This window comes from Streptomyces lunalinharesii, assembly GCF_039532155.1.
GTDB classification, from domain to species: domain Bacteria; phylum Actinomycetota; class Actinomycetes; order Streptomycetales; family Streptomycetaceae; genus Streptomyces; species Streptomyces lunalinharesii.
This window is the reverse complement of record NZ_BAAARK010000021.1, coordinates 1-56636: the sequence shown is the minus strand read 5'-3', so window position 1 is coordinate 56636 and position 56636 is coordinate 1. Positions and strand designations below refer to the sequence as shown.

General features: G+C 69.8%; 55 protein-coding genes, 1 tRNA gene and 1 pseudogene (1 of these 57 running past the window's edge). 37 read left to right on the top strand and 20 right to left on the bottom strand.

The genetic code is table 11. The features are described 5' to 3' along the window. Positions 1–168, bottom strand: partial view of a DUF2752 domain-containing protein gene (locus tag ABD385_RS27285; RefSeq protein WP_344580966.1) — the beginning only. It extends 351 nt beyond the left edge of the window; the window shows 168 of its 519 coding nt (coding positions 1–168); its start codon is at positions 166–168; its stop codon lies beyond the left edge, outside the window. Beyond that, the gene (locus ABD385_RS27280) at positions 165–752 is read right to left on the bottom strand and encodes a hypothetical protein (RefSeq protein ID WP_344580965.1); all 588 of its coding nucleotides are present in this window, start codon (positions 750–752) and stop codon (positions 165–167) included. Before ABD385_RS27280 ends, ABD385_RS27285 begins: the two co-directional genes overlap by 4 nt. Before the next feature lie 485 nt (positions 753–1237). Between ABD385_RS27280 and topA the strand changes: the two genes are divergently transcribed. The 5 genes from topA (at position 1238) to ABD385_RS27255 (ending at position 11205) form a co-directional block, all read left to right on the top strand. Further along, complete coding sequence (topA, locus tag ABD385_RS27275) at positions 1238–4084, top strand: type I DNA topoisomerase (RefSeq protein WP_344580963.1); 2847 nt, start codon at positions 1238–1240, stop codon at positions 4082–4084. Between the two features lie 150 nt (positions 4085–4234). After that, on the top strand, positions 4235–7504 hold the full coding sequence (gene tmk / locus ABD385_RS27270; RefSeq protein WP_344580961.1) for a dTMP kinase: 3270 nt from the start codon (positions 4235–4237) through the stop codon (positions 7502–7504). Between the two features lie 375 nt (positions 7505–7879). Next, entirely contained in the window at positions 7880–9133 is a 1254-nt protein-coding gene (locus ABD385_RS27265) for a DNA polymerase III subunit delta' (protein ID WP_344580959.1), read from the top strand. Between the two features lie 290 nt (positions 9134–9423). Next, positions 9424–11028, top strand: coding sequence for an alpha/beta hydrolase (locus ABD385_RS27260; protein WP_344580957.1), 1605 nt, complete (start codon positions 9424–9426; stop codon positions 11026–11028). Between the two features lie 103 nt (positions 11029–11131). Further along, positions 11132–11205, top strand: a tRNA-Thr gene (locus ABD385_RS27255). Between the two features lie 141 nt (positions 11206–11346). On the opposite strand, the gene ABD385_RS27250 is transcribed toward ABD385_RS27255, so the two are convergent. Together ABD385_RS27250 and ABD385_RS27245 are read right to left on the bottom strand one after the other, a co-directional pair. Further along, positions 11347–12996: a tyrosine-type recombinase/integrase gene (locus ABD385_RS27250; RefSeq protein ID WP_344580955.1), complete on the bottom strand. Its 1650-nt coding sequence runs from the start codon at positions 12994–12996 to the stop codon at positions 11347–11349. After that, positions 12993–13679: a helix-turn-helix domain-containing protein gene (locus tag ABD385_RS27245; protein ID WP_344580952.1), complete on the bottom strand. Its 687-nt coding sequence runs from the start codon at positions 13677–13679 to the stop codon at positions 12993–12995. The genes ABD385_RS27250 and ABD385_RS27245 overlap by 4 nt, the downstream gene beginning before the upstream one ends. Positions 13680–13774: 95 nt before the next feature. Here ABD385_RS27245 and ABD385_RS27240 point away from each other — a divergent pair, with 95 nt between their 5' ends. From ABD385_RS27240 to ABD385_RS27200, 9 genes are all read left to right on the top strand, one after another. After that, a complete protein-coding gene (locus ABD385_RS27240) occupies positions 13775–14005 on the top strand; it encodes a hypothetical protein (RefSeq protein WP_344580950.1) in 231 nt (76 codons plus the stop codon). A 233-nt stretch (positions 14006–14238) separates the two neighbouring features. After that, positions 14239–15552, top strand: coding sequence for a DUF3631 domain-containing protein (locus ABD385_RS27235; protein ID WP_344580948.1), 1314 nt, complete (start codon positions 14239–14241; stop codon positions 15550–15552). Between the two features lie 422 nt (positions 15553–15974). After that, complete coding sequence (locus ABD385_RS27230) at positions 15975–16901, top strand: DUF2637 domain-containing protein (protein ID WP_344580944.1); 927 nt, start codon at positions 15975–15977, stop codon at positions 16899–16901. A gap of 397 nt (positions 16902–17298) precedes the next feature. Then, entirely contained in the window at positions 17299–17859 is a 561-nt protein-coding gene (locus ABD385_RS27225; RefSeq protein ID WP_344580941.1) for a MobC family plasmid mobilization relaxosome protein, read from the top strand. Continuing rightward, on the top strand, positions 17856–19571 hold the full coding sequence (locus ABD385_RS27220; protein ID WP_344580938.1) for a relaxase/mobilization nuclease domain-containing protein: 1716 nt from the start codon (positions 17856–17858) through the stop codon (positions 19569–19571). Before ABD385_RS27225 ends, ABD385_RS27220 begins: the two co-directional genes overlap by 4 nt. Positions 19572–19812: 241 nt before the next feature. Beyond that, a complete protein-coding gene (locus ABD385_RS27215; protein ID WP_344580935.1) occupies positions 19813–20130 on the top strand; it encodes a WXG100 family type VII secretion target in 318 nt (105 codons plus the stop codon). Continuing rightward, positions 20130–21437: a WXG100-like domain-containing protein gene (locus tag ABD385_RS27210; protein WP_344580933.1), complete on the top strand. Its 1308-nt coding sequence runs from the start codon at positions 20130–20132 to the stop codon at positions 21435–21437. The genes ABD385_RS27215 and ABD385_RS27210 overlap by 1 nt, the downstream gene beginning before the upstream one ends. 6 nt (positions 21438–21443) lie before the next feature. Then, the gene (locus tag ABD385_RS27205) at positions 21444–21974 is read left to right on the top strand and encodes an SMI1/KNR4 family protein (protein ID WP_344580931.1); all 531 of its coding nucleotides are present in this window, start codon (positions 21444–21446) and stop codon (positions 21972–21974) included. Positions 21975–22263: 289 nt separating this feature from the next. Beyond that, the gene (locus ABD385_RS27200; RefSeq protein ID WP_344580929.1) at positions 22264–23121 is read left to right on the top strand and encodes a hypothetical protein; all 858 of its coding nucleotides are present in this window, start codon (positions 22264–22266) and stop codon (positions 23119–23121) included. On the opposite strand, the gene ABD385_RS27195 is transcribed toward ABD385_RS27200, so the two are convergent. The 4 genes from ABD385_RS27195 to ABD385_RS27180 form a co-directional block, all read right to left on the bottom strand. Then, positions 23109–23969 carry an aldo/keto reductase gene (locus ABD385_RS27195; RefSeq protein WP_344580926.1) on the bottom strand — a complete coding sequence of 287 codons (861 nt, stop codon included), beginning with the start codon at positions 23967–23969 and terminating at the stop codon, positions 23109–23111. The genes ABD385_RS27200 and ABD385_RS27195 overlap by 13 nt on opposite strands. Further along, a complete protein-coding gene (locus ABD385_RS27190; RefSeq protein WP_344580924.1) occupies positions 23903–25114 on the bottom strand; it encodes a JmjC domain-containing protein in 1212 nt (403 codons plus the stop codon). The genes ABD385_RS27195 and ABD385_RS27190 overlap by 67 nt, the downstream gene beginning before the upstream one ends. Positions 25115–25200: 86 nt before the next feature. After that, positions 25201–25362: a hypothetical protein gene (locus ABD385_RS27185; protein WP_018386185.1), complete on the bottom strand. Its 162-nt coding sequence runs from the start codon at positions 25360–25362 to the stop codon at positions 25201–25203. An 800-nt stretch (positions 25363–26162) separates the two neighbouring features. Beyond that, positions 26163–26855, bottom strand: a complete 693-nt coding sequence (locus ABD385_RS27180) for an HAD family hydrolase (protein WP_344580921.1) — start codon at positions 26853–26855, stop codon at positions 26163–26165. A gap of 94 nt (positions 26856–26949) precedes the next feature. Here ABD385_RS27180 and ABD385_RS27175 point away from each other — a divergent pair, with 94 nt between their 5' ends. Together ABD385_RS27175 and ABD385_RS27170 are read left to right on the top strand one after the other, a co-directional pair. Beyond that, a complete protein-coding gene (locus ABD385_RS27175; protein ID WP_344580919.1) occupies positions 26950–27723 on the top strand; it encodes an XRE family transcriptional regulator in 774 nt (257 codons plus the stop codon). Then, positions 27710–28177, top strand: coding sequence for an NUDIX hydrolase (locus tag ABD385_RS27170; RefSeq protein WP_344580917.1), 468 nt, complete (start codon positions 27710–27712; stop codon positions 28175–28177). Before ABD385_RS27175 ends, ABD385_RS27170 begins: the two co-directional genes overlap by 14 nt. On the opposite strand, the gene ABD385_RS27165 is transcribed toward ABD385_RS27170, so the two are convergent. The 4 genes and pseudogenes from ABD385_RS27165 to ABD385_RS27155 form a co-directional block, all read right to left on the bottom strand. Further along, entirely contained in the window at positions 28165–28740 is a 576-nt protein-coding gene (locus tag ABD385_RS27165) for an HD domain-containing protein (protein ID WP_344581134.1), read from the bottom strand. The genes ABD385_RS27170 and ABD385_RS27165 overlap by 13 nt on opposite strands. A 242-nt stretch (positions 28741–28982) precedes the next feature. Then, positions 28983–29276: pseudogene (locus ABD385_RS41375) on the bottom strand (M48 metallopeptidase family protein). A gap of 352 nt (positions 29277–29628) precedes the next feature. Beyond that, positions 29629–31665: an N-6 DNA methylase gene (locus ABD385_RS27160; RefSeq protein WP_344580915.1), complete on the bottom strand. Its 2037-nt coding sequence runs from the start codon at positions 31663–31665 to the stop codon at positions 29629–29631. Further along, positions 31662–34214: a DEAD/DEAH box helicase family protein gene (locus ABD385_RS27155; RefSeq protein ID WP_344580913.1), complete on the bottom strand. Its 2553-nt coding sequence runs from the start codon at positions 34212–34214 to the stop codon at positions 31662–31664. The genes ABD385_RS27160 and ABD385_RS27155 overlap by 4 nt, the downstream gene beginning before the upstream one ends. A gap of 544 nt (positions 34215–34758) precedes the next feature. Here ABD385_RS27155 and ABD385_RS27150 point away from each other — a divergent pair. From ABD385_RS27150 to ABD385_RS27140, 3 genes are all read left to right on the top strand, one after another. Next, positions 34759–35682 carry a glycerophosphodiester phosphodiesterase gene (locus tag ABD385_RS27150; RefSeq protein WP_344580910.1) on the top strand — a complete coding sequence of 308 codons (924 nt, stop codon included), beginning with the start codon at positions 34759–34761 and terminating at the stop codon, positions 35680–35682. A gap of 423 nt (positions 35683–36105) precedes the next feature. After that, on the top strand, positions 36106–37398 hold the full coding sequence (locus ABD385_RS27145) for an acyltransferase family protein (protein ID WP_344580907.1): 1293 nt from the start codon (positions 36106–36108) through the stop codon (positions 37396–37398). A gap of 264 nt (positions 37399–37662) precedes the next feature. Continuing rightward, positions 37663–38490, top strand: a complete 828-nt coding sequence (locus ABD385_RS27140; RefSeq protein ID WP_344580905.1) for an arylamine N-acetyltransferase family protein — start codon at positions 37663–37665, stop codon at positions 38488–38490. A 52-nt stretch (positions 38491–38542) separates the two neighbouring features. On the opposite strand, the gene ABD385_RS27135 is transcribed toward ABD385_RS27140, so the two are convergent. The 3 genes from ABD385_RS27135 to ABD385_RS27125 all read right to left on the bottom strand — a co-directional run bounded on the left by ABD385_RS27135 (position 38543) and on the right by ABD385_RS27125 (position 40617). After that, entirely contained in the window at positions 38543–39001 is a 459-nt protein-coding gene (locus ABD385_RS27135) for a RidA family protein (protein ID WP_344580901.1), read from the bottom strand. Further along, complete coding sequence (locus ABD385_RS27130; protein ID WP_344580899.1) at positions 38998–39837, bottom strand: DeoR/GlpR family DNA-binding transcription regulator; 840 nt, start codon at positions 39835–39837, stop codon at positions 38998–39000. The genes ABD385_RS27135 and ABD385_RS27130 overlap by 4 nt, the downstream gene beginning before the upstream one ends. Positions 39838–39915: 78 nt before the next feature. Beyond that, the gene (locus ABD385_RS27125; protein WP_344580896.1) at positions 39916–40617 is read right to left on the bottom strand and encodes a spheroidene monooxygenase; all 702 of its coding nucleotides are present in this window, start codon (positions 40615–40617) and stop codon (positions 39916–39918) included. Positions 40618–40880: 263 nt separating this feature from the next. Between ABD385_RS27125 and ABD385_RS27120 the strand changes: the two genes are divergently transcribed. After that, on the top strand, positions 40881–41486 hold the full coding sequence (locus ABD385_RS27120) for a TetR/AcrR family transcriptional regulator (RefSeq protein ID WP_344580893.1): 606 nt from the start codon (positions 40881–40883) through the stop codon (positions 41484–41486). 54 nt (positions 41487–41540) lie between these two features. Here the strand turns inward: ABD385_RS27120 and ABD385_RS27115 are convergent, their stop codons facing one another. Then, a complete protein-coding gene (locus tag ABD385_RS27115) occupies positions 41541–43220 on the bottom strand; it encodes a bifunctional 3'-5' exonuclease/DNA polymerase (RefSeq protein ID WP_344580890.1) in 1680 nt (559 codons plus the stop codon). A gap of 348 nt (positions 43221–43568) precedes the next feature. Between ABD385_RS27115 and ABD385_RS27110 the strand changes: the two genes are divergently transcribed. The 8 genes from ABD385_RS27110 (at position 43569) to ABD385_RS27075 (ending at position 48964) form a co-directional block, all read left to right on the top strand. After that, positions 43569–43823, top strand: coding sequence for a chaplin (locus ABD385_RS27110; protein ID WP_344580888.1), 255 nt, complete (start codon positions 43569–43571; stop codon positions 43821–43823). 252 nt (positions 43824–44075) lie between these two features. Further along, entirely contained in the window at positions 44076–44486 is a 411-nt protein-coding gene (locus ABD385_RS27105) for a rodlin (RefSeq protein ID WP_344580884.1), read from the top strand. A gap of 358 nt (positions 44487–44844) precedes the next feature. Beyond that, on the top strand, positions 44845–45078 hold the full coding sequence (locus ABD385_RS27100; RefSeq protein WP_344580881.1) for a chaplin: 234 nt from the start codon (positions 44845–44847) through the stop codon (positions 45076–45078). Between the two features lie 271 nt (positions 45079–45349). After that, positions 45350–45649, top strand: coding sequence for a hypothetical protein (locus tag ABD385_RS27095; protein WP_344580880.1), 300 nt, complete (start codon positions 45350–45352; stop codon positions 45647–45649). Between the two features lie 289 nt (positions 45650–45938). After that, on the top strand, positions 45939–46349 hold the full coding sequence (locus tag ABD385_RS27090) for a rodlin (protein ID WP_344580878.1): 411 nt from the start codon (positions 45939–45941) through the stop codon (positions 46347–46349). A 384-nt stretch (positions 46350–46733) separates the two neighbouring features. After that, entirely contained in the window at positions 46734–47141 is a 408-nt protein-coding gene (locus ABD385_RS27085) for a rodlin (protein ID WP_344580876.1), read from the top strand. Between the two features lie 139 nt (positions 47142–47280). Beyond that, positions 47281–47799 carry a chaplin family protein gene (locus tag ABD385_RS27080; protein WP_344580875.1) on the top strand — a complete coding sequence of 173 codons (519 nt, stop codon included), beginning with the start codon at positions 47281–47283 and terminating at the stop codon, positions 47797–47799. Between the two features lie 319 nt (positions 47800–48118). Beyond that, on the top strand, positions 48119–48964 hold the full coding sequence (locus ABD385_RS27075; RefSeq protein WP_344580872.1) for a nitrilase-related carbon-nitrogen hydrolase: 846 nt from the start codon (positions 48119–48121) through the stop codon (positions 48962–48964). Positions 48965–48985: 21 nt separating this feature from the next. On the opposite strand, the gene tatA is transcribed toward ABD385_RS27075, so the two are convergent. From tatA to rpmB, 3 genes are all read right to left on the bottom strand, one after another. Further along, positions 48986–49183: a Sec-independent protein translocase subunit TatA gene (tatA, locus tag ABD385_RS27070; RefSeq protein WP_344580870.1), complete on the bottom strand. Its 198-nt coding sequence runs from the start codon at positions 49181–49183 to the stop codon at positions 48986–48988. A 105-nt stretch (positions 49184–49288) separates the two neighbouring features. Next, positions 49289–49594: a 30S ribosomal protein S14 gene (gene rpsN, locus ABD385_RS27065; protein WP_344580867.1), complete on the bottom strand. Its 306-nt coding sequence runs from the start codon at positions 49592–49594 to the stop codon at positions 49289–49291. Continuing rightward, positions 49594–49830, bottom strand: a complete 237-nt coding sequence (rpmB, locus tag ABD385_RS27060; RefSeq protein ID WP_344580864.1) for a 50S ribosomal protein L28 — start codon at positions 49828–49830, stop codon at positions 49594–49596. Before rpmB ends, rpsN begins: the two co-directional genes overlap by 1 nt. Positions 49831–49904: 74 nt before the next feature. Between rpmB and rpmG the strand changes: the two genes are divergently transcribed. From rpmG to ABD385_RS27025, 7 genes are all read left to right on the top strand, one after another. Continuing rightward, on the top strand, positions 49905–50069 hold the full coding sequence (gene rpmG, locus ABD385_RS27055; protein WP_344580863.1) for a 50S ribosomal protein L33: 165 nt from the start codon (positions 49905–49907) through the stop codon (positions 50067–50069). Positions 50070–50074: 5 nt separating this feature from the next. After that, entirely contained in the window at positions 50075–50329 is a 255-nt protein-coding gene (locus ABD385_RS27050; protein WP_344580861.1) for a type B 50S ribosomal protein L31, read from the top strand. Beyond that, positions 50329–51477, top strand: a complete 1149-nt coding sequence (locus tag ABD385_RS27045) for a CobW family GTP-binding protein (protein ID WP_344580860.1) — start codon at positions 50329–50331, stop codon at positions 51475–51477. Before ABD385_RS27050 ends, ABD385_RS27045 begins: the two co-directional genes overlap by 1 nt. Before the next feature lie 74 nt (positions 51478–51551). Then, positions 51552–51788 (top strand): 30S ribosomal protein S18, encoded by a 237-nt coding sequence (rpsR, locus tag ABD385_RS27040; protein ID WP_344580859.1) that lies wholly within the window; start codon positions 51552–51554, stop codon positions 51786–51788. A gap of 138 nt (positions 51789–51926) precedes the next feature. Continuing rightward, the gene (locus tag ABD385_RS27035; protein ID WP_344581131.1) at positions 51927–52268 is read left to right on the top strand and encodes an ArsR/SmtB family transcription factor; all 342 of its coding nucleotides are present in this window, start codon (positions 51927–51929) and stop codon (positions 52266–52268) included. Then, on the top strand, positions 52265–52747 hold the full coding sequence (locus tag ABD385_RS27030; RefSeq protein ID WP_344580858.1) for an SRPBCC family protein: 483 nt from the start codon (positions 52265–52267) through the stop codon (positions 52745–52747). The genes ABD385_RS27035 and ABD385_RS27030 overlap by 4 nt, the downstream gene beginning before the upstream one ends. A gap of 118 nt (positions 52748–52865) precedes the next feature. Then, positions 52866–53105: a DUF397 domain-containing protein gene (locus tag ABD385_RS27025; RefSeq protein ID WP_044378415.1), complete on the top strand. Its 240-nt coding sequence runs from the start codon at positions 52866–52868 to the stop codon at positions 53103–53105. A gap of 134 nt (positions 53106–53239) precedes the next feature. Here ABD385_RS27025 and ABD385_RS27020 read toward each other — a convergent pair whose 3' ends face one another. Continuing rightward, positions 53240–53749, bottom strand: coding sequence for an ATP-binding protein (locus tag ABD385_RS27020; RefSeq protein ID WP_344580857.1), 510 nt, complete (start codon positions 53747–53749; stop codon positions 53240–53242). Positions 53750–54064: 315 nt separating this feature from the next. On the opposite strand from ABD385_RS27020, the gene ABD385_RS27015 reads away from it, so the two are divergent. Together ABD385_RS27015 and ABD385_RS27010 are read left to right on the top strand one after the other, a co-directional pair. Then, a complete protein-coding gene (locus ABD385_RS27015) occupies positions 54065–54928 on the top strand; it encodes a helix-turn-helix domain-containing protein (RefSeq protein ID WP_344580856.1) in 864 nt (287 codons plus the stop codon). 64 nt (positions 54929–54992) lie between these two features. Further along, complete coding sequence (locus tag ABD385_RS27010) at positions 54993–56450, top strand: aldehyde dehydrogenase family protein (RefSeq protein WP_344580855.1); 1458 nt, start codon at positions 54993–54995, stop codon at positions 56448–56450. Positions 56451–56636: the final 186 nt, after the last annotated feature.

Here is a 56636-nt window from a genome sequence, read left to right as displayed (position 1 = left end):
GAGCGACGCCCGGCGCAGGGTGCGCCGGCGGACGGCCGCGGGGTCGGCGGCGGCCCCGGCGTGCGGCTCCACGAACCCGCCGGACGGCACGGGTCCCCCCGGCGGCACGGGGCCGCCGGGGGACGTCGGGTCGGCGGGCCCGGGCCCCAGGGGCTCGTCGGGGTTCACACGCTCAGCGACCTGGCGTACTGGACCTGGTTGAGGACGAACATGACCTGCTCGCGGGACTGCACGGGGATCATCGTGGCGTGGTGCCGGCCCTGGCTGTTCACCGTGACCTGGACGAAGCCGGTCGTGGTGCGCTCCTTCATCAGGAGGAAGAGCAGCCCCAGCAGGCAGAAGAAGAAAAAGACGATGGCGAGGACGACCGCGTGCGTGGGGATCTTCTCCTCCGTGCGCGACATGTCGGTGGCCGTCCAGACCGCGCCCCGCAGCGGCATCGAACCGGCCGGGGTCATGATCGTGTCGCCGCTGACCGCGATGTCGCCGAGCGACAGCGCCATGCCGCCGACCGGCGGTTGCTGACCCGGGAAGCCACCGGGCGGAGGCGGCGGCGGGGTGCCGGGCGGGAAACCGGGCGCGGGCGGCGGGCCGGCCTGCGGATAGCCGTAACCGGACGCGCCGGAGCCGCCGGCCTGCGGATAGCCGTAGCCCGCCCCGGCGGGCGACCCGCCCTCGGGAGCGGCGTAGGGGTTCTGGCCGGGCTGGCCCGGCGGCTGTTCCGGAGGTGGTCCGGGGTACTGGTGCGCCATGGGTGTGGTTCCCCCCGAGGGATCGTGATGACGGCGGCAGCCGGCCGCCCGCGGGCCGTGCCGCTTCCATCCTGCCAGCCCGCTCACCCGCCGTATCACGGTGATGACGCCAACGGGAGCGACTTCGCGGGCGCCGTCCGGCCCCGTGGCCGACGACGGCCGAACGGCGGGACGCACCGGGTGGTCACGCAGCGGAATCAGGGCCAGGCAGGAGCGGGTGACCGGCCGTCCGCGGGGGCCGCGGGGCCCACCGCGGGCCGTGATCCACGGGCCGCTGCCGGAGGGCCGTGGGGGAGGGGTCGGAGCGGTCGGGGCGGCACGAAGGCATGTAGTCGGGTTACCGTTCGAGTGGCGTTGCGGGGTTTTTCCGTTTGACACGGGGGCGGGAGGTACCGTCACACTCCGCAGCGTCAAGCGTCACCGCAGTGCGCCCCGGGCGTCCGGCCCGGGAGGATCCCCAGCGTCGACCGGAGAGAAGAGCGAAGTTGTCCCCGACCAGCGAGACCGCAGAGGGCGGCGGCCGCCGACTCGTCATCGTGGAGTCGCCTGCCAAGGCGAAGACGATCAAGGGCTACCTCGGCCCCGGCTACGTGGTCGAGGCCAGCGTCGGGCACATCCGCGACCTCCCCAACGGCGCGGCCGAGGTCCCGGCGAAGTACAAGGGCGAGCCCTGGGCCCGCCTCGGCGTGAACGTCGACGCCGACTTCCAGCCGATCTACGTCGTGAACAGCGACAAGAAGGACCAGGTCAAGAAGCTCAAGGCGCTGCTGGCCGAGTCCGACGAACTCTTCCTCGCCACCGATGAGGACCGCGAGGGCGAGGCCATCGCGTGGCACCTCCAGGAGATCCTCAAGCCGAAGGTCCCGGTCCACCGGATGGTCTTCCACGAGATCACCAAGGACGCCATCCGCGAGGCCGTCGCCAACCCCCGCGACCTCAACCAGAAGCTGGTCGACGCCCAGGAGACCCGCCGGATCCTCGACCGCCTCTACGGCTACGAGGTCTCCCCGGTGCTGTGGAAGAAGGTCATGCCGCGGCTGTCCGCCGGCCGGGTGCAGTCGGTGGCGACCCGGCTCGTCGTCGAGCGGGAGCGCGAGCGCATCGCCTTCCGCTCCGCCGAGTACTGGGACCTGACCGGCACCTTCTCCACCGGGCGGGCCGGCGACGCCAGCGACCCCTCGACGCTGACCGCCCGCCTGAACAGCGTCGACGGCCGCCGCGTCGCGCAGGGCCGCGACTTCGGCCCCAACGGGCAGCTCAAGAACAACGACGTGCTCCACCTGGACGAGGCGAACGCGCGGTCGCTGGCCGCCGCCCTGGCGGACACCGCGTTCGCGGTCCGCTCGGTCGAGTCCAAGCCCTACCGCCGCTCGCCGTACGCGCCGTTCCGCACCACCACCCTCCAGCAGGAGGCCAGCCGCAAGCTCGGCTTCGGCGCCAAGGCCACCATGCAGGTCGCGCAGAAGCTGTACGAGAACGGCTTCATCACCTACATGCGTACGGACTCCACCACGCTCTCGGACACCGCCGTCGCCGCGGCCCGGGCGCAGGTGACGCAGCTGTACGGCGCCGCGTACCTGCCGGACAAGCCGCGCACGTACGCCGGCAAGGTCAAGAACGCGCAGGAGGCGCACGAGGCGATCCGCCCCTCCGGCGACCGCTTCCGCACGCCCGCCGAGACCGGGCTGACCGGCGACCAGTTCCGGCTGTACGAGCTCATCTGGAAGCGGACCGTCGCCTCCCAGATGAAGGACGCGACCGGCAACTCCGTCACCGTCAAGATCGCCGGACAGGCCGCGGACGGCCGGAACGCCGAGTTCAGCGCGTCCGGCAAGACCATCACCTTCCACGGCTTCCTCAAGGCGTACGTGGAGGGTGCCGACGACCCGAACGCCGAACTGGACGACCGCGAGCGGCGGCTGCCGCAGGTCGCCGAGGGCGACGCGCTGGCCGCCCAGCAGATCACCGCCGACGGCCACGCCACCAAGCCGCCCGCCCGCTACACCGAGGCCACCCTGGTCAAGGAGCTGGAGGAGCGGGAGATCGGCCGCCCGTCGACGTACGCGTCGATCATCGGCACGATCCTGGACCGCGGCTACGTCTTCAAGAAGGGCACCGCGCTCGTCCCGTCGTTCCTCTCCTTCGCCGTGGTCAACCTCCTGGAGAAGCACTTCGGCCGGCTGGTCGACTACGACTTCACCGCCAAGATGGAGGACGACCTCGACCGCATCGCCCGCGGTGAGGCGCAGGCCGTGCCGTGGCTGCGGCGCTTCTACTTCGGCGAGGCCACCGGTGCCGGCGAGAGCGGCGCCGCGGACGCCGGGAACGGCGACGGCGACCACCTCGGCGGCCTGAAGGAACTGGTCACCGACCTCGGCGCGATCGACGCCCGGGAGATCTCGTCGTTCCCGGTGGGCAGCGGCATCACCCTGCGGGTCGGCCGCTACGGCCCCTACGTCGAGCGCGGCGAGAAGGACGAGGAGAGCCACCAGCGGGCCGACGTCCCCGAAGACCTGGCGCCCGACGAGCTGACCGTGGGCTACGCCGAGGAGCTGCTGGCCAAGCCGAGCGGCGACTACGAGCTGGGCATGGACCCGCAGTCCGGGCACCAGATCGTGGCGAAGGACGGCCGCTACGGCCCGTACGTCACCGAGGTGCTGCCCGAGGGCACCCCGAAGACCGGCAAGAACGCGGTCAAGCCGCGCACCGCCTCGCTCTTCAAGTCGATGTCCCTGGACACCGTGACGCTTGAGGACGCGCTGAAGCTGATGTCGCTGCCGCGCGTCGTCGGCGCCGACGCCGAGGGCGTGGAGATCACCGCGCAGAACGGCCGCTACGGGCCGTACCTCAAGAAGGGCACCGACTCGCGCTCCCTGGAGCGGGAGGAGCAGCTCTTCACGATCACCCTCGACGAGGCGCTGGTGATCTACGCACAGCCCAAGCAGCGCGGCCGGGCCGCCGCCAAGCCGCCGCTGAAGGAGCTGGGCACCGACCCGGTCAGCGGCAAGCCGGTGGTGGTCAAGGACGGCCGGTTCGGCGCGTACGTCACCGACGGCGAGACCAACGCGACGCTGCGGCGGGACGACGACGTCGAGACGATCACGCCCGAGCGCGGCTATGAGCTGCTGGCGGAGAAGCGGGCCAAGGGGCCGGCGAAGAAGACCACCGCGAAGAAGGCGCCGGCCAAGAAGGCGGCCGCCAAGAAGACCGCGGCGAAGAAGACCACCGCGAAGAAGACGGCGGCCAAGAAGACGACCGCCAAGAAGACCACGGCGAAGAAGACCGCGGCCACGGCGGCGGCCAAGAAGACCGCCGCGTCGGCCGAGGAGTAGCAGCACGGCCCGCGCCGGCCCGATCCGGCGCGGGAGGAGGGCGGGCCGGCGGACACCTTTCCGCCGGCCCGCCCTTTCGCGCCCCGGTGCATCCGCCCGTTTGTTCGGGTGGGCGCCCGGTGGAGTGTCCCGTCCCGATAGGCTGGCGGGATGACGCGTGCCGAGCAGCCAACGGTCGTGACCCCCACCGCAGACGCCCTCGCAGCCGACTCCCGCGAGCGCGCCGTGCGCGCCCTGCTCCGCTTCCCCCCACTGAAGCGGTTGTGGAGCGCCCAGTTCGTCGGGGGTGTCGGCGATGCCCTGTCCTTGCTGGTCCTGGTACTCCTCGCCCTCCAAGCGGCGTTGTACGTACCGCTGGGGGGCCAGGCCGTGTTCGGCGGTGGCTATCGGGGCGCCGCCCTCGCGGTCACCGCGGTCTTCGGCGTGCGGATGCTGGCGACCCTCCTCTTCGGGGCGGTCCTCTTGGGGCCGCTGTCCGCACTGACGGCGCCGGACGGGCCGCTGGACCGCCGCTGGACGATGATCGCCGCGGACGGGCTGCGGCTCGCGCTGCTGGTCATCGCCCCCTTGTGGATCGACTGGACGCCCGGCAACGCCCTGGCCTGGCTGCTGGTGACGGTCTTCGTCACCGGCGTCGCCGAGCGCTTCTGGACCGTCGCCCGGGAGAGCACCGCGCCCGCCCTGCTGCCGGCCCCGCCCCCGGAGGGCGCCGCGATCCGGCCGCTGCCCGACAACATGGACGCGCTGCGCCGGCTCTTCCTGCGCACCGGTTTCGTCGCGCTGCCGATCGCGGCCGCCGCACTGGTGCTCTGCGCGCTCGTCGGGAAGCTGCTGGGCACCGGGGTGGAGTGGTTCCACCTCCACCAGGCGGCGCTCGGCTCGTACGTCGCGGCCGGCCTGTTCGCCGCGTCCATCTCGATCCTCTACTTCATCGAGCTGCCCGGTGGGCAGACGCCGCGGCCGCGCTCCCCACTGGAGGGCCTGCGCCGCCCGAAGACCACCTCGGCCTCGGCCACGGCCAAGAACGGCACCGCCCCCGAGAAGGGCCGCACCGGCGCCATCCCGCTGCTGGTGCTGGCCTGCGCCGCAGTGGCCGCCGCGCTCGCCGCGGCCGCCTCGCTCAGCGTCCTGCACGCCGTGGACCTGGGCGCCGGGCCGGCCACCTACGGCCTGCTGGTGCTCGCCCTGACCGGCGGCACCGCCCTCGGCGTCCGCGGCGCCCAGAAGGTGCTGCCCGGCTTCTCCCGGCGCCGGCTGCTCGCCCTGGCGGTCGCCGCCACCGGCCTGCTGCTGCTCGCCATGGGGCTGGTGCCGGACACCACCACGGTGCTGCTGCTCGCGCTGCTGGCCGGGCTCAGCGCCGGCGTCGCCGCCAACACCGGCCACGTCCTGCTGGACCAGGAGACCGAGGAGTCCCGCACCGCCCGGACCACCGAGCACCTCCAGGCCGTGGTGCGGCTGGCCATCGGGCTGGCCGCCATCGTCGCGCCCCTGCTGGCCGGGCTGATCGGCCCGCACCAGGTGGGCAGCGGCGCCTTCGTCCTGGCGCACGGCGGGGCCGCGTACACCCTGATGCTGGTCGGCGCGCTGCTGCTGCCGGTCGCCGCCTGGGTGCTGGGCAAGACCGACGACCGGCAGGGCGTCCCGCTCCGGCACGACCTGCGGGAGGCGGTCAGCGGCGGCGACCCGGCGCAGGCCACCGCGGCCACCGGTTTCTTCCTCGCCCTGGAGGGCGGCGACGGGGCCGGCAAGTCCACCCAGGTCGAGGCGCTGGCGGAGTGGATCCGCAGCAAGGGCCACGAGGTCGTGGTGACCCGCGAGCCGGGCGCCACCGCCATCGGCAAGCGGCTGCGGTCGATCATCCTGGACGTGTCCACCTCGGGGCTCTCCGACCGGGCCGAGGCGCTGATGTTCGCGGCGGACCGTGCCGATCACGTCGACAGCGTCGTGCGGCCCGCGCTGGAGCGCGGCGCCGTGGTCATCACCGACCGCTACATCGACTCGTCGGTGGCCTACCAGGGCGCCGGCCGCAACCTCGCGCCCACCGAGATCGCCCGGATCAACCGCTGGGCGACCGGCGGCCTGGTCCCGCACCTGACCGTCCTGTTGGACATCGCCCCGGACGCGGCCCGCGAGCGCTTCACCGAGGCCCCGGACCGCATGGAGTCCGAGCCCGCCGAGTTCCACGAGCGGGTCCGGACCGGCTTCCTCACCCTGGCCGCCGCCGACCCCGCCCGCTATCTGGTCGTCGACGCCGGCCAGGAGCCGGAGGCCGTCACCACCGTCCTCAGGCACCGGCTCGACCAGGTGCTCCCGCTGTCCGAGGCCGAGGTCAAGGCCCGCGAAGAGGCCCGCAAGGCGGCCGAGGAGGAGGCCCGCCGCAAGGCCGAGGAAGAGGCCGCGCGCAAGGCCGAGGAGGAGCGCCGGGAACGGGAGCGCGAGGAGCAGCTCGCCAAGCTGCGCGCCGAGGAGGAGGAGCGCAAGCGGCAGGAGGCCGAGGAGGCCAAGGCCCAGGAGGCCGCCCGGCAGGCCGAGGAGGCCCGCAAGCGCGCCGAGGAGGCCCGCCAGGCGGCGGAGGAGGAGCGTCGCCGCCGCGAGGCGGAGGAGCAGGCCCGCCTGGCCGAGCAGGAGCGGCTGCGCAAGCAGCACGAGGAGGAGGCGCGGCTGCGCCGGGAGGCCGAGGAGCGCCGCCTGGAGAAGCAGCGCAAGGCCGAGGAGGCGCTGCTGCGCGCCGAGCAGGCCCGGGTCGCGGCCGCCGCCGCGGCTGCCGCGGCGGCGGAGAAGGCCGAGGCGAAGGTTGCCGAGGCGGCGGAGGCGCCGACCGCGGAGACCGACGTGACGCAGCTGCGGAAGCGGATGGCGGAGGAGGACGGCCCCTCGGACGCCGCCTCCGGGAGCGGCTCCGACTCCGCCGCTCCCTCCGCCGCTCCCTCCGCCGCTCCCTCCGGCGCCGAGCGGGACGCCGAGCGGACGGCGGCGCTGCCCCGCCCCGAGCCGCGCGACGCGCACGGTCCGGCGGACGAGACGGCGGTCCTGCCGTCCGTAAGGGACGACGCCCACGACGCCCACCGGACGGGCGGCGCGGACTCCGAGGAGACCGCCGTACTGCCGTCGTTCCGCCAGGACGCCCCGGCGGACCGGGTGCCGCCGTGGATGTTCGCCCGGGAGAACGGCACGGACGCGGAGCACGGTGCGGCCGACGGCGGCGCCGAGCGGACCCGTGAACTCCCGCAGGTCGACCCCGAGACGGGCCGCCCGGCCCAGCCCCCGCGAAGCGGTCGCCCCCGCCCCGAGTGGGCGGAGGAGACGCCGTTGGACGACCTGCCGACCCTCGCCGACGAACTCCTCGGGCCGCACGCGGACGAGGACGCCGACCGGGGCCCGGGCGGGAACGGCCGCCGCCGGGGCCGGCGCGGCTGACGCCACCCGGACCGGGGCACAGCACCGGCACGCACGGCCGTGGCCGCAGCCCTCGCGCTGCGGCCACGGCCGTTCCCGCCCGGGGCGTCGCCCGCGCGGGCGACGCCCCGGGCGGGCGGGATTGTCAGCGGGTTGCACCACAATGGGGAGGGCGCGGGTCGACGCGGCCGCGTCCGGGCGGGCGGGGCACGCCGACCGGTCGGCGCGGCACCTGCGGGCACCCGGCCACGGTCGTACGCCGCGGTCCGGGACCGGCCGCGGGGCCGTGCGGTCGTCGCCGCGCGCCGTGCGGTGACACGAGCAGCACCCGCGGCGAGGGCGCGCCCCAGGGCACCCCTCCCGCACCACAGGCGAGCGGACAGGACGGCAGCAGCGATGGCGGTATGGGACGACGTGGTCGGCCAGGACCGGGTGACGGAGCAGCTCGCCGCGGCCGCACGCGATGCGGACGCCCTCGTGGCGGCCGAGCGCGCCGGTCAGCGGTCGACGGCCGGCGACGCACCGCAGGAGGCCGGCGCACCGGAGCGCAGCAGCGCCTCCCAGATGACGCACGCCTGGCTGTTCACCGGCCCGCCCGGGGCCGGCCGGGCCAGCGCCGCCCGGGCGTTCGCGGCCGCCCTGCAGTGCGTCAGCCCGGACCGCGCCCTCGGGGGCGCCCCCGGCTGCGGCTTCTGCGACGGCTGCCACACCACGCTGGTCGGCACCCACGCCGACGTCGAGATCGTCCGCACCGACCTGCTCTCCATCGGCGTCAAGGAGACCCGTGAACTGGTCCGCCGGGCCTCGCTCTCGCCGGCCGGCGGCCGCTGGCAGGTGATCGTCCTGGAGGACGCCGACCGCCTCACCGAGGGCGCCGGCAACGTCCTGCTCAAGGCCGTCGAGGAGCCCGCCCCCCGTACGGTCTGGCTGCTGTGCGCCCCCTCCATCGAGGACGTCCTGCCCACCATCCGCTCGCGCTGCCGCCACCTGACGCTGCGCACGCCCCCGGTCGGGGCGGTCGCCGAGATCCTCGTCCGGCGCGACGGCATCGACCCGCAGACGGCCGACCGCGCCGCCCGCGCCACCCAGGGCCACATCGACCGGGCCCGCCGGCTCGCCACCGACGAGCGGGCCCGGTCCCGGCGGGCGGCCGTCCTGAAGCTCCCCCTGCGCATCGACGACATCGGCGGCTGCCTGAAGGCCGCCCAGGAGCTGATCGACGCCGCCGGAGAGGACGCCAAGCAGGTCGCGGAGGAGGTCGACGTCAAGGAGACCGAGGAGCTGCGCGCGGCCCTGGGCGCCGCGGCCGGCACCGGCGGACGGTTGCCCCGGGGCACCGCGGGCGCCATGAAGGAACTCCAGGACCGGCAGAAGCGCCGCTCGACCCGGACCCAGCGCGACAGCCTCGACCTTGCCCTGGTCGACCTCATCGGCTTCTACCGCGACGTGCTCGCCGTCCAGATGGGGGCCGCCGTCCCCCTCGCCAACGACGAGGTCGGCGACAGCCTCCGACGCATCGCCGCCGCCTCCACGGCCGAGGGCACCCTGCGCCGCATAGAAGCGGTGATCGCCTGCCGGGAAGCCCTCGGGCGCAACGTCGCACCCCTGCTCGCCGTCGAGGCCATGACGGTCGCGCTCCGAGCCGGCTGACCAGCGCACCGTCCGCCACCGCCGCCGACCGTCGCGCACACATCGTTCATCTATGGATACGCTCCGTAGGTGGCTGCCGTAGTCGGGACCGAGACACCGGGGCCCCGGGCACCGGGCCCGGCCCCGTAACCGCACCCCACCCGCCCCGGCACCCACCCCACCAAGGAGCCCCGCCAAGAAGCCCCCAAGCAGCCCGGCCAAGGAACCCCCGAGGAGCCGCCGCCACCAGGAACGCCCCGCAGGCCACCACCGGGAACACCCCTACCGGGGATCGACACCAAGGGACCGCCATGCCGTCCAGCCGCCCGTTCCGCTCCACCACCGCCGCCGCGACCGCTGCCGCCGCGGCCCTCGCCCTGCTGATCTCCGGCTGCTCGTCGGGGACGTCGTCCCCGGGTGACGCCGGTTCCCCGGGCCGTTCGACGGAGGCCGGCGCCGACCGCCCGGCGGCCGCCGTCGCCCCGCTCCAGCCGCTGCCCACGGCCATCCCGGCCAACCTCCGGCCGTACTACGACCAGAAGCTGAGCTGGCACGACTGCGGCGTGGCGGGCTTCCAGTGCGCGACGATGAAGGCCCCCCTGGACTACGCCAAGCCCGACCCGGCCACCGACCTGAAGCTGGCGGTGGCCCGCAAGGGGGCCACCGGCCCCGGGCAGCGGCTCGGTTCGCTGCTGGTCAATCCGGGCGGCCCCGGCGGTTCGGCGATCGACTACCTCCAGCAGTACGCGCCGCAGCCGGCCGCGGTCCGGGCGCGGTACGACATGGTCGCCATGGACCCGCGCGGGGTGGCCCGCAGCGACCCGATCGAATGCCTCACCGACCGTCAGATGGACCGCTTCACCCAGACCGACACCACCCCCGACGACCCCGCCGAGATCAACACGCTCGTCGCCGCCTACCGCGACTTCGCCAAAGGCTGCGAGGCCCGCTCCGGCAAGCTGCTGCCGCACGTCTCCACCATCGAGGCGGCCCGCGACATGGACGTGCTGCGCGCCATCCTGGGCGACAAGAAGCTGACGTACGTGGGCGCCTCCTACGGCACCTTCCTCGGCGCGACCTACGCCGGCCTGTTCCCGACCCGTTCCGGTCGCCTGGTCCTCGACGGCGCGATGGACCCGATGCTGGACTCCCGCGCCATCAACGTCGACCAGACCGCCGGCTTCAACACCGCCTTCACGGCGTTCGCCACGGACTGCGTGAAGAAGAAGGACTGCCCGCTCGGCACCCAGAACGCCCAGGACGCCGGCCGACGGCTCTCCGCACTTTTCAAAAAGCTGGACTCCCACCCGGTGGAGACCGGCCAGGAGCGCAAGCTCACCGAGTCCCTCGCGACCACGGGCGTGATCGCCGCGATGTACGACCAGGGCGCCTGGCCCATGCTGCGCGAGGCCATCGCCCAGGCCCAGTCAGGCAGCGGCCGCGAACTGCTCGCACTGTCCGACAGCTACTACGAGCGCGACGCCTCGGGCCACTACGCCAACCAGATGTTCGCCAACCCGGCCGTCAACTGCCTGGACCTCCCCGGCGCCTTCACCGGCCCGAACCAGGTGGAAGCCGCGCTGCCCGCCTTCCGCAAGGCCTCCCCGGTCTTCGGCGACAACTTCGCCTGGTCGGCGCTGAACTGCGCGTACTGGCCGGTCAAGGCATCCGGCACGGTCCACCGCATCGAGGCCAAGGGCGCCGACCCGATCGTGGTCGTCGGCACCACCCGCGACCCGGCCACCCCGTACACCTGGGCCAAGGGCCTGGCCGCCCAGCTCTCCAGCGCCACCCTGCTGACCTACGTCGGCGACGGCCACACCGCCTACGGCCGGGGCAGCGACTGCATCGACACCGCCATCAACACCTACCTCCTGGAAGGCACCCCACCCGCCAAGGGCAAACGCTGCACGTGACCCGCCCCACACCCGCCCCACACCCGCCCCACCCCCCACCGGACCCCGCATCAACCGAGTACAGAGCACCCCCCGCTCCTGTGTAGACTGGGCCGCGCAACACGCCGCCTTAGCTCAGTTGGCCAGAGCAACGCACTCGTAATGCGTAGGTCTCGGGTTCGAATCCCGAAGGCGGCTCAGTTGAAACCCCAGGTCACATTGCCCGTGACCTGGGGTTTTGTGCTGCTCGGGGCATGGCGGGGCGCACGGCCGGGGTGCCGCGGGATGGCTTGCGTGAGCGATGCGTGAGCGGAGCAGTCTGGTGGCCTACTTCTTGGGCTACTTCCGCCTGGCCTTCTCGCCGCTCTTCTTCTCGGACTTGGCATCGGGGTTCGCCTTGTCCCTCGGCTTGCTTCCGCCCTTGCCGTTCTTCTTGGCCTTGGCCTTCTTGGCGGCCTTCGCGGCCTTGCGGGCGGCCTTCTCTTCCTCGGCCTTGCGCTGGAGGGGGACCAGCTTGGCGGTCGCCTCGGCGGCGTTCTTGCCGACGTGGGGCAGGACGCTCTGGTAAATGTCCCGGGTGATCCGGGTGTCACTGTGCCCGAGGGTGTCCGACACGATCTTGATGTCGATGTCGGCGGCCAGCATGAGGGTGGCCGCGCCATGGCGCAGGTCGTGCAGCCGAATCGGCGGGAGGCTGGAGGCGGCGACGAGACGCTCGAAGAGGTCGGTCACCTTGCCGGGGTGGAGCCAAGAGCCGTCCTCCTGGGTGAAGACATGACCGGTCTCCACCCAGGCTGAGCCCCACTCCTCGCGGTCCGCATCCTGCCGTTCTCGGTGCCGCTTGAGGACGTTGACGGTGTCGTTATCGAGCGCGACCACGCGAAAGCCGCTGTCGGTCTTGGGGTCCGAGGTCTCCACCTCCCAGCCGTCCTGCACGAGTTGCGAGGAGACCGTGAGTGAGTGGGTGTCGAGATTGGTCTCAGACCACGGCTGCCCGCACGCCTCGCCCCGTCGCAGGCCGCGGAAGGCGATCAGGTGCCACATCGCGTACAGCCGGTCCTCGGCGACGAAGTCGAGGAAGGCGCCGGTCTGTTTGGGTGTCCAGACCATCACGGGCGACGGCTTCTCGCCCGTCTGCTGCCACTTGGCGACCCGCTCGTCCGTCCACACGAGCGCCTTCGGCTTGCGCACGGGGTCGAGTTCGACGTGGGCGGCCGGGTTGAAGGTGAGGATCTGCTGGCTGATGGCGTCGTTCAGTGAAGCCCGCAGCGTGGCTTTGACGCGCAGACGCGTGGCAGGCCCGGTAACGCGGCAGAAGGGCGGCATCGCGTCGATCGCGGCCTTCATCGCCTTGCGACGGGCGCGGTGCTCCGCGCCCTTCCACGGCACGGTCGCCAATTCCTCGACCACCGCACGCCGTTGGGCGTTCTGCTCCAGGATCTCGGCGTTGGCGTCGGCTATGGCCGTGAACATGTCGCTGAGGTGGCTCACACGCAGCCGGTCGAGGCGTCGGTTCCCGATGTGCGGCTTGAGGTGTACGCGGATGTCGGTCTCGTAGCGGTTCAGGCCGGACTTCCGGATCCGCTTGCCCTCTAGCCACCGGTCGAGCCATTCGCTCACCGTCAGGCTGCCGATGAGGTCCTGGCCGGCGTTGAGGCGCCGCCTCGTCTCCTCGACATCCGGCAGTGAAGCCTTCTCCCTGCTGACTTCCGACAGCATGGCGGCAATCAGCTCCGTGCCTTCGGGGTCGTCCGACTCGACGAGGCCCAGAAGCGCGCGTATGTGGTCGAGGTCGGCCTGGGCCGCCTTGAGGCTGGTGTACCCGCCGCGCGCGAAGGACCGTCGGCTGCTGTCCTCACGGGGCGGTAGCTCCTGCCGTATGGAGTACGTGCAGTGGTTCCTGCTGTTGCGCTTGGGGCAGGAGGTGCCGAGTTCCTTGCCGGTCTTCGGGTCGCGGCAGGAACAGCGGCGGTAGGTGGAGCCCTTCAAAATTCATTCTCCTCGGTGGTGTTGGGGGTTTCGGGTGTGTCGAGGTCGGCGAGTTCGGGTGGGAGGGTTGGTGGTGTGCCGCCGTCTTCGCGGATGAAGGCGCGGGCGCTGCGGAGCCGCTCTTTGGCATGGGCGGCGCGCTCGGCGTATTCCTCATGGGCGAGCAGGGCCTCTTCGCGCTCGGTGGGGTTGGCTGCTTTCTCGAATCTCCACCGTTCGTGCTTCTCGCCTGCGATAGCGGCGATGGCGGCCCGCTGGTGGCTGGCGTGCGCGCGGTAGTTGCGGAGCATCTCGGCCTCCATGCCGAAGTCGTCCGGCCTGTCGCCGGTGAACCAGTGCATGGCCTCCCAGGTCGGCTCGGAGTGCCGGAGCGGCAGCCGTTGGACCTCCTCCACGTAGCCGAGCGGGTAGAGCAGGCAGATCGGGTACGTGTGCAGGGCTTTGGCCAGGACCATGACCTCGACCAGGGGGAGGGTGGCGCGGCGGCCGGACTCCATGTTGGCGATGACGTTGCGGGGGATCGGGTAGCCGATCTCCTCGCAGGCGTCGGCCAGGTCCTGCGCGCTCATGCCCAGCTCCTTCCTCCGGCGGCGGACCTCGCCGGCCACGGTGGCCATCACCTGATCCGCCCACTCAGGGACGTCGTCCTCGTCGTATCCAGGATGCAAACGGCGCTGTGTCATGACAACACAGTAGCTCTGGTCACAGTAGATCTCACGCCTGGAGACGGACGTGAACGCCACGTTCGCCGACGGCTGTAGCCATGGAGTGACGCCGCATGCGCGACAACGAGATCACCGGCCGGACGAAGGGCATGAGCCGGGAGGAGCTGGTGGCCCTCCCGGCCGCCGTTGACCTGGAGACCGGTAACCGAGCGCTGGGGCTGGGACGGAGTAAGGGCTACGAGCTGGCGAAGCGTGGCCAGTACCCGTGCAAGGTGCTGCGGCTGGGTAACGCCTACCGGGTGGTGACCGCGGACCTGCTGGCCTTGCTGAGCCTGGCGGCATGACCGCGGCTGCGCGTAGCAAATGCTTCTGCGCTGAGCTGACACAGAAGCGCTGGACTGTGGACAGGTGCGGACGTACTGTCCGTGGTCCCTCGCGATGCCCGAGCGCCCGCGAGAGGAGGGAGAGCCTCCGGCGGTGCGACGCCGGAGGCCCGATAACTCCCCAGCAATCCGATGCGAACCGACCCGGCGGCAAGGGCGTGCGAGCCCGCCACCGCCAGACGAGGAGCTGCCCTGTGCAACCCGAGACCCCCGAGTCCTATTCCGCCGCCGCCAAGGCGATCTGGCCCGCAGCCGCTATCCCCGGCCAGCCTGGCGCTCACCTGCGCGCCGCGCAGGCTGACGACGCCGATCCAGACCTGACCGGTGATGCGGTCACCCGCAGTACCGATGAGGTGGATACGCCTAGCGGGCCGGAGGAGATACCCGATGCCGAGCCGACGTACGGCTCGGAGCTGCTGGACGAACTGCGTGCGCAGATAGCCCAGTTCGTGATCCCGCCCTCGCCGGCGGCGCTGGACGCGATCGTCTTGTGGGTGGTGGCGACGCATCTGCAGCCCGCGTGGCAGCACGCCCCGCGCTTGGCGGTGGTCGGGCCCGCGAAACGGTGCGGTAAGTCGCGGCTCCTGGACGTGCTGACCGAGACGGTCCACGACCCGATGCTGACCATCAACACCACGCCTGCGGCGGTTTATCGGTCGATCACCGAGGAAGCGCCGCCCACGCTCCTGGTGGACGAGGCGGACACGATCTTCGGTACGCCGAAAATGGCGGAGAAGAACGAGGAGATGCGTGGCCTGCTCAACGCCGGTCACCAGCGCAACCGTTACGTCACCCGCGTCGTCGGCAACGACCACACCCCGCGCCGGTTCGCCACCTTCGCCATGGCGGCGATCGCAGGGATCGGTGACCTGCCCGACACGATCATGGACCGGGCGGTGGTGATCCGCATGCGGCGCCGGGCCGAGGGCGAGAAGGTCAAGCCCTTCCGCTCTCGCCGCGACATCCCGGCCCTGCACGAACTGCGCGACCGCATCGCCGCGTGGGCCAAGCCGCTGCTGGACGAGACCGCGGAGTTGGAGCCGGAGATGCCGGTCGAGGACCGCGCGGCGGACACCTGGGAACCACTGGTCATCGTCGCCGATCTGGCAGGTGGTCGCTGGCCCCGCTTGGCGCGGATGGCGTGCGCACGGATGGTCGCTGCCGAAGCGGCAGCTGAGGAGGATCACCCCAGCGGGGCGCGGATCCTCGCCGACATCCGCCGGGTGTTCGTCGCTCAGCGCGAGGTGGACAGCCTGTCCACCGACGAACTCCTCCACCACCTGCGTCAGGACCCCGAAAGCCCCTGGGCGGAGTGGGGGCGAGCCGGGCTGACCTCCCGTGAACTGGGCAGGATGCTGCGCGATTTCGGCATCACGTCCGGAAACGTACGCCTTGCCGACCGGACCCAGCGCAAGGGCTACATGCGTAACAAGTTCCTCGACGCATGGCGGCGCTACTGCCCCACCGTCCACCCCGTCGACGCCGACCCCGCCCCCGGCGAGGGCTGAGCGCCCCACCCTGGTTGCCGTCCGTGCCGTCCCTGCCGTGATCTCGCAGGTCAAACGGCATACGGCCAAGACGGCAACCGGGGCCAAGACGGCAACGCGATCATGACCGGCGCGCTGCCCCCTCCAGATGCTGCCCACATCCGTCTTGTGCCGTCCTGAGCGTCCGTGCCGTATCGCCCCAGGTCACAGCTCTGTCTGCCGGGACGGTAGACGCAACACCACCGTCCCGGCAGACAGAGCCACCACGCGAGGGAGGCTCAGGCACGACGACCCTCCTGAGCCTCCCGCGCGACAGGGCTGAAGACGGCGACAGCACCCGCCAGGACGGAAGGCCGAGGCCGCTGCCGTACCCGCCCTGACCTGCGCTTGCAACGGCCAAGACGGCAAAGACGCACCACACCACGCCCCCAGGAGAACCCCGCTTGACCACCCATGCGATCCCCCATCCACCACACCACCAGTCGCCGGGCAACCGGCCCGACGAAGGGCAGCCGGCGACGCCCAACCACGCCGCCGAGCGGTACGCGCTCATCGCGGCGGGAGCTGTCATCGCCGCTCTCACTGCCGGAGCGTTCTGGCTCTCCTACGCGCACCTGGCCGAGGTCGCGGGCCAGCACGGCCTGGGAATTTCACCGGTCCGCCGCTGGGCCTGGCCCGCCACCTTGGACGCGTTCATCGTCGCTGGCGAACTGCTCATGCTCCGCGCGGGCCTACGCCGGGTCACCGATGGTTGGGCCATCGCCCTGACCGCGACTGGGGCAGTCGGATCCATCGCGCTCAACGTGGCCGGGGCCAGCGGCACGAGCAACGCGAGCACCGTGCCCCTGCTCGACTACGTGGTCGCCGCAGTGCCACCGACCGCCGCGCTGTTGGCCTTCGGCGTGCTGATGCGGCAGATCCACCAACTCGTCGACCGCCCCACCGCCCACCTGGACTCCGCGCCCATGCAGGCGCCGATCCCACCGGTCAACGCTTCTGTCCAGCTGCCCGCCCCTGTCGAGGGCCGGCGCCAGGGTGACGGGGCAATGGAGCATCCGGACCCCGATCGTCTAGCCGCCGCCCCAGCCCCTCGGAGCGGCGAGGCCCCCAGCATGGACGCGGAACCAACCGGAGTACGGCCTCGGTGTACCGGGCGCCCGCAGGACATCTCCGATGACGAGATACGAGCCATCGCCCGCGAGGTGATGGCCCGGACGGGAACCGCCTCCCCCACAGAGGTCGGGGACGAGATCAGGAACCACCGGCGCCGCAAGGTCAGCAACGCCCGAGTGAAGAAGGTCTGCGACGACCTAAACGCCGAGAAAGCCGAGCCCGGCAAAGCCCCCACGTCCGGTATCAGCACCGGCTGACGAGCCCAGAACGGCGCCTTTCGGTGGCGCCGGAAGTACTTCCGGCGCCACCGAAACCCCGACGGCCACACACCGAACCCATCAGAGCCCGCGGCCCGCCAACTGGTCACCGCCCCGTTCGGCGCCGCCTATCCACACCTGTGGACCAGCGATGACTGCCCGCACTCCACCCGGCCTTCCCGCCGACCCGCCTGCCCTCCCTGCCTCATCCGGAGAACCGCCCATGACGCACGACCCGCACCACCCCGAGGACGCCCCCGACGAGCCGCTGCAGCTGAGGGATTCCCCTACGCTGATGGACCGTCTACGGCGTGCGTTCGGACGGGTTGCCCCTGGCGGAGCCAGTAGTACCCCGAGTCCGACTCAAGGCCGGTCTTCGGGGGTCTCCGCCCCAGGGGTGGCGGAGACGGCCCAGCGCCAGGGGGCGCAGAACCAGGAGGTCGGGGCCGAGGGCGGCCCCGACCCGGACACGCTCCACGCTGTCCAGCGCGAGATCCTCCGCCCCTCCCGTGTCACCGAAACCGCCGCCGGCGAGCCCACCATGAAGAGCGCTCAGCCCACCATCCGCCGCTTCACCGGCACCAAACGCACCGTCCGTGTCGGCCCCATGCTCTTCACCGGTAACGAGGACGTCCGCCTCCAGGAGACAGTCGCCGAGCACGGCTACAAGGGCAAGTCCGGCTTCGCCGCCGACGTCGTCCTCGCCTTCGTCTCCGGCCAGTTCACCGCCAACCTGCCGTTGTCCGAGGACCGACGCCGCACACACATGTTCCGCGCCCAGGTCCTGCGCCAGCTCAACCGCATTGGCGTCAACGTCAACCAGATCGCCCGCGCCCTCAACAGCGACTACACCCCACCCGATATCCGCCAGCGCCTCGACGAACTCCACCACCTGCTGGAACTGATAGCCCAGGCCCTGCGCCAGCCCGCCATCCCGGAAGAGGAGGTCTCCGCATGATCGCCGCTATCAAGCGACCGGGTTCCAAGACCCGCGGTCTGCTCGCCTACCTCTACGGACCCGGCCGCGCCGACGAACACCTCGACCCGCACATCGTCGCCGGCTTCGCGATGCTCGGGATGCCCGACCCCGGCCGCGATGAGAACGCCACCCTCACCGAACTCGCCCACTACCTCGACCAGCCGGTACGCCTCCGCAACAGCGAGTTCGGCAAGAAGATCACCGACCACGTCTGGCACTGCCCTGTCCGCGCAGCCCCCGAAGACCGCTACCTCTCCGACGCCGAATGGGGCGAGATCGCCCAGCGCATCGTGGCCGCCGCCGGCATCGCCCCCGAAGGCGACGACCTGGCCTGCCGCTGGATCGCCGTCCGCCACGCTGACGACCACATCCACATCCTCGCCACCACCGTCCGCGAAGACGGCCACCGCCCCAAACTCCACGACAGCGGCATCCGCGTCGGCGACGAATGCCGCGAGATCGAGAAGGACTACGGACTGCGCCGCCTGAAGAAGGGCGACCGCACCGGCACACGCCGGCCCACCCAGGCCGAGATGCACAAGGCCGAACGCCTCGGCTGGGAGCAGCCTGCCCAGCAGTGGCTCGAAGAGCGCATCCGCGCCGCCATCCCGCACGTCACCGACGCCGAGGAACTCCTCACCTACCTCGAAGCCGACGGCGTCCTGCTCCAGGTCAAGCGCGGCCCGTCCGGCGACCCCCTCGGCTACGCCGCAGGCCGTCCCGGCGACCTCAACGGCCAACAGGAACAGATCTTCCATCCCGGCGGCAGGATCTCCCCCGACCTCTCCCTGCCCAAGCTGAAGAAGCGGCTGGAGACCGTCACGCCGGAGGAACACCCCACCGCCCGCCGCAACCGGCCCACCACCCTCTGGCACACGGCAACCGACGCCCTCGACATACTCCACGCCGACCTTGCCGACGACGTACACGCCCAAGCGCACATCGCCGCCCTCGGCGAACTGATCGAAGCCACCGCCCAAAAGGCACCCGACAACCTGCGGAGGGAACTCCACTCCGCCTCAAAGGCGTTCGCCCGAGCCGAGCGCTCCCAAATCCGGGCGGAAGACCGGGCAGCCCACGCCCTGCGAAGCGCCGCACGCGACATCGCTTACACCGCCACCGGCCCCGACGGCAGCGCCCTCGCTGCCCTGCTCGCGAGCATCGTCTGGGCCGTAATCGTCGCCGAACGCTGGCACGAAGCGAAGCACCACGCTCACCAGGCCGACGCCGCCCGCAAAGCAGTCCAGCACCTCCAGGCCGCAGCCGACCGTGCCCTGACACCCGTACTCACCGAACTCGAAGCCCGCACGCCCAAGCAGCGAGCCCGCCACGTCCACGCCAGCGACGTACGAGCGGCAGTCCCCGACCACGCCGAGCGGATCCTCACCGACCCCAGCTGGCCGGCCCTCGCCACCGTCCTCGCCGACGCCGAAGCCCGCGGCCACACACCCCACCAACTCCTCAAGGAAGCAGCTGCCCAACGCGAACTGGACACTGCTCGCCAGCCCGCCCGCGTCCTGATCACTCGTATCGAGCACACGAGCCGTAACTCAGTACCCAACCGCCGCGCGGAAGCCGCCCGCCGACGCTCGACCACGACGGCCTCGCTGTCGCCCAGTGGGCCCGACGTCGCCCAGGCAACGGCGGCAGCCCCGGCACCGACCGAGCAGCAGCACCGCCCTCGCCGATAGCTGCCCAACGCGTCCTCACTCGTTTCAGACCATCGATGAATCGGCCCCCTACCGCCATCCGGCTGGCAGGGGCCGCAATCTCACCCCGAACCCGCCAGCCGGGCAGCGCTGCCGCGTGGCTGAAAAGTGTTCTGACCAGGCGGATTGTCAGTGCCGTATGTCAGGGTCGCTACGTGTGAGACGGAGGTCCTGACAGCGGATCGCGCCTATTACGACAGCAGGGCCAAGGGGGAGGCACAGCATGGCCGGCGACGGCTTTGACGTAGACACCGACCAACTCAATACCGCTGCTCCGACGTTCCACCGGGAGGCCGTCGCCCTGGAACGGGCGACTGCCAAGCTCCGGGGGGCGCTCGACGGCCTGGGGGAGCCGTGGGGAAGTGACGAACAGGGCAAGAAGTTCGAGCACGTCTACGCCCCGCACCGGGCGGAGATCGAGAAGGCTGCCACGGCCCTGGCCAAGGGCCTGTCCAGCATCACCAAGGCCATGAACGACATGGCAGCCAACCATGAGGAGGCGGATCGGTCTGCCAAGTCCGGCTTTAAGGGGGACGCGTAGTGGGTGCCGCCGATAAGGCCAAGGAGATCGTCCAGGACTTAACCGGGATGTGGTGGCCGGAGGGCGACGAGGACGAACTCCGGGAGGCCGCCCGCGCCTGGCGGACCTTCGCCGACGATGTAGAGGACTGCACGGCGGACTGCCACAAGAAGGCCCAGGACGTCATCGACAACAACAAGGGCGCCGGCATCGAGGCGTTCGGCGCCTTCTGGAAGAAGTACCACGGCGGCGGCAAGGGCTACCTCGACGACGTCGCCACCGCCGCGCGGGACATGGCCAAGGCGCTGGACAAGTTCGCTGACCAGATCGCCGAGGCGAAGAAGAAGATCGAACATGAACTGGAGATCGCCGGCGCGGTCTTGGTCGCCGGAACGGCGCTGGCCATCTTCACCGGTGGCCTCAGCGAGGTGGCCGCCGCCGGTGCCACCGAGGCGATCGTCGCCGCTGCCAGTACGGCAGGCGTGGCCGTCTCTGCAACCGTCGCCGAGATCGCCGGCACCGTGCTGGCAACGGCCGCCATCGGCAGCATCGGGTCGATCACGGTGGACGTGGTCGTCGCCCAGGGCGGCCGGAACCTGCTCGGGGACCAGCGCGGAATCAACGTCGCCGAGATCAAGGACGCCGGCGTGTCCGGCATGCTCATGGGCGGTGCCGCAGGCGGAGCCGCCCGCGGCGTCAAGGTGGTGGTGGACGCCGGCGGCGTCAAGAACGTCCTGCGCAACATGAAGCTGGACGGCTTGGGGCACCTCAACATCTCACTCCCCAACCTCCAAATATCGATGCCCAACCTGGCCGGCCCACGCCTGGCGATGGCTGGCGAAGGTCCCGTCGGTCCGACCGGCCAGCCGCTGATGCGCAGCTTCGAGCGCGGGGGAGGGGGAGGCCGGGCACCGCAAAAGCCAATTCCGCCGTATGCCAAGCCACTGGACAACATGGGTCGAGCCACTGGCGTCGAAACGAGGATCACGCAAGACATGCTCGACACCGGCACCAAGGCATCCCGGCGGATGCAGCCCCCAGGCTGGGGAGGAGAAGCGGCCGGTCACACGCGCGGACACCTCCTGGCCCGATCACTCGGGGGAGACGGCCGCTCTGAGGCCAACATCGTGATCATGCACAAGACAGCGAACAACGAGGTGATGGAAAAGCTCGAAGAGCAAATCTATGAAACCGTGAAGCAGCGCGGGAGTGTGGACTATTCAGCTGCACCGGTCTACGCCAACCCGGGAGACGTCATTCCTACGGGCGTCCACGTCAGAGCCATCGGCCCTGGCCTGCACATCGACCAGACCATCATCAACAAGTAGGCGGCCATGACTGATCTCGAACTCCTGGCATCGTTCCCCGCAACTGGCGAAGCGGGACCGGTCATCAACGACTGGGAGGCCGCCGAGGAGACCCTGGGCACCACCTTTCCGCCTGCGTTCAAAACGTTTCTCGAAGCGTTCGGCGGCGCGAAGTTCGACGACTTCCTGCGCGTGTATCGGGCAGGTGCCGAGAACGAATACGCCGACCTGGTAGCGAACACCGTCACGGCGCGGCACACCATGGAGGTGACGCGGGACGCGATCCGGGAACTACTGGCAGAGCGCGCTGTGAAGCCATCGCAGCTGATTTGCTGGGGCGGCACGGACAACGCGGACATGTGCTTCCTGGTGCCGCACGAGGATCCGGAGCAGTGGGCCGTCCTCACTGTCATCGGCCGCGGCAGGGAGTACGACCTGTACGAAGGCCCGGTGGAGAGCTACCTGCTGCGGATCCTTCGGGGCGACATCGTGAGCGAGGTCTTCCCGGACGACTTCCCCGACGAGGAGCCCAGTTACGAGCGCAACCCGTGGGTCTAGCGAGTACAGCGACGCGCCTTCGATCCGGCACCCGGCCGGGATCGGAGGCGCCGTGGTCTTTGCCGCAACCGTGACGAGCGCAAGCGCACCGCTGTCACAGCACCAAACGGCGCCCGAATCGTTGTCTTCGGGATGCCTGGTGGCACGTGAGCTACAACCGCCTCACCGCCTGATCTCGCTAAGGCGTCCAGCCAGGGCCAGCTATCAACCTCGTCCCGGGCTGCACGACGAGAAGCGGGCCCGCAGGCCCAATTTCTTGCTAGTTTCGGTCCGTTGCCAAGGAGGTCCAGTGTCGTCTTCCCTGTCCACCACAGCCCCAGCGGATCTGCGAATTGAACCCGTTGACGGTGTGCTCGACGAGGTCGAGCGTGCCCTTCAAACGCAGTTGGACAGAGGGACGCTGGTGCGCAAGCGGCGGTCGCTGGGGGCGCGTACAGACCGTGGCACGTGGGTGCGGGTTGAGCGGCGTCGCTTCGACAAGATCGGTAGCCAAGGCTGGAACGGCACCGAATGCGCTGCCCTCCTGGAGGGAGTGGCCAAGCCGCAGTGGCACCGAGGTGCCGCTTGGAGACAGCCCGGGGAAGCTGTGATGTGGCGGGCCGACGAGACGGACCTCCTGCCCGGAGCGCCGATCGGCAGCAGTGTCCTGGCCACCGACCCCGTGCTGTCGGATCAGTGGTGGCAGGCGTTCAATGCGTCGCTGGACGCCCTGGCCGAGCAGCACACGAGCCGCGTCGCCACGCCGGACACCGTGATGATCACGCAGAGCGGTGTCGCCGAGGCGATCCACCGCTTTCTCCCCGGTGGAGTCGACACGACGGTGGAACGGTGGCTGCCAGCCCACGCGGATCTCAACTGGGCGAACATGACGGGGCCGGAGTTCTGCCTGTTCGACTGGGAGGACTGGGGCGTGGCCCCTCAAGGGCTGGATGCCGCGTCGTTGTGGGGCAACTCCCTCGCCGTCCCAGCTCTGGCCGAGCGCGTCCGCCACGAGAGGCGCCGCGATCTGGAGAGCCGGGACGGCAAGCTGATGACCTTGTTCGTCTGCGCGAGGATCATGGCCCCGGACGCCCACCCCGAGGACCCTCGCCTTGGCCCCGCACGTGTCATGGCTGCGCAGGTCGCGGAGGAGCTTCAGAGTGGCTGACGATCTCGCTGTTCACGGAGAAGGCGCCGGTAGGCACTGAGGTTGTCTGCGTTGGCCTCGTATCGCATGGCGTCGACGAGTTCCCGGAGGTGCGAGGGGTTATCCGTACCGACGGCGACCCTTCCAACCCGCGGCAGCCAGTAGGCCACACGGAACGCGGCATGCACGGCCGACAGGCCGTCGTGTGGTTCCTGGATGAACACCCGTGGGTCCAGCTCGTTCCATAGCGATTGCGTAGTACTGCCCCCGAAGGGGCTCATGCCCCAGAGCTGGTCCGGGACGAGGTCCCAGCGGGCCGTCAACGCTTCGGAGGCTTCCAGGACATCGATTCCGGCGAGGAGTCCCGCACGGACCATGACAGCGTCGGGTCTGGGCAGGGTGGCATCCACGAGACCGGGCAATGGGCGGGGGTCCCATGAGGAGATGCCCCAGCCTCCGCACAGTCCCTTGGCCGCTGCACTCTCCACGGCAGCGCACGCCGTACCGAGCCTGTCCTGGGCGGCTGCCGAGGAGCCGGTCAGCGACCGCTCTGGATTGTGGAGGAACACCAGATCCGGGGCACGACCCAAGTCACGGTTGCTCTGCTCCACGGCTTCCCGGAGACGAGCGGGATCGAGGGAGTGCTCGGCTCGGCCGGCGGCCGGAAAGAAACCGACCTTGGTGGAGATCTTGAAGTGGGGGAGGAGGCCGCTTCCAGTGGCTGCCAAGGCGGCGTGGGCCGAAAACCCGTGGTAGTTGAAGCTGGTGTCGATCGCGTCGACACCGAGTTCCAGGGCGCTCGTCAGAATCCGGCGCTCGTAGCGAGACCGGTGTAGCCCGAGAACAATTCGGGGGTAACACTCGCGCACAGCTCCTCCTCCACAAGGATCTTCGCCAGTGCTTCCACCTCGGCGCCCACCAGCGGACCAGCCTCGTCCAGCCGCACGGGATGGCCGCTCAGGAGCAAGCGGAGCCCAGGGAGGGCCTTGGCCGCGAAGGTGAGCTTCTTGCCCGCGGCCACCACGTCGACAGTCTGCCCGTCCTGCGTGATCACGGGCGGGAACTCGCTGACGCACGCCACGGCTTCAAGCGGGCCGAAGATGTCAAGGAACGGGACATGGCGCCCGGGAGGAGCTTCCTGCTCACGGAGCCGAAGGAACTCTGCCGGGCCGCGGGCGTCGATGAGCTGGGAGGCCGCGGCGGTCAGCGCCAGCCGCTGGTCCTGCTGCTCATCGGGGCTGCCCCAGCGATCGAGGTCGTGGCGGAACACCTCCTCCTGCCGGGACCAGTCGGCGAGCCAGGTTAGCCAGCTCACGGCGGTGCGTTTGGCGAAGCCGAAGGTCACGTGGGTGCTATGGCCGCCGCCTCGGCCTACGCGGGTGGCGGCATGCCAGTAGCCACGGGGGATGTGCATCACATCTCCGGTCCTCATGGTGCCGGTCCACACGATCTCTTCGCTTGGGGTGCTGTTCCGCTCAGCATCCCGGAACATCGGTACGGGACGGGAGGCGCCGCGCACTTCCCACTGTTTCTCGCCGGCGAGCTGCACGATGAGGACGTCGTGGTCGTCCCAGTGCAGGTCGAAGCCGGACGCGTCGTTCGTGGTCAGGTAGACGTTCGCCTGCACGTGCTCCCGGGACCACCACTGCATGGCCCGGCATGCCACTTCCATCGTGGGGTCGAAGACGTTCGACTGGTCCAGGACCAGCGTCGCCCCCTCGCGTAGCAGGCTGCCCACGCGGCGCATGTCCGCTATCGGTATCGCTTGCCCCCGCGGCGTGACTTGCCGGTTCAGATAGGCATCGGGGTGCAGCTCCTCACCGCCCTTGAAGAGCCGGAACTGCGGGCTGGCCAAGCTCCGGCGCATGACCATGTCGAGCAGCCGCGAAGGCGTGAGCAGTCTCTCCACGACTTCGCGGTCGCTGATGCTTCCGCGGGCGAACTCACTCCCGAGAGGGGCGGGGCCATCCCACCCAAGTGCCTCTTCGACAGCGCGGACCAAACGGTGCTCCACGATTCGCTTCTCCCTCCTTGCGTCAGACACGGGACCTGGGAGGCGGAGGGGCCGCCTACGCTGCCCCTCCGCCAGATAACTGGCGGCTACGCCGCGTGGTTCAGCCCGTCTCCGCCGGGCCAGGGGCCGTCACCCGACGAGCCCTGCCCGGGGTCGGAGGCGTTGCTGTCGTGCCGGTCATGGACGCTCGTGAGGACTTCCACGGCGACCAGGAGGCCCGCCTCGACGGAGGGCTTCTTGTCTTCCACTTCGTGCTCCTTCCTCTACCGGTCTCCCGCCGGTTCCGGCGGGACGTCTATGGCGTGCGGAGGTGCTCGTGATGTGGGCGGGGACTTGCCCGTGGGTGCAAGGTGCCGCGGCAGAGAGCGACGTCGAAGGCAGGGTGCCGTAGCGCAGCAGCGCTCAGTGCCGGCGCAGGAATCCGCCGCGCGCTCGGTGCCTACCTTCGCGGTGGCCGCCCGACGGCTCTGCTTCAGGTGGAACTTCGACTTGCGCGGACCCCGCCGACCCATCGCTGAGAAGGATGGACTGCCAGACCTGGTCCTGAAGTATCCGGATGCACGGCCCGCAGGCGTACATCGGCGCCTGGGCGCCGGCCACGCTCACGGGGCCGATCCACAAGACCCGAGTCCACTGCTGGCCGCAGTAGAGCCAGCAGTAACCATCGACCCACCGGTTGCCGTCATCGGTGGACGCCGCGGCCGGCAAGCCGCCGCGAGCGAAGTCGGCGATGCCAGGGACCACCCTGTACGGCATGGCTAGTTCCAGAAGCACGACGCGACCCCCGGGATCAGTTGGAAAGGGCGGCCACGGCGCTTTGGTCCACAGCATGCCGGAGCCGCGTGCCGTGGAACCAGTTCCAGTACCCGACGTTGCAGCAGTGCGGCAGCTCTACGCACAGCATCCGGATCTTGCGTATCGAGGTGTCTTGCCCGATCACGAATGAGCCCCCTTGGCCTTTTCTCTGGTTGGAAACCCGATGGTGGCCGAGCAGGCAGGGACCGCATCACCCCTTACGCGGACGCCTTCGAAGACGTCCTGGGACCTTTCAGCGCGCCGCGAAGCTCTCCAGAATCCGCAGTAGCTGCGCCGTATCCGACAGATCAGGTAGCACCACATCCGCGCCGGCCGCAGCCAGCTCTTCGGGGCTGTGAACCCCTGAGGCAATCGCGACGATTCCGGAGCCCGTGGCAAGAGCGGCCTCGACGTCCCGGGGCGTGTCTCCCACAAGCACCACGGGCACGTCATCCGGTACTCCGCGGAGGTGTTGAGCCCGCTCCCTGGCAACACCTACAAGGTCGGGGCGCTGCTCCGCATCAGCCCCGTAGGCCCCAACAGGCAAGTCCAGTAAGGGATCGAGGTGAAAGGCTGACAGCTTTACGCGTGCGTTGGCGGCGATGTTGCCCGTCAGCACCGAGGAGATCCAGCCGTCCTGTGCCGACGCCGCTTTGAGCGTCTCGCGCACTCCCGGCAGCACGGTCCCGCGCTCACCGAGAACCTCAAGGCGCTCTTCACCGGCACGGGCGAGGGCGGCCTCGACGACGGCCCAGTCCGGCTCGGACAGGCCATGGCGCACGAACAGTTCCCGCATGATCAGGCGATCCGTTCGCCCCTCTGTCCGCGCCGGCCCGGTGGGTGGGTCTCCCACCAAGGCCGAGAACGCTGCGGCGTAGATCTCCTTGCTCACCCCGGCGTTCTCGATGAGCGTGTGGTCGATGTCCCACAGGACGATGAGCTCCATGCCGTCAGAATAGGGATCGGCCAAATCCGCGGCTCCTGAGAACGTCCCGAAACGTCCTTGCCGGATCACGGCCGCCTCGACTTCCATGACATCCGTGAACGAGCGACTGCACTCCGTACTCGCCCAGCGTGGTGTCTCACCCGAGTCGCTCGCCGAAGTCTGCAAAGTGGACCCCAAGACCGTCGGCCGCTGGCTCGGCGGGCGCGTCCCTCACCGCCGGCACCGCTTCAGCGTGGCGCAGCACCTGCGCGTGGAGGAGACGTTCCTGTGGCCCACCCCGCCCCCACACGGCAGCCGACCTGACGCCGGATTGGGTACCGAGCTTGTCGGCACCTACCAGAACCGGGCCAGTGTTCCGCGAGACATGTGGCTCCAACTGCTGGCGGAGGCCCAGGAGCAGATCTGCGTACTCGTCTTCTCCGGGACCTTCTTCGCCCAGTCCAATCCCCATGTCGCCAAGATGCTCGCCGAGCGCGCAGCCGCCGGCGTCCGGGTACGTCTGTGCTTCGGCGACCCGGGTGGTCAGGCGGTCGCCGTACGGGGCCGCGAGGAAGGCATCGGCGACACCCTCGCAGCCAAGATCCGCGCCTCCCTGACCTACTACCGCCCCCTACTCCCCGAGGCAGGGTGCGACGTGCGGCTGCACGACACCACGCTGTACGCCTCCCTGTTCCGCTACGACGACAACCTGCTGGTCAACCCACACGTGTGGGGCCAGCCCGCCAGCGCCAATCCACTCCTCCACCTCAAGCGGGCTGACGCCACAGGGTGGTTCGACAACTACGCTCAAAGCTTTGAAGCAGTCTGGGCCAGCGCACGGCCCTGGACTCCCGACCAGGAGGGCACGGCCACCCATGGGCAGGACTGAGTACTACAACGACCCCACCGCACCGAAGGCGAACACCCTCATCCCCGCCAGCAATCTGCTCGTCGTCGACGACGACGGCGCGATCCTGCTTCAGCGACGTCGCGACACCGGCCAGTGGGCCCTGCCCGGCGGCGCCCAGGACATCGGGGAGACCGCGGCTCAGTGCGCGGTGCGCGAATGCCTGGAGGAGACCGGCATCGTCGCCGAGATCACCGGCTTCCTCGGCGTCTACACCAACCCCCACCACATCGTGGCCTACACCGACGGCGAGATCCGCCAGCAGTACGAGAACACCTACATCGGCAGCCCGGTTAGCGGTGAGCCCACCATCAACGACGAGGCCGACGGCGTCCGCTTCATCCAGCCCGCGGACCTCGACCAGTACGACATCCACCCCAGCATGCGCCAACAGATCGGCGACTACCTCGCTGGCACCTACCCCTACCTCGGCTGAGCCACCAACGCCGCATCCACCCGCTCCACTGCGGCGAAGATCTCCGGCGCCGCCCGACGGATAAACCGTCCCACGACACTGTCCGCCCCATAGCGGCCCACGATTTCCGCCACCCGCTCCCGGGCAGTTGTCGATTCCCCGTCGGGTGTTGTCGTCATGTCGCAATAGACCAGCGCATCCACCAGCAGCGGCTCCTCCAACAACGGGAACTCCGCCTCCAGCACCTCACGCAGTCCGCGCTCCTCGGCCTCCAGCAACGCGAACGAGTGGTTCGCCACCAACCGCACCAGCCGCTCATCGGCACCATGCTCATCACGGAGGAAGCGGGCACCGTCGAGCGGATGGAACCCCGTTGTCGCCAGGCGAGGCGCGTAGCCAACATCGTGAAGCGTGGCGGCAGCTACCAGCAGGGTGGTGTCCTCGCCGAGCATCTGCTCAAGATCGTCCGCGCGACGTGCGACCCCTATGGAGTGTGCCCACCGCCGAGGAAGCGCCGCACTGAGCTCGGCCTCTGCTACGCGCATCGCGCGGTCGACCGTCCATGTATCCATGACTGGGTTCATGCCCAAGGTATGCATGTAGCAGTCGATAGAGCTGGTCACCGGGGGCTCGCTGTAATGCGGTTCGAGCACCCGGGCCTGGATGGCACACGCTCGGCGGTCGCAGTGTCGATTCACAGGTGTCTCTGCCGTCCTTGGCGCGGACGCGGCTGGCGGCTATGAACTGCGCGCAATTCGTCCACATGTCAGGGAGTGCGGGTGGCTCCGAGTGGGCACTCTCCGATAGTCGGTAACGTCGATTCGCTTCATCGCCCTTCTTCTGGCAGCCACAATTCGGGACCAATTCGGCGGAGGCGTTCTCGCCGATCTTGATAGCCGGGCACCGCTACTTCCACCAGTCGCCAGAATTCCGGCCTGCGGTCGCGTCGGTGCAGGTGAGCTAGCTCGTGCACAAGGATCTAGTCGATCAGAGTGGGCGGCAATTGCATGGTGGCCCAATGGATGTTGACGCGCCCGTCACGAGAGCACGACCCCCACCGGTAGCCCAGGGGCTGCACCAGCGCCACTGGAGGCCGCGGGCTCCTCCTGACCCAAGCCATGGCCAACCGCTGGGGCCATTACCAGCCGGGGCCGCAGCCAGGAAAGATCGTCTGGACAGAGGTTCCCGCTCACCACAGCACCGTCTTCAGCGAGCCAGGCGCTGGTGGCCGGCAGGCCGACCCAATGGGAGGACTGATATCACCACAGCCGTGTCCGCACAGCCACAGGTCATCTCAACCATCAGCTGAGACCTCCAACGAACCCTGGGCGGTTTACACTGAGCCGCCCAGGGGTTCTGGTCCAGTCGCCGATCCGCCACTGATGTGACGAGTGTGGGGCAGACCGCGTGAGTGGTCGCCGCAAGTCCGGGGGTGGACCGGCTAGCCGAGACATCCTGGAGGTTGGTCGACATCAGTCCAGGGAGGGGTTGGCCTCGCCCGTTCGCTCGTCTGGCTCCTCACGCGGGCTGAATACTGCCGCTTCGAAGGCGGCCAGAGCTCCGACGGATGTCACGGGCAACTCGCGCAGGTGACGGCGAACCGAAGCGAAGGAACTGATGAGTGCTGACCATGCCTCAGCATCACCCGGCAATGGCACCGTGACTCGCTGAAGGCCATCGATGTATAGACGCCGTCGTACCGCTCCGCGACTCTGGCGCTCAATCTCTGCTCTCCCCTGCTCACTCTTGAGGTACATGAGCAGGTACTCGGCATCAAATGGTGCATCTTCCGTGAGCCGGAAAACCGCATAGTCAGGGCTGACCCAGCCAGCCTCCTCCTCCCGGCGACAGAGCGCGATCGAGCCGACGTTGACACGCATGGGGTTGTAGACGAAGTCGCCAGGTCGGAGTTCGCGATAGCGACTGGTGTCGCTGGCGGGCTTACCCTTGAAGGCTGCCAGCCCGCCGGAATTGCTCACACCAACGAAGCGGTCCGGTGTCTTACCGCCTGCTCGCACGCCGGTTTCCACGACGAAGTTCCCGATGGGGATGGCCTCCTGAAGCGGATAGTCGTGCAGCTCGGCGTGCGCCTTGACGAGCGTCTCGGTGAGCTCGCTCAGGATGCTGAGTCGCGCCTGCAGTTCTTCCAGCTGCTCGCCTGCCGTCTCTGCCCCAGTGACCTGCGATGTGTTCGGCCAGGGAATGTCGAGGTCGAAGCCGCTCTCGACGAGCGTTTCGTAAGACACCTCCCAGGAGTACTCATCCGGCTCGCCTGCGACCAGCCAGTGCTCGACGCCCTTGAGGACCTCTCGAGTCAGTGGGTTGGTCTTGCTGTAGGAGCGCTTCCCTGGCGGGGACGGCACCTGGTAATACCGAATAGACTCGGTGCGTCCACTCTTGGCGAAGAAGATGAGATTAGTGCGAATGTCTGCGGCCGCCGGGAAGACCCCAGTGGGCAGACGCACAATAGCCGTCACATTGAATTCGTTGATCAGGCGACGGCGCACGGTCGAGAACGCCGTCTCGGTGCGGTACAGGATGCCGTCCGGGAGGACGATTGCGGACCGACCGCCATCGCGCAGTTTGGCCATGCAGTGCTGGAGGAAGAGCAGTTCGGTAGCGGCAGCCTTACTCGGGAAGTTCTGCTGAACCTGAGGGTTCTCGTTGCCACCAAACGGCGGATTCGTCAGAATGACGTCGACTTGGTCGCTCGGGTTTACGTTACGGATGTCCTGTTCAAGCGTGTTCCGCCGGATGATTTGCGGGTCCTCAACGCCGTGAAGGATCAGATTCATGGTACCGACGAGCGCGGCAATCTCGCCGGACTCTTGGCCGTAGATTGTCCCAGAGTTGAATTGTTCGCGTTGCTCTGTCGTCTTGGTCGACGGCGCGATATGCTCGGCGCTCGCGACAAGGAAGCCAGCCGAGCCGCAGCAGGGGTCGTAAACCTTTTCGCCGAGCTTCGGGTTGACGCAACGCACCATGGTCTCAACGACCGGCCGTGGCGTGTAGAACTCCCCCGACCATCCGGCGTCGGCCGTCTGCGCCAGGAGCCACTCGTAGATGACGCTCATGGAGTGGTGGTTGTCCAGAGCGTGGAAGTCGATCGAGTCGACGATGGCAATGACTTCCTTGAGCGAATAGCCCGACTTCATGACCGTGCGGACCTCGGCGAAGATCGCGGCGAAGCGCTCTGCCCGAGAACTACCGGACAACTCGCGGAGATACGGGAGCAGATCGTCAGTGACGAAGTCGATGAGGTCGTCGCCAGAAAGTTTCGAGTCTCTGGCCCAGGTGCCCCAGCGGTACTCGTCCTCGATAAGTGGCTTATAGACAGTGTCGTCGATCTCGGCGACCATCTCGCGATTCTCTTCAAGCGAGTCGAAGACCTTCAGGAAGAGCAACCAGGTAAGTTGCTCAAGGTACTTCAGGGCGTTCTTGGTGTTGTCGTCGGCCCGCATCTTATCGGATGCCGACTTGATCTTGGCCTGGAGTTCGGAGAGCGTCATGTGTTGCTTTCGGGCTCGAAGAGGGCGCGCGGGATAGCCGCGAGGAAAGAGGCAACCTTCGCTGGTCCACCGAGGAGTGACGTTACCCCGAGGACGCCACCCCAGCAGGCTGCGAACGGTGGCAGACGGAAGAGTTCGCTACTGGCGATCTCTGCCACACCTCCCAAACGGAACTTGTCCAGCACGGCAGAGACGAAGTTGTCGGGGAGCTCGGGGAACTCTGTAACCAGCAGCGGCTCAGCTGCGGTGGCCCGGGCCGAGAGACTCACCGGCTCGAAGTCGAACCCGACGCGGGCGAGTAGGTCGAAGCCGTCAACATCAGGGCGTCCCAGCACCAGCGACAGTAGTTCGGGAGTCACCTGCCGCATGCCGAGGTATTCGCTGAGTTCGGCGCGCTTGTTCTTGTCGACCCAGGCGTTCCGGAGTTCGTCGAGAGAGCCGACTCGCTCGAGGACCGTGGCTTTTGCTCGCTCGAGGTACTCGTTGCTCTGGATGACGTTGCCGTTACCGAGGTCTAGCTCCACCTCTTCGGCGATCGCCACGTCGACGCCGGAGATCCTAAGCCTGTGATCGATCTGCGAAGGCATGCGCAGGGCTACCTCCAGCTCGGTGGCTTCGGCTTCGGTCGTGTCGACGCGCAGGTGCCGACGGGTGTATCCCCTGCTGGTCACGAAGACGTCAACGACCGTGCCAGGCAGCTCCTCGATCCGGAACGCGCCGCTGCCGTCGGCCCGAGCTTCAGCGAGCAGGCGTCCAGCCAGACGAACGGAGACTGAGGCGTCGGCGATTAGCGCGCCTGTCTCATCGTCCATGACGACCCCGGCCACGACCAGCTGACCTTCCATCGGACCAGTGACCGGGGGCGACGTGGGCAGATCCCAGTCGTCGAAGAGACGCGTGGCGTTGGTGTAGTCAATGATCCGGAAGTACGTCTTGTCGGTGATCGGATCGACCCGGCTTCCCCGCCCGATAATCTGCTTGAACATCGTGACGGAGCTGATGGGCCGCATGAAGACGATGTTGCGTACCGAGGGTGCGTTCACGCCAGTTGAGAGCAGGTCGACGGTGGTGACGACAACCGGTTCGCTGGTGGAGGCCAACTGGAATTGCTCTAGGATGGCTCCGGCGTCCCGTTCCTCGCTGACGATCCGGGCGGCGAAGAGGTTCTTCCCAGTCTCGGATCCGAGCAGGTCCTGCATCTCGCTGCGCACCAGGTCGGCGTGCTCCATGGTGACGCAGAAGACTATGGTCTTGTCGAGCGCGCCGTTCGTCCGCAGCACGCCAGCCAGGTGCTGGCACAGCACACGGGTCCGGTCGGGTACCACAATGGCCCGCTCAAACTCGCGCATCTCGTAGGCATCCCGAGGCGTGGTGCCCTCCGGGACAACGAGCTCGGCACCGCGCTCGACCTCCTCCTGGATGACCAGGCTTTCGTCGACGGTGGTCTTGACCCTGAGTACTTTGTAGGTCGCGAGATACCCGTCGTCGATGCCGCGACCGAGGGAGTATTCGAAGATGGGGCGTGGGATGCCCTCCTCATCCAGATTTTCGCCAGCGAAGAATGCGTAGGTGTCGATAGAGTCGTCCTGTTTTGGCGTTGCGGTCATGCCCAGGTGGAAGGCGTCCGAAAAGTACTCCAAGATCGCACCCCAGTCCCCATAGCCGCTGCGGTGGCACTCATCGACGATGACAATGTCGAAATAGCCCTTGGGGTAGCGCTCAAAGACCTTTCCGCCGCCGGGGGCGTCGGCATAGAGCGTCTGGTAGATGGCAAAGTGAACATCACGGGCCAATGGGATGTTGGGGCCGGACACCACTCCACGTCGTTCCCCCAGCCCGCCGAACTCGTTGTATGCCTGATCACGTAGGCTGACCCGGTCAGCAATGAACAGGATGCGTCGGGCGTAGCCGGTGGCCAGCAGTTTGTAGGCGAAGTTGAAGGCGATGAACGTCTTGCCGGTGCCGGTGGCCAGTGAGAGTAGCGCGCGGTGGCGACCCGTGAGGGCCTGCTCGATCGCGGCCGAGACCGCATGCTCCTGGTAGTAGCGCATGGCTGGCGCACCGGGAAGCGCAAAGGCTGGCTGTAGGAGTGGATTTGGCACCTGGTCGCCGCCGTGACCCGTGACCGTCGTACCGCGCCACGTTGCTCCGGCCTCGAAGCGCTGGCGGAGCTCGTCGGGAGTCGGGAAGGCATGGAGCTGTCGCACCTGTCCCGTGCGCAGGTCTTGCTCGACGATGCCGTGCCCGTTAGTCGAGTAGGCGAACGGCGCAGCCAGATCGGCGGCGTACGCCAGCGCCTGCTGGAGGCCGGCGCCTTCGGCGTGCGACTCGTCCTTGGCCTCGACGACGGCGAGTATGCAGCCACGCGGCTCGGTGCGCAGAACGTAGTCAACGAATTGCGGTCTATCGCGTACGGTCTGGTCGCCGAGCAGACGCAGCTTGCCCGGGCGGTACAGGTACTCCTCAGCGACCAACCCGTTTGCCCATCCGGCAGCCGCCAGAAGCGGGTCGATCAGCTGGAGGCGGGTCTCCTTCTCATTCAAGCTCACCGGCCTAGTTTGTCAGCAGGGCCCGACACTGGAGGGTGAAATCGAACGTCACGGGTCAGGGGGCGGAAGATATTGGCCTGCTGGGGTGTCCGCTGCGTGAGCGCTGCGTGAGCGGACTGGGCGGCACCGGGGCGGATCAGGCGTCACGCCGATCAAGGTCGCAAGTCTCTGATCAGCGGAAACGGGATTCGGTGGCACCGCCTGGCACCACCTTGGACGACCTTGCACCCCCTCGTAATGCGTAGGTCTCGGGTTCGAATCCCGAAGGCGGCTCCGCTGGGACCCAGGTCAGAGATTCTCTGACCTGGGTTTTTTGTTGTGTCCGGGGGAGGGGCGGGGCACGGATGGGGGGCTGGTTGGTGAGGGGTTGGGGAGGGCGCTGACCTGCGGAAAAGGGGGGGCGGCGGGGTGGGGGCCGGGGTGCCGGGGTGGCGCGGGTGCCGGGATGGGGGCAGGGTCGGGAGGCAGGGCCGGCAACGAGGCCCTAGGGGGCGTACCTGACGCAGACGGCGGCGTCTGCGGCCGAGCGACCGGGAGGCCCCGCATGGTTCGACGATCGGTGCGGGTCCGCGGGGTGGTGTGGCTCCGGCGGCCGTTGCGGGTGGCGTCGGGAGCGCTCGCGTCCGTCGTCACGCTGACCGTGGCGTCGTCCGCGCTGGCGTCCGGCCCGGACGGACAGCAACTCGCCACCCGCGGCGGGAAGGTCGTGAGCCTCCAGGCCGGGGGCAGCGCGCCGTTCGTGATCGCCCACCGGGGTGCGTCCCGGTACGCGCCGGAGAACACCCTCGCGGCGGTCGACGCCGCGTACCGGCGGGGGTTGGTGTGGGTCGAGAACGACGTGCAGCGGACCAAGGACGGTCGGCTGATCGTGCTGCACGACACCACCCTCAATCGGACCACCAATGCCGCGAAGGTGTTCCCGGGGCGGGCGCCGTGGCGGGTGGGGGACTTCACCGCGGCGGAGATCGCGCGGCTGGACGCCGGGAGTTGGTTCGGGAAGCGGTTCGCGGGGGAGCACGTGCCCACGCTCGCGGACTACCTGCGCAGGTTGGACCGGCATCGGCAGGGTCTGCTGCTGGAACTCAAGGCGCCCGAGCGGTATCCGGGAATCGAGCGCCAGACGCTTCGCGAACTCCGGTCGCTGGGTTGGCTGGACGCCGCGCACCTCACCAACCGGCTGGTGATCCAGAGCTTCTGCGTGCGGTGCGTGAAGCGGGTGCACAAGCTGATGCCCGAGGTGCGTACGGGGATCCTGGGGCGGCCGTCGCTGAGCAAGCTCCGGCGTTATGCGCGCTTCGCCGACCAGATCAACCCCCGTATGTCCGACGTTGGTTCTCGGTGGGCGCGGGTGGTGCACGGGCTGCACGGGCCGCACGGACGGCGGTTGGAGATCTACGCCTGGGACGTGGGGGCGCAGGCGAGCGTGCGGGCGGTGCGGGGGCGGGGCGTGGAAGGCGTAATCGACTGACCGATCGACGGGTCGCCCGCTCCGGGGAGGGGGCGGCGGCGGTGCGCGGGCGCGGCGGTGGGGCGGGATGCGGGCGCGAATCGTTGCGGACGTGGTGAGTTGTTCGGGGGTGGGTGATTTTTTCGTGTGTGTCGGAGTTGCGGCGGCTCGTCCGAGGGGTGCGGGTGTAGTCTCCCGCCCGTGTTTTGCGCTGTTTCGTCCACATTCAGTGAAGGTGCCGTGAAGGGGTGCGGCTCCACAGGCGGCCCCGGCCGGGCGGGATTTACGGGATTCCGCTGGCGCGGCTAAGGTGCCAGGGATGTTCGACGCCACGCTCCCCGCAATTCAACTAAGACGCTGGATTTGGCCTGTGGGTTCCGTTTCGGGGCCCGGTTTTTCGCCGCCGCATCCGGCTCCTCCGACAGGCGCGTTCCGGGAGGGCCCTTGACGAACGAGTTTCCGGCGTACGGCGAGCGGCGGGTACCGCTTCCCGCGCCGCGGCAGATGCCGAAGGACGCACCACCTGCCGCGGGCGCTCCTACCGGGGCGGACGGGGCGGGCGTGGCGACGGCCACGGCCACCCTCGCCCCGGTCACGCCGTCGCAGAAGGACGCCGACGCCGGCGGTGCCCCAAGCGGCCGGCGGCACGCCAAGGGACGCGCGGCCCGGGGCACGGCCGCCACCGGTCGGCCGACGGGCGACGGCGCTCCGGCCAAGACCCGCGATGCGTTCTTCGACAACGCGAAGTACCTGGCCATCGTGCTGGTGGCGATGGGGCACGCCTGGGAGCCGCTGCGCGACGGCAGCCGGTCGGCGGCGGCGCTCTACATCACCGTCTACGCCTTCCACATGCCGGCGTTCATCATCATCTCCGGCTATTTCTCGCGCAGTTTCGACATGCGCAAGGACCGGCTCCAGCGGTTGATCACCGGCGTCGCGGTCCCGTACGTCCTCTTCGAGGTCGCCTACACCTTCTTCAAGCGCTGGGCGGACGACGATCCCGGGTACCCGATCACCCTGTTGCAGCCGTGGTACCTGACGTGGTTCCTGATCGCGCTCTTCATCTGGCGGCTCACCACGCCGCTGTGGAAGATCGTGCGTTGGCCGCTGCCGCTCGCGCTGACCATCGCGGTCCTGGCGGCCGTCTCGCCGGAGATCGGCGACGACCTGAACCTCCAGCGGGTGCTGCAGTTCCTGCCGTTCTTCGTCGTGGGACTCACCCTGCGGCCGGAGCACTTCCAGCTCGTGCGCCGCCGGGCGGTGCGGATCGCCGCCCTGCCGGTGGTCGCCGGTGCGCTGGTCTTCGCCTACTGGGCCGCGCCGCGGATGAACGCCGCGTGGTTCTACCACCGCGACAGCGCGCAGGAACTGGGCGCTCCCTGGTGGAGCGGCGTGGTGATGACGCTGGCGATGTTCGGCTGCTCGCTGGTGCTGGTGGCCTGCTTCTTCGCCTGGGTGCCGGGCCGCCGGACGTGGTTCACGGCGCTGGGCGCGGGCACCCTCTACGGCTACCTGCTGCACGGGTTCCTCGCCAAGGGCTCGCGCTTCTGGCACTGGTACGACAACGACTGGCTGCACACGCCGTGGGGGCAGGTGCTGCTGACCCTGATCGCGGGCACCCTCGTCACGCTGCTGTGCACGCCGCCGGTGCAGCGGATCTTCCGGTTCGCCATGGAACCCAAGATGACCTGGGCGTTCAAGCCCGACGCGGTGGGGACGGCGCGCCAGCGTCGGTGAGGTCGGTGATGTCGGGGCGGGGAGGGCCGGGGTGCGGCCGAGGGTCCGTCGGCCGGTCGGCCGGGACGGGCCGGCGGTCCGTCGCCCCGGCCCTCGCGCACTTCGGCCCTGGGCCGCCCCGCCCCCCGTTCCTCGGTTCGGGGCCCAGGTCCGGCCGCTGCCGGCTGTCGTCCCGGCAGCCGATACGGCCCTGAACAAGTGTCCCCTAAGCTCCCTTGCGGCTCCCCCGCAGGGAGAACGCCGTGACGAAGGGGGAGAGACACCATGACCGGATCCACGTGGGGCGGCGAGCAACTCGATCTAAACGCCTACCTGGCGCGCATCGGCTACGCGGGCGACCGCCGGCCGACCCTGGAGACACTGCGGGCGCTGCACGCCGCGCACGGCGCCGCCATCGGTTTCGAGAACGTGGAGATCGTGCTGGGCCGCCCGATCCTGCTCGACCTGGAGGCGCTCCAGGCCAAGATGGTGCGGCAGCGGCGCGGTGGCTACTGCTACGAGCAGAACCTCCTCTACGCGGCCGCCCTGGAACGCCTCGGCTTCCAGGTCTCCGGGCTCGGCGCCCGGATCCGGATGGGCGAGGACAAGGTCCGCGCGGTCACCCACGCCCTGCTGAAGGTGGAGCTGGCCGGCACGGAGTGGATCACTGACGTCGGTTTCGGCGGTGAGGCGCTGCTGGCCCCGCTCCCGTTGCGGGACGGCGTCGAGGAGGCACAGGGCGCCTGGACCTTCGGCCTCGTGTACGAGAAGGAGTCCGAGGCGTGGGTGCTGCGGTCGCGGCACGCGGACGGGTGGTTCGACCTGTACGCCTTCGGGACCGAGCAGCGTTTCCCGGCCGACTACGCCGTCTTCAACCACTACATATCGACACACCCACGGTCGCCGTTCACCGGCAAGATCGTGGTGCAGAAGCCGGGCTCCGAGCTGCGCCGCACGCTGGTCGGACGGGAGCTGACGCTGACCCGGCCGGACTGGTCCCGGGAGGTGCGGGAGGCCGCTCCGGAGGAGATCCCGGGCCTGTTGGACACCGCATTCGGGATCACGCTGTCCGCGGCGGACGCGGAGGCGCTGGTGGCGACGTACGGGGAGTGAGGCGGGGAGCCGGGTGATTGGGGCCGCCCGGCAGGGGGCCCCAGTGCCCGGGCTACCGCGGCGCCGTGCGGTCCTCCCGCACCACCGCGATGCCCTCGATCTCCACCAGGGCCGTCTCGTCCCACAGTCGGGTGGCGCCGATCACGGCCATGGCCGGGAAGTCCCCGCCGACCAGGCGCTTCCACACCCGGCCGAGCTCCTTCGCGTGGCGGCGGTAGTCGGCCACGTCGACCGCGAAGACGGTGAGCTTGGCCAGGTCGGACGGGGCGGCGCCGGCCGCGGACGCCACCTCCAGGAGGTTGCCGAGCGCCCGCTCGAACTGCTCGACGATGCCGTTGCCGACGATCCGGCCCGTGCCGTCGAGTGCGGTCTGCCCGGCCAGGAACACCAGCGTGCCGGGGGCGGCGATGCGCACGGCGTGGCTGAATCCGGTCGGCGGCGCGAGGTGCGGAGGGTTGATGCGCTCCACGCCGTCGTGGCTGTTGCGGTTGCCGTCGTTGCCGTCGCTCATCCCCGTCTGCTCCCCTCCGTCGCCAACTCGTAACGCACTCCCAGGGATTGAAGCGCGTCCCGCTCCTCCTGGGGAAGGTGTTCATCGGAGATGACGAGATCGAAGTCGGCCAGCGGCGCGAGTTCGTAGAGGGCCTGGCGGCCGAACTTCGAGTGGTCCACGAGCAGGACCTTGCGCCGGGCGGCGGCCATCAGGGCCCGCTTGACCAGCACGTTCTCCTGCGCCTGGTGGTAGCAGTGGCCGTTGTCGACCGCGGAGGTGGACAAGAAGGCGATGTCCGCGCGGAAGCTGCGGGCGATGTCGGCGGTGGACATGCCGAGGAAGGCGTTGAACGCCGCGTGGTACTCGCCGCCCAGCGCGATCACCCGGATGTCGGGCTCCTCCGCCAGCTCGTTGATGACCTGGAGGGAGTTGGTGATGACGGTGAACGCGCCGCGTGAGGAGAGCGCGCGCGCCAGCGGCAGCGCCGTGCTGGAGTCGTCGATGATCACGGCCTGGCCCGGCTCGGCCATGGCCAGTGCGGCCGCGCAGATCGCCTCCTTCGCCGCCACCTGCTCGTTGCCGCGCCAGCGCGCCGTGGATTCGAAGAGCGCGCTGGGGGTGGCGGTGGCCCCGCCGCGCACCTTGCGCAGCCAGCCCTGGTGCTCCAGGGCGTCCAGATCGCGATGCACCGTCATCTGGCTGACGCCGAGCTCCAGGACCAGTTCCTCGATGCTCACCTGGCCCTCGGCCAGCACCCGGTCGGTGATCCGCTTGCGGCGGTCCTTGGGGCTCAGCTTGGTGACCGGCGCCTCACTCGCGACCGGGGCGTCGGCGGCCCCTTCGGTGTCGGTCAACGCTGGTCCCTTCGCGGCTCGGACGGCTCGGACGGAGTGAATGGCTCGGATCCCGGCCGCCCGTCGGTCGACGGCCCCCTACCCGGCGAGTTTAGGGCGTGACGGGTCCCGAGCGGCCGTGGCCATCGGATCGCTCCCGTCGAGCGTGCCCCGTGCGCCGTAGGGCCGACAACGGACGAACGCCGCCTCGTGGTGGAACGGCTCGGCGCGGTGCTCCCGGATGGTCGCCCGGTGCTGCGGGTGTGCGGTGCCGTACGCGTAGCGGCTCATCGCGGAGACGGTCCGCCATATCGAGAACGTGGCGACGAACCGGGGAGGTCTGGCCAGCGCGACGGCGGCGAGCATCGACGGATCGGCCGCGGCCCGCCCGGCGGCACGGGAGTTGGCCCGCAAGAACGGGACCGTGCGGCGCAACCGCAGCGAGCCGAGGGTGAGCACGGCGACCGGTCCGTCCTCGTCGGTGAGGGCGGCGTCCGGGTCGGTCTCGACCGGCAGCGGACTCCACGCGCCCAGGACCCGCACCGGCCGCAGCCGCACCTGCCAGCCGCCCGCCAGCCGCCGGGCCAGGGGGTCTTCGGCGAGGAAGCGGTCCAGGGCGGCGTCGTCGTCCCACGAGGCGAGTAGTGCCGCCCGGCCTGGGCGCACGGCGGGCGGACCGGCGGCGAGGGCGCCGGTCAGGGCGGTGGTGGCGAACCGCAGGCCGGGGACGGCGCCCGGCCGCGGAGGACGACCGAGGGCGGTGCGCGCGGCGCGCACGCCGAGGTGCACGGAAACGATCATGTCGGACCCCCGTCCGTCCCGGCGCAGGGGCAACCGTTAAGTTACCCATGCGTATACCATGTGGTACACGACATAGTATGCCGCACGGCGGAGACAATTGCGAGGCGAATGCCACGGCAGAACGCGCCAGATTCCTGCACGCGGGCGGGGTCGCGCGCGCCCGGCACCACCCGAGCGGTGAGCGCGCCAGCGACCGCAGCGGCCGGTGGGCAGCCCGAGAACGACGAGAAGCACGCCATCCGAGAGAGCCACGAGGACGCCCGATGAACGAGATCGACCGCAGCCGCGCCGCCCGCGCGGAGGCCAGGACGCGCATCGAGGACGCGGCGGCCCGGCTGTTCGCGGAGCGCGGCTTCGCGGGCACCACCATCGGGGAGATCGCCGCCGAGGCGGGCCTGAGCAAGCCGATGCTCTACCGCCACTTCGACTCCAAGCAGGAACTGCACCTCGTCCTGTTGGAACGGCACCGCGACGAACTGGCCGCCGCGCCGCTGCGCGAACTCCTGCACGGCGAAGGCGCTCTGCACACCCGGATGGAGGCGATGTACGACGCCTGGTTCGGCCACGTGCAGAGCCATCCGTACACCTGGCGGATGATGTTCCGCGACACCACCGGCGACCCCGAGGTGCAGGCGTTCCACCGCGAACTCCAGCGCAGGCAACGGGCGACGGACGTGGCCCTGCTGCGCGAGGTGGCGCCCGACGTCCCCGAGGCCGAACTGGAGCCCCTGGGCGAGGCGATCCGCAGCTCGCTCTACGGCCTCGCGCTGTGGTGGCTGGAGCGCCCCGACACCCCGCGCGCGGTCCTGGTCGCCGCGATGTCCCGCCTCACGCGCGGCCTGCTCCCGGAAGGGGCCGGACGGGAGTAGGCGGCACCCGGGGGCGCGCACCCGCCGGACCGGCCACCCGTCCGTCCCCCGTGGTCATTTCGCGTCCGCGTAGCACTCCACCACCGCCGTGGTGAACGGGAACCGCACTGGTGTCGGGCCGAAGGCGAGCCGGCCCGCGGTGGCGGCCGCCACCGCGATGGCCTCGGCGACCGTGGCGGCCTCCTCCGCCGGGCAGTGCACGATCACCTCGTCGTGCTGGAAGAAGACCAGCTCGGCGCGGAGACCGGCGCGGGCCATCGCGTGGCGCAGCGCGGCCAGCACCAGCAGGGCCCAGTCGGCGCCGCTGCCCTGCACGACGAAGTTGCGGGTGAAGCGGCCACGGGCGCGCGCCGCCGAGGTGCTGCCGTAGCCGGCGGGCCGTTCCTCCTCCTGGGGCAGGCCCGCCTCGTCGGGCGGTGCCACCGAGGCGGGCGGGCAGGTGCGGCCCAACCAGGTGCGCACCAGCCGGCCCTCCTCGCCGGCCCGGGCCGCGTCGTCGACGTACGCCACCGCGGCCGGGTAGCGCCGGCGCAGATCGGCCATGTGCTTCAGGCCGTCGCCCGAGGTCTGGCCGTACATGGCGCCCAGCAGAGCGAGTTTGGCGCGGTCGCGGTCGCCGCCGAAGGCGCGGGCCGCCAGGTCCGCGTAGAGGTCCGTGCCGGTGCCGGCGACCTCCATCAGGCCCTGGTCACGGGAGACGGCGGCCAGCACCCGCGGTTCCATCTGGGCGGCGTCGGCCACCACCAGGCGCCACCCCGGGTCGGCCCGCACCGCTTGCCGGATCACCTTGGGGATCTGCAACGCGCCGCCACCATTGGTGGTCCACCGGCCGGTGACCGTGCCGCCGGGCAGGTACTCGGGGTGGAACCGGCCGTCGTGCACCCACTGGTGGAGCCAGGACCAACCGTGGGCGGTGTACAGGCGGTAGAGCGATTTGTACGCCAACAACGGTGCCACCGCGGGGTGGTCGACCTGTTGCAGTTCCCACTTGCGGGTCGAGGAGAGGGCGATCCCGGCGCGGGCGAAGGCCCGGATGATGTCGTTGGGCAGATCGGGCCGGACTCGCACGCCCGCCCCGAAGGCCCGCGACACCTCGTCGGCCAGCTCCGCCATGCGCCGGGGTTCCAACCCGCCGGGGAAACGCTCGCCCAGCAGGCCGTCCAACACCTCGCGGTGCACGTCCGCCCGCCAGGGAATGCCGGTCCGGGACAATTCCGTGGCGACCAGCATGCCCGCCGACTCGGACGCCAGCAGCAGCCGCATGCGGTCCGGGTGCTCGGCCCGCGCCGTACGGGCGAGTTGGCCGGCGTAGACCTCCAGCAGCGCGGTGAACTCGTCGGTGTCGGGCGGCAACGGCACCGGTCCCGGCTCGAACAGGGACGGTTGGGTCTCGGCGGTGCGCAGCGGCGCGTCGGCCGGCACCGGCAGGCCGTGCAACCGGGCCCAGGCGGCGGCCAGCGAGTGGGGCTGGCCCGACTGTCCCTCCTCGTGGCCGATCAGCAGCGCCTCGGCGGCCTCGACGTCGTAGCACCGCTCGACCCGCACCCCGGCCGCCAACAGCCGTCGATAGGTCTCGGTCGTGGACCGCCACACCCACCGCTCGACCTCCGGGCGGGACCGCACCGCCCCGGTGAGCGAGGACTCCCGCACCACCGGACCGGCGGGCCGCCCGTCCTGAGTGAGCGGGCAGAGACGAACACCCCCGTCGCCCGTCTCCGCCACCGCCCATCTCATGCCCCGAGTCTTGCACCAGGGTCTGACAATGCCCTTGACCAGCGCCTTCGCGTCCGGCACGGATTTTGGCGCCACAGCGAAGAGGCGCGACGGAGGCGCCAATCACCGGTACGTGACGGTCGACGTGTGACGATGACGCGGGTGAGGAACGACGGACCGGGCAACGTGCCGCCGGGACGGGCGCTCTACGCGAATTCACCGCGGAAACCACATCTGCCCCGTACGGCACTTACCGCCAACTATCACCCGTTTGGGCCGCTACTTTTGCCCGGTTTGTTGCGTTGAACTGCTTGTCGCTCCAGGCGGCGCGCACAGAAACCTGAATGCTGCTCAGTAAAGAGGTTCACCGTGAAGTTTGTCTCCAAGGCCGTTGTCCTGTCCGCCGCCGCGGGCATTGCCGTCGTCGGAGGCGCTGGCATCGCCAGTGCCTCCGGGCACGGCGATGGCGCCCACGCCAAGGGTGCCGCCGTGGGTTCGCCCGGCGTGATCTCCGGCAACCTCATCCAGGTGCCGATCCACGTCCCGGTCAACGTGTGCGGCAACACCGTCGACGTCATCGGTGCGCTCAACCCGGCGTTCGGCAACCGCTGCATCAACAAGTGATCACCTTCTGGTGATGGAGGCCCGCCCCGTTCCGGGGCGGGCCTTTTCCGTGCGGAATTCGCACACGAGGCAGACGACTTGTCGTCCGGTACCGCCAAAACGCACTCCGGCGGCCTACGTTGACGCGCGGACGCAGTGATATGGGTCTACGGATGGCGTGGCATTCGGGTGAATCCGCGAAACCGCACCCCGCGAGGCGAGTTGAGCCAGTGCGCTCCCGACACGGGCGCTCCGCTTCCAGAAGGGTAAACAGTGATCAAGAAGGTCCTGGCCACGACGGCAGTAGCCGCTTCCCTGGTCGGCGTCTCGGCGGCCGTCGCCCCGCAGGCGATGGCGGTCGGCGATCGCCACGGCACCTCCACGGTCAACGGCAACCGTTCCGACGCCGTCTTCGGCAACTCCACCACGCATGGCCGGATGAGCCCGCAAATGGAGTTCGTCCAGGGGTCGTTGAACAAGCTCTGCGTGGGCCTGCCGCTCAAGGGGGACGTCGGCTCGCTGTTCGGTGGCATTCCGGTCTCGGTCCAGGACGTCAAGGTGCTGTCGTCGCCGCAGAACCAGCAGTGCGTCGAGAACTCCACCCAGGCCAAGGGCGACGAGGCGCTGTCGCACATCCTGTCCGACATCCCGGCCCTGTCGGCCAACGGCATCGGCAACCGCTGAGTCGGTCGACTCCGGCCGCAGGCCCGGGCGCCGGTCCTCGTGTTCCTTGAGGCCCTCCGGACCTGCGGCACGTCCGAGGAGGCGCCGGGACGAAAATGCCCGGCCCCTTCCCGGCCGGAATTCGCATTCGGTGAGTAACCCTCCCGTTCGAATTTCCGTGTTTTTTCTTTATATGAATGGGGCGCCACAAAACCTTTGCGACATTCGGGCGATTTCTCCGAAAACTCCTCTTCGGGAGTTTCGCGGGGCACGGGAAATCGTTACCAATATCGGCAGCGGAGTTACGGGCGAGCAGATTCACGCCCGTGCGACACGACGGTCGTGTGTGCTACGGATCCCGCTGCAGGAAGGGCTGAAAGTGAAGTACGCAAAGGTCGCAGCAGTCACCGCAGGCACGCTCATGGCAGTGGGCGTTGCCGCGCCGGCATTCGCCGACGCGCACGCCACGGGCGGTGCCAAGCGTTCCCCGGGCGTGATCTCCGGGAACGTCATCCAGGTTCCGATCCACATCCCGGTCAACGTGTGCGGAAACACGGCCAGCTTCATCGGGATCCTGAACCCGGCCTTCGGCAACCGCTGCGTCAACGTCTGATCGACACAGTTCGAGCCGCGTCGTTGTGGCCGGCCCCGGCTCGCCTTTGTTGCGTGCCGGGGCCGACGGTTTTCCGGCCCTTCACGATCGTGTTCCGGGTGGCCCCGAAAGCATTCACGGGCGGGGTCGAAGAATCGGAGCGTCACAGTTTCTCGGTGCGTCGGCCCTCGTTAGGCAGAGGGAATGCGGTGGTCCGAGCAGCGAAGTGACTGCTCACGCGGCGCTGGTGCCGTGATTCCTTCGAGCACCGCACCAGAAGGGACAGTGGAAAGTGAAGTACGCGAAGTCTGCTGCAACTGTTGCCGGCTCCGTCCTGGCGCTGGGTGCGGCCGTGCCCGCTTTCGCTGCCGATGCCGGTTCGCCGAACATGGCCTCGCCGCACATGAGTCTCAACGGCGGGCTGGCGGACGCGCTGAACAACCAGCAGGTGGACGGTCGCCAGGTCAAGCCGCTGGTCGACACCGTTCGGGGGGCGGAGAAGACCGCCAAGCACCCCAAGCAGATCGTTGGTGGCGCCACGGGGGCCACCAGGGAACTTCCGCTGCTCGGTGGTCTGCCGTTCGGCAAGTGACGGGTCGGCGAACCGCGGCGCGACTGCCTCGGGTGATTGCCCGGGGAATTCGATGCGGCCGAGTGAAACCTCAGCCGTCGGATCGGCGCTGTGTGCGTCAATGAATTTTCGAGGTTGACCCCGGTCCGGAAGATGAATCACGGCTGCAAAATTTGGGACGGGATGCCCGGTCGGCAAGAGGTGATCCGGATAATAAGCTCATTTGAGTGAATGAGCACAACTAAATGTGCCCTTCTGAGTTAGTCAGATCGCCCGGCTCAAGGGCATCCCGAAACACGAAGGATCAACAATGATCAAGAAGGCTCTGGCCACCGCAGCCGCGGCTGCTTCCATTGTTGGGGTAGCCGCAGCCGTTGCCCCCCAGGCGATGGCCACTGGTAACCAGCACGGCACGTCGTCGGTCAACGGCAATGGTTCGAAGCAGTTCTTCGGAAACTCGACCACGTACGGTTACATGAGCCCGCAGATCGGCCTGATCCAGGGCTCGCTCAACAAGCCCTGCGTCGGCCTGCCCGCCAAGGCGAACCTCGGTTCGCTGGCCGGCGTGGTTCCGGTCTCGGTCCAGGACATCAACGTCCTGTCGTCGCCGCAGAACCAGCAGTGCACCGAGAACTCCACCCAGGCCAAGGGCGACGAGCCGCTGTCGCACATCCTGGACGACATCCCGGTCCTCTCCGCGAACGGCGTCCACAACCGCTGATCGGGTGAACACCGCCCGGGCCGCTCAGCTCTCGCAGCTGAGCGGCCCGGGTTTTCCTTTGTCGCCCCGGCGGTTTTTGGATTGTTATTCGCCCGTGACCGCTGGGGGTTCGGCGGGATCGTTATGAGAGTGTGTGGAGGGATGCATGCCAATGCCCTCGCGAGAATGATGGGGTTGCCGGGGCATTGGCATGCCGGCCGAAAATGAGTATGCGGCCCGGGAGAATTTCTTGTGATTTCCCGGGCCGGTGGCGCGCGCTGTAGGACTTTTGGGGAGTCCGATCACCATCTCTTTGGGTGACGGTGCGGAACTCGGGCGGCCGCGGCGTGTTGTTGAAACAGGGCTCCCGTGCCGGGGGTTCCTTCTCTTGAAGGGTTCAGCGCGATGAAGAAGATGATGGCGGCCGCGGCGATCGCGGCATCGCTCGTCGGAATTTCGGCCGCGACGGCTCAAGAAGCGATGGCGATCGGCGACCAGGACGGCACCAGCACCGTCAACGGCAACGGCGCCAAGTCCGTGTACGGAAACTCCAAGACGCACGGCAAGCGCAGCACCCAACTCGGGCTCGTGCAGGGCAGCTTGAACGACCTGTGCGTCGGCCTGCCCGCCAAGGGGAACGCCGGCTCGCTGATCGGCGGAATTCCGGTCACCGTGCAGGACATCAACGTGCTGTCGTCGCCGCAGAACCAGCAGTGTGCGCGGAACTCCACCCAGGCCAAGGGCGACGAGGCGCTGTCGCACCTCCTCGACGACATTCCGATCTTCTCGGGCAACGGGGTCAAGAACCGCTGACGGCCGTCGGCTTCGGCCGATTCGCCGCTTGCGACACCGGGCGGCCAACGGGTGGGTGCGCCGTTGGCTGCCCGGTCGTGCGAGCGCCACGGGGATGCGGGCGGGGTGTCCGTGCGCGAGGACTGCGGAGTGAGGGGACATGGGACAGAGGCTGAGGGCGTGCCTGGTCGTCGCGGTGGCGGCGGGCGTGCTGGGGGTGGGTGGCGGCCCGGTCTTCGCGGGCGCCGGTGCGCGGGGAGGTGTCGCGGGTTCGCCCGGGGCGCCGTCCGGGAGCGTGGTCCTGGCGGAGGCGCTGGCTCCGGTCGCTGCGTGCGGCAACCCGTTGGGCGGGGTGCGGGCCTTGTTGGGGCCCGCTTCGGGAATCCGGTGCGGCAACGGGGCGAGGTCCTCGCGGTCGCCGTTGGCCGGACGTCGTGCGGAGGGGCGTCGGGAGCGGCGACCGGTCGGGGTGTCCGAGGGGGCGGTCCGACGGGGCTTGGGCGTGCGCGGCTATCGGGATCCCCGGGTGGGCGCGGTGGCGCGGGCCGGCAAGTCGGTGGGGGAGGCGCTGCTGGCGTCCAGTGGGGCGCGACGGCTGGGGCTGGTCGCCGGGGTCGGTGGCGGGTTGGTGCTCGGCGGGGTGGCGTTGCTGCACCGGGTCCGTGGTCGTCGGGGATGAGCCGTGCGGCGCCGGGGCGTGGCGGCCGGCCGAGCGGATGCGGCGGGCCGCTCGGCCAGGGCCACCCGGTCGGGGCGGCGCCGTGGGCGCCGGACGTCCCGACCGCGGCCGCCGTACCGCTGGTACCGGGCGGAGCTGCGGCTGGAGGCCGCCCGCGGGCACGACGGGTCGTGCGGATCAACGCGCGATGACGGCCGCCGGCACGGGGCGGACGGCCGTTTCGCTCGTTGGTGGGATGTGGTGGAACCGGATGTTTGGGGGGAATGACAAGGAAGGTAGTAAAAGCGATTAAACGCAATTAGCTGAGGGGGTGCGGGGCATGCTCATCGCGTTGGCGCAGACGGACTGCGTGCTGGGGGACGTGGCGGAGAACCTGCGGGTCGCCCGGGAGCAGATCGAGCAGGCGGCGGTCCAGGGCGCGGATCTCGTGGTGTTCCCCGAACTCAGCCTGCACGGCTATCACTTGGGGGCGCTCAAACGGGACGCGTCGCTGGAGACGGGCGATCCGCGGTTGCGGGAGCTGAGCACGCTGGGGCCGGCCGTGCTGATCGGCTTCCACGAGCACACCAGTCTGCGGGCGTACAACACGTCCGCGTACTACGTGGACGGGGAGTTGGCGCACGCGCACCGCAAGCTCTACCTGCCGAACTACCTGGCGTGGGAGGAGCGCAAGCACGTCAGTCCGGGGCAGTCGCTGCGCGCGTACGAGCTGGCGAAGTCGCCGACCGGGGGGCGGGGGGCGACGCTGGTGTGCAACGACGCCTGGCAGCCGGTGCTGCCGTGGCTGGCGGTGCAGGACGGGGCCGAGGTGCTGTTCGTGCCGACCAACAGTGCGGCGAGCCTGGATCCGGAGGCGATGGACACCGGGCTCTACTGGGACACGCTGTTGTCCTACACGGCGCGGATGCTCCAGTGCTGGGTGGTCTTCGTCAACCGGGTCGGCAACGAGCACGGGGCGTCGTTCTGGGGCGGCTCGCGGGTGGTGGACCCGCGGGGCGCGGTGGTGGCGCAGGCGCCCAAGTGGGAGACGGCGCTGGTCACCGTGGAGATCGACCCGTCCGAGGCGCGGCGGCAGCGGCGGGCCGTGCCGCTGGTCGCGGAGGCCCGCCTGGGGCTGGTCGACCGCGAGGTGCGGCGGCTGATCGACGAGGGCGGCGACCACTGACCTCGGCGGGGCGGGGCCGGGTCAGTGGCCGGCGGGCTGCTCCGTGCGGGCGGCCTCGGTGGGGCGCTCGTCCTTGAGGGCCTTGGCCTCCGACTTGAGGATGCGCATCGAGCGGCCGAGGCCGCGCGCCATGTCGGGGAGCTTCTTGGAGCCGAAGACCAGGACGAGGACGGCCACGATCAGGATCAGGTGCCAGGGCTCCAGGGCGTTGCGCAGCACGGCGCTCTCGCTTTCGTCGGGGTGGTGGGGCTGTCCAGTATTACCCGGACGGCCCGGCCGCCCGGCCCAGGGGGCGGGTCCGGGGCGGGCGGCCGGGGCGGGGCTTCACCAGCTGGACGTGGTGACTCCCGGCAGGTGGCCCTTGTGGGCCTGGTCGCGGAGGTTGATCCGGGAGAGGCCGAAGGCCCGGAAGTAGCCGCGCGGGCGGCCGTCGACGCCGTCGCGGTTGCGGACGCGGGTGGCGCTGGCGTCCCGCGGCTGGCGGGACAGCTCCCGTCGGGCGGCGGTGCGCTGCTCGTCGGGGGCGCGCGGGTCGCGGATGACGGCCTTGAGGACGGCCCGGCGGGCCGCGTACCGGGCGACCGTGGCGCGTCGGCGCTCGTTCTTGGCGATCTTGCTCTTCTTGGCCATCAGACCTTCTCCCCCCGGGCGCGGATGCGGGCGACGGCCGCTTCGACGCCGATCGCGTCGACGGTCCTGATGGCCTTGGTGCTCAGGGTCAGCCGGATGTGGCGGCCCTCGCTCGCCAGCCAGTAGCGCTTGCGCTGGACGTTGGGGTCGAAGCGCCGGGAGGTGCGGCGGTGCGAGTGGGAGATGGACTTGCCGAAGCCCGGCTTGCGGCCGGTCAGCTGGCAGTGGGCGGACATGGTGCGGTCCCTCCGGTGGTCGGGCCCTGTGTGGGCTTATTGAAAATGGAAACCATTTGCGTATACTACCTGGCATGGCCCGCAACGAGATACGCCCGGTCATCAAGCTCCGGTCCACCGCCGGCACCGGGTTCACCTACGTCACCCGCAAGAACCGCCGCAACGACCCCGACCGCCTGGAACTGCGCAAGTACGACCCCGTGGTCGGTCGGCACGTCACCTTCCGAGAGGAGCGCTGAGCGCGATGAAGCCCACAATCCACCCCGCCTACGGGCCCGTCGTCTTCCGCGACCGGGCCGGGGACTTCGCCTTCCTGACCCGTTCGACCCTGACCAGCGACAAGACGGTCGAATGGGAGGACGGCCACACCTATCCCGTCATCGACGTCGAGATCTCCTCGGCGAGCCACCCCTTCTACACGGGCGCCGCCCGGGTGTTGGACACCGCCGGCCGCGTCGAGCGCTTCGAGCGCCGGTACGGCAAGCGCGGGGCCCGCTGATGGAGCGGTTGAGCGTGGCGCTGGTGGGCGGTCTGCACGCGGACGCCCGGCGGGCCGCCGTCGAGCGGCTGCTGCGGACCGTCCCCGGCAGCGTCGCCCTCCACCACGACCTGGCCGCTGCGGCCGACGGCACCGTGCGGCGCACGGTCCGCGACGCCGGCGGCACGCTGGACACCGGTGAGGTGCCGCTGGTCAACGACTGCGCCTGCTGCGCGTTGCGCGAGGACCTGGTGCCCGAACTGGAGCGGCTGGCCGCCGGCCGGACCTGCCGGCTGGCGATCGTCGAGCTGTGGGACTCGGTCGAGCCGAAGGCGATGGCCGAGGTGGTCACCTCGTGCGGCAGCGCGAACCTGGCGCTGACGGGCGTGATCACGGCGGTCGACCCGGCGCTGCTGCTGCCCTACCTCAGCTGCGGCGACGACCTCGCCGAGGCCGGGCTGGCGGCCGCCGCCTCGGATCAGCGGACGGTCGCCGACACCTGGGCGCGGCAGCTGGAGTACGCCCCGGTGCTGGCGGTGGCCTCGGGGGAGGAGGCCGCGGACGACGCCGACCACGCGCTGCTGGCGCAGCTGCACCCGATGGCGCGTCAGGTGGCGGTGGACTCCGTGGAGCTGGCGGCCGCCGCACTGGCCGGCTTCGACGTGGAGGCCGCGGCTAGCCGACAGCACCCGGCCTGCGCGCTGCTGCCACAGGAGGCCGAGGCGGCCGGCGTGGGCACCTTCGTCTGGCGCGGCGCCCGGCCCTTCCACCCGGAGCGGCTCTACGCGGCCCTGGAGGACCTGACGTGTGCGGCGGCCCGCAGCCGCGGCAGGTTCTGGCTGGCCGACCGGCCGGACACGCTGCTGTCCTGGGACGCCGCCGGCGGCGCGTTGTGCGTGGAGAACGCCGGGCCGTGGCTGGCCGCGCTGCCGGACGCCGCCTGGGAGCTGGTGCCGCCGGTGCGCCGGGCGGCCGCCGCGCTGGACTGGCATCCCGAGCACGGCGACCGGGGGCAGTACCTGACGTTCACCTCGCCCGGGCTGGACCGCACCGGGCTGCGCGACCTGTTGGCGTCCTGCCTGCTCACCGACGCCGAGTACGTGGGCGGTCCGGCGGCCTGGAAGGGCCTGTCGCCCGCCTTCGACGTGCTGCTCGACCCGGTCTCGTGACGCCCCGGCCACTCGTGAACCGGCCGTTTACCCGCCCGGAACCAGTCCCTCCACCCGGAGAAGGAAACCCCGCCATGACCCGTCGCCACGACGCGCGCCGCACGGCCGCGCCCCGCCGCAACCCGCTGGACGCGGCCGGGATCACGTACGTCGACTACAAGGACACCGATCTGCTGCGGAAGTTCGTCTCGGACCGCGGCAAGATCCGCAGCCGTCGGGTCACCCGGGTCACCGCCCGGCAGCAGCGGCAGCTGTCCCGCGCGATCAAGAACGCCCGGGAGATGGCGCTGTTGCCGTACTCCGCGCGGTGACGCGGACCTCGCGGGGGCGGGGCTCCCGGCAGCCGGCGCCGCCCCGCGCAACCGGTAGGAGATTCCCTACGTTTGACGCGTAGGGAATCTCCTACTTATTTTGGGGGTGTGAACGCCACTCCTGCACCGCCGCGCTCCATGCCGTCCGCAACCGATCAGGACCGGATCTTCGCGGCGCTCGCCAACGCCACCCGGCGCGAGCTGCTCCGCCTGCTGCGCGACGACGGGCCGCAACCGGTCCGGGCGCTGGCCGAGCACTTCGCGATGAGCCGGCCGAGCCTGTCCGAGCACCTGAAGGTGCTGCGCGAGGCGGGGCTGGTGAGCGAGCGGCGGGTCGGCCGACAGCGGATCTACCGCCTGGAGGCCGCACCGCTGTGCGAGGTGCAGGACTGGCTCGGACCCTACGAGCGGTTCTGGCGCGCGAAGCTCGCGAGCCTGGGCGAGCTGCTCGACCGCATCCCCCACGAAGAGGCGCAATGAACACCCACGGCATCCCGGACCCCGACGACGACCCGGCGGACGCGACGACGCTCCGCGTAGACCACTTCCTGCCGCATCAGCCCGCCAAGGTCTGGCGGGCGCTGACCGAGCCGGAGCTGCTCGCGCAGTGGATGATGCCCGGCGACTTCCGGCTGGCGGTCGGCCACCGCTACGAGATGCGGACGCTGCCCCGGCCGAACACCAACTTCTCCGGCACGGTGGTCGCCGAGGTCGTCGCGTTCGAGGTGGAGCGGATGCTGCGGCTGCGCTGGCAGGACGCCGACGAGGGCCAGGGCAACCGCGCCGACTGGACCCTCACCTGGACCTTGGAACCCGAAGGGCGCGGCACGCGTCTCTTCCTCGTCCACGAGGGATTCGATCCCGACGACCCGTACCAGGTGCAGGCACACCGCGTCATGGGTGGTGGCTGGCGGTCGATTGTGACGGACGCTTTGGGGAAGGTGCTCAACAAAATGTGACCGGCCCGGCACCCCCTGTCGTGCACGTGCATCTGCGCATGCATCCGCATGTGAACGCAGCTATGATCCCGGGCAGTTGACACCGTTTATCACCGAGTTCACCACCCGGGAGAGCCCTGTGCCCCACGCATACAACGGCATGGCCGCAACGGAGCTCCGCGACGTGACCTGGCAGAAGAGCCGGCACAGCAATTCCCAGGGCTCCTGCGTGGAATTCGCGAAGCTGCCCGGGGGCGACATAGCGGTGCGCAACTCCCGTTTCCCCGACGGCCCGGCGCTGGTCTACACGCCGGCGGAGGTCGAGGCGATGCTGCTCGGCATCAAGGACGGGGAGTTCGACCACCTGGTGCGCGACTGAGCGGACCGGCGGCGCCGACGCGGTGGCGGTCGGTGCGCACACGGAAGACGGGCGCCCGCGTCGTGCGGGCGCCCGTTGCGCGAGGGCGGACGGCGGAAGCGGTCAGCCGGTCGGTGCGGACCGTGCGGCGGTCCTCACGGCAGCCGGAAGAGGGCCCACACGATCTTGCCGTGCCGGGCCCCGGACAACCGGTGCCAACCCCAGCTGTCGCTGAACGAGTCCACCAGGTAGAGCCCGCGGCCCGACTCGTCGGCGGAGTCCGCCTCGCCGGCCTCCGGTGAGGCGTCGCTGGGGTCGCGCACCGCACAGACCAGCCGGGACGACCAGCGCATCAGGTGGAGCCGGGCGGGCAGGTGGCCGTCGGTGAAGTCCGCGCCGAAACCGGGGTGCTCGGGGGCGGCCAGGACCGCGTGCCGCAGGGCGTTGGTGACGAGCTCGGAGACCACCAGGCCGACGCCGTCGAAGAGCTCCTCCAGGCCCCAGCCGACGAGCGTCTCGCGGGTGAACTTGCGGGCGCCGCCGACCGATTCGTAACGGGGCGGGAGCGGGCAGGACGCGGAACCGGAGACGGCCAGGGGGTCGACGGGCGGGAAGCCCTGCCATAAAGGCTCGAAGTCGAGCATGGTCGAAACCTTGGTCCCCATGCGAGGCACTCCTGGCGTTCGCGGACGTCATGACCCAGGCCGGTCAGCCGGGGATCTGGCGGATCTTTCACGAGCGTGCATGCGTGCGACGCCCATGGTTCCCAATGCGTAGGGCAGATGCAAGGGCAGATGCACGTGCAGCTGACGCGATTGCGTAGGGCTGGCCGTATAAGCGCCGTATTCTTCCTGTGATTTCTTGTGGAGGGCTTGCAGGGGCTGCACATATCAGTAACCGCATGAGCACTGAACGAAGCCTGAACGTGGCAGACTGCGGCCCACTGTTGGACGGGGTGGGGTCACAGGAGGGTCAGAGAGGTGTCCGCAAGTGAGTCGGGCGGGTCGGTGGTGCGGCGGATCCTGCTCGGATCCCAGCTCCGTCGGCTGCGTGAGTCGCGCGGGATAACCCGTGAAGCGGCCGGCTACTCGATCCGTGCGTCCGAATCGAAGATCAGCCGCATGGAGTTGGGCAGGGTGAGCTTCAAGGCACGCGATGTCGCAGATCTCCTCACGCTCTACGGCGTGAGCGACGAGCAGGAGCGCGAGGCGCTGCTCTCCCTGGCCAAGGAGGCGAACGTCGCGGGCTGGTGGCACAGTTACAGCGACGTGCTGCCGGGGTGGTTCCAGACGTACGTGGGCCTGGAAGGGGCTGCCTCGCTCCTGCGCGTCTACGAAGTCCAGTTCGTCCACGGGCTGTTGCAGACCGAGGAGTACGCGCACGCCGTGGTCTCCCGCGGCATGCCGGACGCGTCGGCCGCCGACATCCAGCGCCGGGTCGCACTGCGCCAGGAGCGGCAGAAGCTGCTGATATCAGAACGGGCTCCGCAACTGCACTGCGTCCTGGACGAGGCCGCGCTGCGCCGTCCCTACGGCGGACGGGCCGTGATGCGGGGGCAGTTGAAGCACCTCATCGACATCTCCGAGCGCCCGAACGTGCGGCTCCAGGTGATGCCGTTCAACTTCGGCGGGCACGCGGGGGAGAGCGGCGCGTTCACCATGCTGCGCTTCCCGGAGTCCGACCTGTCCGACGTCGTCTATCTGGAGCAGCTCACCAGCGCCCTCTACGTGGACAAGCCGGAGGAGGTCGCGCTCTACGAGCGGGCGATGGAGCGGCTCCAGGAGGACAGCCCGAACCCGTCCGCCACCAGGGATCTTCTGCGTGGTCTACTCCAACTCACCTGACCCGGCAGTAGGATGACGCTGGATCAGCCCCCCGCAGAGCAGTGCCGCACAGAGTAGGGATGCCATGTCCTTCTTCGCAGACCTGGCCTACCAGTTCATCGACGGTGAGTGGCGGGCCGGCAGTGGCTCGTGGGACATCATCGATTTCAACCCCTACGACCAGGAGAAGCTGGCGTCGATCACGGTCGCCGGCGTGGACCAGGTCGACGCGGCCTACCGCGCCGCCGAGCGGGCGCAGCGGGACTGGGCGCTGCGGAACCCCTACGAACGGCGGCAGGTCACCGAGCGGCTGCTGCGGCTGATCGAGGAGCACGAGGACGAGATCGTCGAGGCCCTCGTCCTCGAACTGGGCGGCACCCGCATCAAGGCGGAGTACGAGGTGCGGCTCGCCAAGGAGTTCGTCCGCGAGGCGATCCAGCTGGCGCTGCGGCCGCAGGGCCGGATACTGCCGTCGCCGGTGGACGGCAAGGAGAACCGCGTCTACACCCGGCCGGTCGGGGTCATCGGCGTGGTCAGCCCGTTCAACTTCCCGTTCCTGATCTCCATGAAGTCCGTGGCGCCGGCGCTGGCGCTGGGCAACGCGGTGGTCATCAAGCCCAACCAGAACACCCCCATCACCGGCGGCGGCCTGATCGCCAAGCTGTTCCAGGACGCGGGGCTGCCGGCCGGCCTGCTCAACGTGTTGATCACCGACATCGCGGAGATCGGGGACGCGCTGATCGAGCACCCGGTGCCCCGGGTGATCTCGTTCGCCGGCTCGGACAAGGTCGGCCGGCACGTGGCGTCGGTCAGCGCCGGGCACTTCAAGCGGGTGGTCCTCGAACTCAGCGGCAACAGCGCGCTGATCGTGATGGACGACGCCGACGTCGACTACGCGGTGGACGCCGCGGTCTTCAGCCGGTTCGTCTACCAGGGGCAGGTCTGCATGGCGGCCAACCGGGTGCTGCTGGACCGGGCGGTGGAGGCCGAGTTCACCGAGAAGTTCGTGGCCAAGGTGGCGGCGCTGCGGACCGGCGACCCGCGTGATCCGCGCACCCAGATCGGCCCGCTGATCAACAACTTCCAGGCGGAGGCGCTGACCTCGCTCGTGGACCGGGCGATAGCCGAGGGCGCCACGGCGCTGCTGCGCGGCCGCACCGAGGGCAACCTCGTCGAGCCGAGCGTGCTGGCCGGGCTGCCCGCGGACTCCGCCCTGCACGGCCAGGAACTGTTCGGGCCGGTGGCGCTGCTGGTGCCGTTCGACGGCGAGGACGAGGCGGTGCGGATCGCCAACGACACCCAGTACGGCCTCAGCGGGGCGGTGCACACCGCCAACGTGGAGCGCGGGGCACGGATCGCCCAGCGGATCGAGACCGGGATGGTGCACGTCAACGACGGGACGGTGCACGACGAGCCGCAGGTGGCGTTCGGCGGCGAGAAGTTCTCCGGCATCGGGCGGTTGAACGGCGAGTCCACGGTCGAGGCGTTCACGACGCAGAAGTGGGTGTCGATCCAGCACGGGCGGACGTCGTTCCCGCTCTGAGGCCGGGGGATGCGGCGCGGCGCGCGGGCGGTCCGCGCCGATGTAGGACGCTTCTTGTCCTAGTGGCTCGTCACGCTGCCTTGGCGGGGTAATGAGTCCATGTTCGGATCGTTGAGTCTGGGGCGAAGTTTGTCTTCGGTTTCGCGTGAGTGTTGCGCCAGCGGACGTAGGCTCCGATGGCGGCGT

Bases quoted from the DNA above. Each gene is read 5' to 3' on its own strand.
- ABD385_RS27280 (WP_344580965.1), bottom strand. From the start codon at position 752: ATGGCGCACCAGTACCCCGGACCACCTCCGGAACAGCCGCCGGGCCAG.
- tmk (WP_344580961.1), top strand. From the start codon at position 4,235: ATGACGCGTGCCGAGCAGCCAACGGTCGTGACCCCCACCGCAGACGCC.
- ABD385_RS27265 (WP_344580959.1), top strand. From the start codon at position 7,880: ATGGCGGTATGGGACGACGTGGTCGGCCAGGACCGGGTGACGGAGCAG.
- ABD385_RS27260 (WP_344580957.1), top strand. From the start codon at position 9,424: ATGCCGTCCAGCCGCCCGTTCCGCTCCACCACCGCCGCCGCGACCGCT.
- ABD385_RS27245 (WP_344580952.1), bottom strand. From the start codon at position 13,679: ATGACACAGCGCCGTTTGCATCCTGGATACGACGAGGACGACGTCCCT.
- ABD385_RS27240 (WP_344580950.1), top strand. From the start codon at position 13,775: ATGCGCGACAACGAGATCACCGGCCGGACGAAGGGCATGAGCCGGGAG.
- ABD385_RS27220 (WP_344580938.1), top strand. From the start codon at position 17,856: ATGATCGCCGCTATCAAGCGACCGGGTTCCAAGACCCGCGGTCTGCTC.
- ABD385_RS27215 (WP_344580935.1), top strand. From the start codon at position 19,813: ATGGCCGGCGACGGCTTTGACGTAGACACCGACCAACTCAATACCGCT.
- ABD385_RS27205 (WP_344580931.1), top strand. From the start codon at position 21,444: ATGACTGATCTCGAACTCCTGGCATCGTTCCCCGCAACTGGCGAAGCG.
- ABD385_RS27180 (WP_344580921.1), bottom strand. From the start codon at position 26,855: ATGGAGCTCATCGTCCTGTGGGACATCGACCACACGCTCATCGAGAAC.
- ABD385_RS27170 (WP_344580917.1), top strand. From the start codon at position 27,710: ATGGGCAGGACTGAGTACTACAACGACCCCACCGCACCGAAGGCGAAC.
- ABD385_RS27165 (WP_344581134.1), bottom strand. From the start codon at position 28,740: ATGAACCCAGTCATGGATACATGGACGGTCGACCGCGCGATGCGCGTA.
- ABD385_RS27160 (WP_344580915.1), bottom strand. From the start codon at position 31,665: ATGACGCTCTCCGAACTCCAGGCCAAGATCAAGTCGGCATCCGATAAG.
- ABD385_RS27150 (WP_344580910.1), top strand. From the start codon at position 34,759: ATGGTTCGACGATCGGTGCGGGTCCGCGGGGTGGTGTGGCTCCGGCGG.
- ABD385_RS27140 (WP_344580905.1), top strand. From the start codon at position 37,663: ATGACCGGATCCACGTGGGGCGGCGAGCAACTCGATCTAAACGCCTAC.
- ABD385_RS27135 (WP_344580901.1), bottom strand. From the start codon at position 39,001: ATGAGCGACGGCAACGACGGCAACCGCAACAGCCACGACGGCGTGGAG.
- ABD385_RS27125 (WP_344580896.1), bottom strand. From the start codon at position 40,617: ATGATCGTTTCCGTGCACCTCGGCGTGCGCGCCGCGCGCACCGCCCTC.
- ABD385_RS27120 (WP_344580893.1), top strand. From the start codon at position 40,881: ATGAACGAGATCGACCGCAGCCGCGCCGCCCGCGCGGAGGCCAGGACG.
- ABD385_RS27115 (WP_344580890.1), bottom strand. From the start codon at position 43,220: ATGAGATGGGCGGTGGCGGAGACGGGCGACGGGGGTGTTCGTCTCTGC.
- ABD385_RS27090 (WP_344580878.1), top strand. From the start codon at position 45,939: ATGATCAAGAAGGCTCTGGCCACCGCAGCCGCGGCTGCTTCCATTGTT.
- ABD385_RS27085 (WP_344580876.1), top strand. From the start codon at position 46,734: ATGAAGAAGATGATGGCGGCCGCGGCGATCGCGGCATCGCTCGTCGGA.
- ABD385_RS27080 (WP_344580875.1), top strand. From the start codon at position 47,281: ATGGGACAGAGGCTGAGGGCGTGCCTGGTCGTCGCGGTGGCGGCGGGC.
- ABD385_RS27075 (WP_344580872.1), top strand. From the start codon at position 48,119: ATGCTCATCGCGTTGGCGCAGACGGACTGCGTGCTGGGGGACGTGGCG.
- rpsN (WP_344580867.1), bottom strand. From the start codon at position 49,594: ATGGCCAAGAAGAGCAAGATCGCCAAGAACGAGCGCCGACGCGCCACG.
- rpmB (WP_344580864.1), bottom strand. From the start codon at position 49,830: ATGTCCGCCCACTGCCAGCTGACCGGCCGCAAGCCGGGCTTCGGCAAG.
- rpmG (WP_344580863.1), top strand. From the start codon at position 49,905: ATGGCCCGCAACGAGATACGCCCGGTCATCAAGCTCCGGTCCACCGCC.
- ABD385_RS27050 (WP_344580861.1), top strand. From the start codon at position 50,075: ATGAAGCCCACAATCCACCCCGCCTACGGGCCCGTCGTCTTCCGCGAC.
- ABD385_RS27045 (WP_344580860.1), top strand. From the start codon at position 50,329: ATGGAGCGGTTGAGCGTGGCGCTGGTGGGCGGTCTGCACGCGGACGCC.
- rpsR (WP_344580859.1), top strand. From the start codon at position 51,552: ATGACCCGTCGCCACGACGCGCGCCGCACGGCCGCGCCCCGCCGCAAC.
- ABD385_RS27035 (WP_344581131.1), top strand. From the start codon at position 51,927: ATGCCGTCCGCAACCGATCAGGACCGGATCTTCGCGGCGCTCGCCAAC.
- ABD385_RS27030 (WP_344580858.1), top strand. From the start codon at position 52,265: ATGAACACCCACGGCATCCCGGACCCCGACGACGACCCGGCGGACGCG.
- ABD385_RS27020 (WP_344580857.1), bottom strand. From the start codon at position 53,749: ATGGGGACCAAGGTTTCGACCATGCTCGACTTCGAGCCTTTATGGCAG.
- ABD385_RS27010 (WP_344580855.1), top strand. From the start codon at position 54,993: ATGTCCTTCTTCGCAGACCTGGCCTACCAGTTCATCGACGGTGAGTGG.